This window comes from Mycobacterium lehmannii (assembly GCF_002245535.1).
GTDB classification, from domain to species: domain Bacteria; phylum Actinomycetota; class Actinomycetes; order Mycobacteriales; family Mycobacteriaceae; genus Mycobacterium; species Mycobacterium lehmannii.
Window position 1 is genome coordinate 1 of record NZ_NKCN01000026.1, and the last position, 55,829, is coordinate 55,829.

The window sequence follows — 55,829 nt, forward strand, 5'->3', positions numbered from 1 at the left end:
ACCCTGACCCCGCCAACACCGGCCAGGGTTATCCACCGCCGCCGCCCTATGGCGCGCCCTCCCCTTACGGCGCTCCGCCCTCGTACGCGGGATACGGCGCACCCGGGTATGCCGACGGTTACGGCATGCCGCAGGACAAGACCAACGGTCTGGCGATCGGCTCGCTGGTGGCCTCGGCGATCGGCGTCCTCTGTGGTGTCGGCTCGCTGATCGGCATCGTGCTGGGCATCGTGGCGCTGAACCAGGTCAAGAACTCAGGCGAGGGCGGCCGCGGATTGGCGATCGCCGGCATTGCCGTCGGCGCGGCGACGCTGCTGCTCAACATCGTCTTCGGCATCGCCATGCTGAGCACCTGACCCAGTGAGCGGCGGCGACCAGGACGGGGTCGGGAACACCGGCAGGCCCGACCCGTTCGCACCGGTGGATTACCCCACCGATGCGGGGCTGCCGCCGCCGCTCGATACGCCGCCCTCACCGGGTTATCCGCCGCCCTATCCGGCTTCTCCTCCTAACCCTTATCAGGGCTACTACCCGCTCGGCAGTTACGGATACGACCCCTACCGGCCGATCCGTCCTGCGGGCACGAACGGGATGGCGATCGGCGCGTTGGTGTGCTCGCTCGTCGGGGTGTTCTGCTGCGGCGTGACGTGCATCGTCGGGGTGATCCTCGGTGTCATGGCGATGCGCGAAACCAAACGCACCGGACAGGACGGATTCGGAATTGCGTTGGCGGGCACGATCATCGGCGGGCTGGCGGTCGCAGGCTTCGTCGTCTACATACTGCTTTACCTGAGCCTGCTCGCCACCGGAGGGTTGTGGGCCTGAGCGTCACTGCGGCGGACGGAATGGCTCGCCTTGGCGCTGCATGCCTGCGGCGCGGCCCTTTCCGGCGATCACCAGGGCCATCTTCCGACTCGCCTCGTCGATCATCTCGTCGCCCAACATGGCCGCGCCCCTTGCCCCGCCTGCGCGCGAGGTGTGCCACTCGTAGGCCTCGAGAATCAGTTCGGCGTGGTCGTAATCCTTCTGCCGGGGACTGAAAATCTCGTTGCCCGCGACGATCTGGTCGGGGTGCAGCACCCATTTGCCGTCGTATCCGAGCGCCGCGGAACGGCCGGCGACGCGGCGGAAGCCGTCGACGTCGCGAATCTTCAGATAGGGACCGTCGATCGCGAGCACGCCGTGCGTCCGCGCCGCCACGAGAATGCGCATCAGCACGTGATGGTGCGCATCGCCGACGTCGTAGCCCTCCGGCTGCTCGCCGACCTCGAGCGTGCGCATGTTCAAGCTGGCCGCCATGTCGGCGGGTCCCAGCACCAGCGCCTGCACCCGGGGTGCGGCCGCGATCGCGTCAATGTTGGTGAGGCCCTGCGCATTCTCGATCTGCGCCTCGATACCGATGCGGCCGACCGGGAGGTCGTGGGTGGCCTCGAGTTGGCTCAGCAACAAGTGCAGCGCCTGGATGTGGGAGGCGTCGCTGACCTTGGGCAGGACCACGATGTCGAGTGCGGCACCGGCGGTCGCCACCACCTCGATGATGTCGGCGTAGGTCCACGGCGTCGTCCAGTCGTTGATCCGCACACCGCGCAGCTGACCGGCCCACCCCGGCTCCGCCAGAGCGGTCGCCACCCGGGTACGAGCCTCGGCTTTGGCCTCGGGCGCGACGGCGTCCTCGAGATCGAGGAACACCTCGTCAGCGGTCAGGGTTTTCGCCTTCTCGACCATTTTCGCGCTGCTCCCGGGAACGGAAAGGACCGTTCGGCGGGGTCGATACCGGTTTTCCACAACCACACTCTCTACCCTTTGATGCATGGCGGCGGTCAACAGGGTCTATGCGGCTCGTCTCGCGGGGATGGTGGTCTTGGGCCCCGACGGCGAATCCATCGGCCGTGTCCGTGATGTGGTGGTCAGCATCAGCCTGGTGCGCCAGCAACCCCGCGTACTCGGCTTGGTTGTCGAGATGCTCACGCGGCGAAGGATTTTCGTACCGATTCTGCGGGTGACGTCCATCGATCCCGGCGCGGTGACGCTTGCCACCGGCAGTGTGTCGTTGCGCCGGTTCGCCCAGCGTCCCGGTGAGGTGCTCGTGCTCGGGCAGGTGATCGAAACCCGCGTCCGAGTCGACGATCCGGACCTGCCGCAGCTGGCCAACGTCGATGTGATCGTCGTCGATCTCGGCATCGAGCAGACGCGCACCCGCGACTGGATGGTCACCAAGGTCGCAGTCCGCCCACACCGGCGCTTGGGCAGGCGCGCCAATGTGCACGTGGTGGACTGGCAGGACGTTCAGGGCCTGACACCGTCGGGTCTGGCGATGCCCGGCCAGGGCGTCGCGCAACTACTCGACCAGTTCGAGGGGCAGCGCGCCGTCGAGGTGGCCGAGGCGATCCGGGAGCTGCCTGCCAAGCGGCGCTACGAACTGGTCAACGCCTTCGACGACGAGCGGCTGGCCGACGTGCTGCAGGAGTTGCCCGAAGACGACCAACTCGACGTGCTCAGGAGGCTGCCGGCCGACCGCGCCACCGACGTCCTCGAGGCGATGGACCCCGACGACGCCGCCGACCTGCTCGGGTCGATGACGCCGACCGACGCCGAGCAGTTCCTTCGTCGCATGGACCCCGAGGATTCCGAGGATGTCCGTCGCCTGCTGGCGCACTCTCCCGACACCGCGGGCGGGTTGATGACATCCGAGCCCGTCGTGCTGGCCCCGGACACCACCGTCGCCGAAGCACTCGCGCGGGTCCGCGACCCGGACCTCACCCCGGCGTTGGCCTCGTTGGTGTTCGTCACCCGCCCCCCGACCGCCACGCCCACCGGTCACTACCTGGGTTGTGTGCACCTGCAGCGCCTGCTGCGCGAGCCGCCTGCCGATCTGGTCAGCGGCATCGTGGACACCGATCTGCCCAACCTGTCCCCCGACGACTCGCTGGGCGCGGTGACGCGCTACTTCGCCGCCTACAACCTGTTGTGTGGGCCGGTCGTCGACGAGGAGAGCCACCTGCTGGGCGCCGTGTCGGTCGACGACGTGCTCGACCATCTGCTGCCCCACGACTGGCGCGAGACCACCGAACCCGAGCTCACCGGCGCCGAAGGCACCTCATGAGCGACCGCAGCCGGCTCGATACGCCGCTGGCCACGCGGCGGCGGTTCTCGTTCAACGTCGATCCCGAGGCGGTCGGGAACGTCAGCGAGAACATCGCCCGGTTCCTGGGCACCGGGCGCTACTTGGCCTGGCAGACCATCCTCGTGATCGTCTGGATCACGTTGAACCTGTTCGCGGTCGGGCTGCGCTGGGACCCGTATCCGTTCATCCTGCTCAACCTGGCGTTCTCCACCCAGGCGGCCTACGCGGCACCGCTGATCCTGCTGGCGCAGAACCGTCAGGAAAACCGCGACCGCGTGTCACTGGACGAAGACCGTCGCCGCGCCCTGCAGACCAAGGCCGACACCGAATACCTGGCCCGCGAACTGGCCGCGCTGCGGTTGGCGATCGGCGAGGTGGTCACCCGCGACTACCTGCGCAGAGAACTCGACGAGATGCGCGAGATGCTGGCCTCCCTGCAGCACCCGGCTGGCGGATCGGACGACGACGAAGCTGGCCGGAGCGACCCGGGTGAGCGCCGGCCGAAAAAGTCGAGTGCAGGTGGCTAACGAATTGCTGTAACGCGGCGGTTATCTAGTAGGTATGGTGACTTGGTTCACAAGCGATCGCAAACATAGGACGGTTGAGTGCACATAAGGGGAGGAGCCGCCGCCCTCAAGGCCGTGCGGCGCCAAACGGGGCGTCTGCGGCGAATCCCGGGCCCTCACGTGCAGAAGCTGGCATCCGCCAACCGCATGCGCGCCGGCCTCGGCGTGGCCATCATCACCCCGATCATCCTGGCCGGCAGCGTCGGCGCCTCGGCGCCGTCCCCGCAGACCCCGACCTCGGATGCCGCGGTGACGCCACTGGCCGCTGTCGAACCGTCTCCGGGCGCCCGGTCGGGCGCATCGGTGGTCGCCGTCGCCAAGGAACCGATGGCCTTCCACATCGCCGCCTCGACGGTGTCGGCTCCCCCGCCCGCCGCAGTGGTGAATTCGCCTGGCGCACTGGGTATTCCCGGTATGGCCTTGTCGGCGTACCGGAACGCCGAGCGCATCATGGCGTCCGCTTACCCCGGCTGCGGCCTGAGCTGGAACCTGTTGGCCGGTATCGGGCGCATCGAGTCGATGCACGCCAACGGAGGCGCGACCGACGCCCGTGGCACGGCCATCCGCCCCATCTTCGGGCCCACGCTCGACGGCACTCTGCCCGGCAACGAGATCATCGTGCAGAGCCGCGTGGCCGACCGCGTCACCTACGCCCGCGCAATGGGACCGATGCAGTTCCTGCCGGGCACCTGGTCGCGGTACGCCTCCGACGGCGACGGCGACGGCAAGGCCGAAGTGCAGAACCTGTTCGACTCGTCACTGGCCGCCGCCCGCTATCTGTGCAGCGGCAACCTGAACCTGCGAGACCCGAACCACGTCATGTCGGCGATCCTGCGTTACAACAACTCGGTGGCCTACGCGCGCAATGTGCTGGGCTGGGCCGCGGCGTACGCGACGGGCGTCGTGCCGATGGATCTGCCTCCGATCACCGGATCGGTCCCGACGTTGGAAGACACCCCCGCCAACGTGCACCTCACCGATCTGAAGGAGTACCAGGGCCTCGGGCCGGGTCTGCCCCTCAACGCTCTGGGACTGCCAGAAGGCGATCCGTTGGCGTTGATGCCGTTGCTCGAGCGCGACTCGGTAGCCAGCCGGATGGGCAATATGCCGGGCTTCGTTCCTGGTCAGCGGCTCGGTCCCCTGCCAGGGCCGGCACCGCAAGCACCGGCGACGCCACAGGCCCCCGCGCAACCGCCGCCGTGGACACCGCCGTGGATGCAGCCACAACGGCCCGAGTGCGCGGTGTTCTGCATCGAGGACAACCCGGCGCCACCGCTGCAGCCGGCACTCGGTGGGCCACCGATAGCCAACCCGATGCTTCCGCCCGCACCGGCGCCGTTGGGGCCGCCCGCACCACTGGGTGCTCCGCAGCCTGGGCCCGCGCCGATCGGCGCACCGGCTCCCGTCGGCGCACCCGGTCCGGCTCCCGTCGGGGCACCCGCGCCAGGCCCGGCTCAAGCATCCGCACCCGGTCCGGCGGCACCCGCCCCTGGCCCGGCGGCCCAGCCGGGTCCGGCGCCGGGACCCGTCGGTTAAGCGCCGCCGTCGAGTCGGCCTAGACTCGACGGTGATGTCTCATTCACCCGCTGACCTGGAAACCGCGATCCGTCGCGCGCTGGCCAAGGTGATCGACCCCGAGCTGCGGCGGCCGATCACCGAGCTCGGCATGGTCAAGAACGTCACCGTCGAACGTGACGGGGCGGTCCATGTGGAGATCTACCTGACCACCGCCGCGTGCCCGAAGAAGACCGAGATCTCCGAACAGGTCAGCCGGGCCGTCGCCGACGTCCCGGGAACCGGTGCCGTGCGGGTCACCCTCGACGTGATGAACGACGAACAACGCACCGAACTGCGCAAACAACTGCGTGGTGATTCGCGCGAGCCCGTCATCCCGTTCGCCCAGCCCGGTTCGCTGACCCGCGTCTACGCGGTGGCCTCCGGTAAGGGTGGCGTCGGCAAGTCCAGCGTCACGGTGAACCTCGCCGCGGCCATGGCCGCGCGTGGCGTGTCGGTCGGAGTGCTCGACGCCGACATCTACGGGCACTCCGTTCCCCGCATGATGGGCATCACGGACCGGCCCACCCAGGTCGAGTCGATGATCGTTCCGCCGGTCGCCCACGACGTCCGGGTCATCTCCATCGCGATGTTCACCCAGGGCAACACCCCGGTGGTCTGGCGCGGCCCGATGCTGCACCGTGCGCTGCAGCAGTTCCTCGCCGACGTCTACTGGGGTGACCTCGACGTGCTGCTGCTCGACCTGCCGCCGGGCACCGGCGACGTCGCGATCTCGGTGGCCCAGCTGATTCCGGGCGCGGAGATCCTGGTGGTCACGACGCCCCAACTGGCCGCCGCCGAGGTGGCCGAGCGGGCAGGAGCGATCGCGCTGCAGACCCGTCAGCGCATCGTCGGCGTGGTGGAGAACATGGCCGGGCTGACGTTGCCCGACGGCACCACCATGCAGATCTTCGGCGAAGGCGGCGGCAAACAGGTCGCTGAGCGGTTGTCGCGCGCGATCGGCGCCGACGTGCCGTTGCTGGGCCAGGTGCCGCTGGACCCCGAACTGGTGACGGCAGGTGACTCCGGCGTCCCGCTGGTGCTCTCCGCACCGGACTCGGCGGCCGGTAAGGAGTTGCGCAGCGTCGCCGATGCCCTGTCGAGCCGCAAACGCGGACTGGCGGGCATGTCGCTGGGTTTGGACCCGGCCGGTCGATAACGGTCGCGTGTCCGAGCCCGAACTCCGTCACACCCTGTCCGACAAGGCGTTACAGTGCTGTTCGTGGGTAGGGCGATGTTAGCCAACGGGCGCGGCAAGTTGCTGGCGCTCGTTGCGTCCATCACGCTGTCCGTCGCCCTGTTCTACGCTCAGACCGCCGAACCCGCGGCACAGCATTCCGCCCCGCCCGCGGCCGGGCATCAGGATGCGCCTGCGGCCGCCCCCAGGGTCAACACACCCACCGAAGCGGAGTTGCTCGCGGCCAGCGCGCCCGTCGCCACGGCAGCGACCCCGTTCGCGTTGCCCGCCGGTATCACGCCCGAAAACGGGTTGCAGGTCAACACGATTCGGGTGGCCCGCGCGATCAGCGTGTTGTTCCCCGAAGTCAAGACGATCGGCGGATACCGCCAAGACCCGCTGCGGTGGCACCCGAACGGCCTGGCGATCGACGTGATGATCCCGAACCACGGCAGCGAAGCGGGCATCGCGCTCGGTAACCAGATCGCCGGGATCGCGTTGGCGAACGCGGAGCGCTGGGGTGTGATCCATGTGATCTGGCGGCAGGGCTTCTACCCGGGCGTCGGGGCACCCAGTTGGACGGCCGACTACGGCAACGAAACCGCTAACCACTTCGACCATGTCCACATCGCCACCAACGGCGGCGGATACCCGACCGGCGACGAGGACTATTTCATCTGAGCTCTCGCCGCTTTATGTGGCGTCGGTGTCGAACGGTGTCGTCGCGGGCGCTTGCGGTGCTGCGGGCGGAGCCGTCTGCGCAGGCGGCTCCGTCGAGGAGATCGGCTTATCGGCCTGCTTGCGGTCGAAGTTGCCGGTGAAGATCGAGTCGTCGCCGTCGAGCAGATGTTTGGTGAGCGCGGCGCGCGGCGTCATACCGCGCAACTTGTTGAGCTCGCTGAGCGGCTCGCGCAGGTCGTCGAACTCCGGTCCGAGGTCTTCCCGCAGTTGACTGGTGGCGCCGCTGATGTAGTCGCGGGCCTGCCGCAGCGCGCCCGTCGTCCACCGGATTGCGCCGGGTAGCCGCTCGGGTCCCAGGATCACCAGACCGGCGATCACCAGGATCAGCATCTCGCCCCAGCCGATATTGGCGAACATCGGCTATGTGGTGTCGGGACCCGGGTTGACGGTCAGCGTGACCCGCCGGCCGTCGCGCATCACCTCGATCGGTGCGTCCTGGCCGATCTTGAGCTGACGCACGGCGACGACGAACTCGTCGGCGTCGGCCACGGTGCGGTCCCCGACCTTGACCACGACGTCGTTCTCCAGGATTCCCGCCTTTTCCGCGGGGCTGCCGGCCTTCACGTTGGCCACCTGGGCGCCGGAGGCGATGTCGTTGCTGACCGAGCGGGCGGTCAGGCCCAGCGTCGGGTGGGCGATCTTGCCCTCGCGGATGAGCGAGTCGACGACCGTCTTGACCTCGTTGATCGGGATCGCGAACCCTAGCCCGCTGGCGCTGTCCGACAGCGACTTACCGGCGGTGTTGATGCCGATCACGTTGCCGTTCATGTCGATCAGGGGGCCGCCGGAGTTGCCGTGGTTGATCGGCGCATCGGTCTGCAGACCGTCGATGACGGTGTCGGTGTCGGAACCGTCGCCCGACAGCGGCACTGGGCGGTGCAGCGCGCTGATGATTCCGGCCGTGACGGTGCTGCGCAGACCCAGCGGGGCGCCCGCGGCGATCACCTCGTCGCCCACGCGTAGCTTGTCCGAGTCGCCCATCTGCGCCACGGTCAGGTTGTCGACGTTGTCGACCTTCAGCACGGCCAGGTCGGTCTTGGGGTCGCGGCCAACGAGGTTGGCGGGCACCTCTTTGCCGTCGTTGAAGACGATCTTCATCTTGTACTTGCTCGGGTTGTTGGCGGCCTCGGAGATGACGTGGTTGTTGGTGACGATGTACCCGCGTCCGTCGATGACGACGCCGGAGCCCTGCGAACCTTCCTGATCGCTGGTCGCCTCCACCGTGACCACCGAATCAGCTACGGCGGCAGCGACTTTGGCGATATGACCTTCGGGCGGCGGACCGCTGTCGGTGGTGTCGAGCGTGACCTTCGACGTGGTGAACGCCTCGACCACCTCGGCGGTCTTGCGGCCGACCCAGCCGCCTGCGAAGCCGATCACCAACGCGATGATGGCCAACATCGCCAGCGCGACGTAGGACACCCGGCCGCCGAACAGCACGTCTCGCACGCCCAACTTGCCCGTGGGGACATTCGCCGGGGGTCGCGGCGGCTCGTGGACGGCGGGGGCGCCAAGAGCGGCTGGCGCCGACGGATCCCGCCACGGGTCGGCTGCCAAGTCGGTGTCCTGATCCCGCTCGGCTTCGAGCGCGCCCGCGTCGGCGGGATGGCGCTGCAGCGAGTCGCCGCCGGGATGGGGCTTGCCGAACGCCTCGGCCAGCACCGGGTCGGGCGGCTGGTTGGTCGGCGTGAACTCGCCTTGGTCGCGATATTTGTCGAGGCCCACGAACGAACCCTCGACACCGTCGGGCCTGCCGAATGCGCGCTGCGCCGCCGGATCGACGGGCGGCCGCGAGACAGGGCGCGGTTCCAGGCGTTCACGCCCGGTCTGGTCGAGATTGGTCACCCGGTCATCACCCTCTGTGAAAGCGCCTGCGAATGCCGGCGCGGATCGCTGCTGGTCTTCGCACTTACCCTACCGGCGCTTGCGCCGAGAACGCTGTGTGCTGTCAGCAAACTGGGACTGCTGCGTCTCGACGGGCGGCTCCGGTGGAGCATGGTGCGGGATCTCGGACAACAGGCCCAGCAGCGAGCTCGGCATGGCGACCGGCCGGCACTCCCGCAACGCCGCGCGCGCTTGGCGCTGGGCCTCGACCTCGGCGGCGCACTGCGGGCACAGCGATAAGTGGTGGGCGGCGCGCAGATGCGGGGTCAGCCTCAGTTCACCGTCGACGAAGGCGGCGACGGCCTCGGTCGAGAGGTGCTCAGTGGAGCCGAACTCTCGCGGCCCGACGGGCGCGTCGCTCTGGGAGGCGAACTGAGAGGGCAACCACGAGAAGGCCCGGCGGAACACGTGTCCCGGGTCGACCATCGCCCCGCTCCTCTCGCTGCGTGTCACGGCGTCCATTCGAATGTAGCGCGGCGCGCTGTGCGGATGCCCGCGAACGTCAGGCCGTTTTGGCCGCGTCGCCGTTGCCAACCCCGGTCTCGCCGTGGTTGGCCAGGTAGTCGCGGAGCGCCTGCCGCCCGCGGTGGATGCGGCTGCGCACGGTGCCCAACTTGACGTCGAGCGTCGCGCCGATCTCCTCGTAGGACAGTCCCTCGATGTCGCACAGCACCACGGCGGCGCGAAACTCCGGCGGCAACGAATCCAGCGCGGCTTGCAGGTCAGGACCGAGCCGCGAGTCGTGGTAGATCTGCTCGGGGTTGGGATCGTCGGCCGGAACGCGGTCGTAGTCCTCGGGAAGCGCCTCCATACGGATGCGGCCGCGTCTACGCACCATGTCGAGGAACAAGTTGGTGGTGATGCGGTGCAGCCAGCCCTCGAACGTGCCGGGCTGATAGTTCTGCAGCGAGCGGAACACCCGGATGAACGTCTCCTGGGTGAGGTCCTCGGCGTCGTGCTGATTACCCGACAGACGGTAGGCCAGCCGGTACACCCGGTCGGCGTGCTGGCGTACCAGCTCGTCCCATGAGGGCATGGTCGATTTGTCGCCCGTGGCGTCGAACACCGCGGTGCCGGTCATTTCGTCGGAAGGCTCGACCCATTCCCCATCCGCGAACTGTTCGAGGTGGGACATCGAAGTCGGCGCCATCTTGATGGTGGTCGTCAGATCCTCCTGGTCACAGCCGCCATCACGGTGCGGCGGTTCGTTACTGCCCGCAACGCGGAGATCCGCATAGGTATTCCCTGGTTGGTCCCCTGGATGCCAGCGTCCGCCGTTTTCCATGGGACATACCGTCTCCGACCGTTCCGTGCCTGGCATATGAGCAAACTGAACATTTCCTGAGAAAGCTTTCCTACCCATTTTTGACCTGCGCGAACCCGCTGAAAATTCGCATGATCGGGTCGTCGCGAACGGGCGTGTCGCGATGCTGGCCCGCACCGGTTGGCTACGCTGCGGGCATGGCCGGCACCGACGACGTCATCGGACCGCACAGCCGTGCCGACTCCATCGTCTCGCACGCCGAGCAGTCGATCTCCGAGGACGCCATCGTCGCCGCGGCGCGCGAACGCGCCCTCGACATCGGCGCAGGCGCCGTCACCCCCGCGGTCGGCGCGCTGCTGTGCGTGTTCGCCAAGCTGACCTCCGCCAAGGCCGTCGTGGAGGTCGGGACCGGCGCCGGGGTCAGCGGACTGTGGCTGCTGTCGGGTATGCGCGAAGACGGCGTACTGACCACGATCGACGTCGAACCCGAGCATCAGCGCATCGCCAAGCAGGCGTTCACCGAGGCCGGGATCGGACCCGGGCGCAGCCGTCTGATCAGCGGGCGCGCCCAAGAAGTGCTGACCCGCCTCGCCGACGAGTCGTACGACCTGGTGTTCGTCGACGCCGATCCGCTGGATCAGCCGCAGTTCGTCGCCGAAGCCGTCCGGTTGCTGCGCCCGGGCGGGGCGATCGTGCTGCACCGCGCGGCGCTCGGGGGCCGGGCCGGCGACGCCACCGCCAACGACGCCGAGGTGGCGGCCGTGCGCGAGGCCACCCGGCTGATCGCCGAGGACGACCGGCTCACCCCGGTGTTGATCCCGCTGGGCGACGGCCTGCTCGCCGCCGCGCGCGACTGAAATCTCTCCGCTGTTCCCTCGGGTCGCCGAGTTCTGCGGTCGCCGAGTTCTGCGGTCGCCGAGTTCTGCACAGTGGTCGCGCTCGCCGCGCGATCGCGACCCTCATGCAGATCTCGGCGTGCTCTTTCATGCATCTTGACCACCGACTGAACGTGCGTTTAGTCTACTGAACGTGCGTTCAGCTTCGAACGATCTCACGGCCGTCGCCCGGATTCGCGATGCCGCGATCGACCAGTGGGGCCAGCACGGGTTCAACGTCGGCCTCCGAACCATCGCCGAGGCGGCGGGGGTGTCGGCCGCGCTGGTCATTCACCACTTCGGCTCCAAGGACGGACTGCGCAAGGCGTGCGACGACTTCATCGCCGACGAGATCCGCCAAGCCAAGACCGAGTCGATGCAAACCAGCGATCCGGCGACCTGGCTCGCCCAGATGGCCGAGATCGAGTCCTATGCGCCGTTGATGGCGTACCTGGTTCGCAGCATGCAGTCCGGCAGCGAGCTGGCGAAGTCGTTCTGGCGTCGCATGATCGACCAGGTCGAGCAGTACACCGACGAAGGCGTTCGATCGGGTGTACTCAAGCCGAGCCGTGACCCCCGCGCAAGGGCCCGGTACCTCGGGATGATCGGCGGAGGCGGCTTCTTGCTGTATCTGCAGCTGCACGACAATCCCACCGATCTGCGGGCCGTGTTGCGTGATTACAGCGAGGACATGGTGTTGCCCGCCCTCGAGCTCTACACCGAAGGGCTGATGGCCGACTCGACCATGTACGACGCGTTCCTCGCCCAGCGCGAGAAAGGCATCCCGTTCACCACCGGGGAAGAAGGAGATCGCGATGACGGCTCAGACAGCGCACCATCGGCGGCAGGCTGACTTCAACGGACCTGCCGTCGAAGTTCGCGGACTGACAAAGGCTTTCGGACGGACCAAGGCGCTCGACGGACTGGATTTGACGGTGGCGCCGGGACAGATCACCGGCTTTCTCGGCCCGAACGGCGCGGGCAAGTCGACCACAATCCGCGTGTTGCTCGGCCTGTTGCGGGCGGACAGCGGCACGGTGCGGCTGCTCGGCGGCGATCCCTGGCATGATGCGGTGGCACTGCACCGCCGGATCGCCTATGTGCCGGGCGATGTGACGTTGTGGCCCAACTTAACCGGGCTGCAGGCGATCGACTTCCTGGCCCGGCTGCGCGGCAACGGCGTGGACACGGCCCGGCGGGATCAGCTGATCGAGCGCTTCGAACTCGACCCGCACAAGAAGGCCCGTACCTACTCCAAGGGCAACCGGCAGAAGGTCGCCATCATCGCCGCGTTTTCCACCGCCGCCGAGCTCTACATCCTCGATGAGCCGACGTCTGGCCTGGATCCGTTGATGGAGAAGGCTTTTCAGGAGTGCGTGGGTGAAGTCGTCCAGCGCGGCGCTGCGGTGCTGTTGTCGAGCCACATCCTGGCCGAGGTCGAAAAGCTGTGTGACAGCGTCACGATCATCCGCGCCGGTCGCACCGTGCGCGCCGGCACCCTCGCGGAGCTGCGGCACCTGATGCGCACGACCGTGACCGCACGCACCCGCAACGACGGCCAGCGCCTTCGGGGCGAGCCGTTCGTCCACGACTTCGCGGTCACCGACGGGCACTACGTCTTCTCGGTCGACCGCAACGATCTTGACCGCGCGATGGGCATTCTGACCGAGCTCGGGATCCTCGACCTGACCGTCACACCGGCGTCTCTGGAAGACATGTTCCTGCGCGAGTATCGGGGGGTCGCGCGATGACGACGATGACGGTGTCCGCGCCGCGCACGCAACGGCATGGCCGTTCGAACGCCTGGACGGGCACCGCAGACCTGCTGCGCCTGGCTCTGCGCCGGGACCGGCTCCGGCTCAGCGTCTGGGTCGCCGTCCTGACGATGCTGATGGCCTATGCGCCCGCCGCGATGGAGCTGGCCTATCCCGAAGAGGCGCAGCGGCTCACGCGCGTGGATCTGCTGAGGACGCCCGCGGGAATGATGATGGGCGGACCCATGTTCGGGCGCAACGAGACCGACCTCGGCGCGATGATCGCGAACGAGATGATGCTGACGCTGATCGTCGCCACGTCGATTCTCGCGATCCTCACGGTGATTCGCCATACCCGGGCCGAAGAGGAAAGCGGCGCAGCCGAGTTGGTGCTGTCATCGGTCGTGGGCCGCTATGCGCGAACCGCAGCGGCACTGATCCTGGTCGGCGTGGTCAACGTGATGCTCACCGTGACGATGACGCTGGCGATGGCCGCGAGCGGCTTCTCGCTCATCGACACTGCGGCGATGTGTCTCGGCGTGACCGGGGTGGCCATGCTTTTCGGCTCCGTGGCCGCGGTGACCGCGCAGTTGTGGCGCCAGTCGCGTACGGCGTCCGGCGCGGCCATGGCCGTGCTGGCGGTCGCTGCGGTGGTCCGTGGAATCGGCGATGTGATCGACAATTCCGGCAGTGCGCTGAGTTGGTTCTCCCCGATCGCGTGGGCCCAACAGATGCGCGCGTTCGTCGATCTGCGGTGGTGGCCGTTGGCGCTGCTGATCGCGCTCACCGTCGCCCTCATCGCACTGGCTGCGGCGCTGGAGGGCAGGCGCCAGTACGACGCCGGTGTCATTCCGTCCACCGGTGAGCATCCCGACGCCCGCCCCATCAGGGGTGTGCTGGGTCTGCACCTGACGCTGCAGCGAGGTCAGACCGTCGGCTGGACCATCGGATTGTTCCTCGGCGGCCTGGCATTCGGGTCGATGACCAAATCCCTGCTCGACGCGGCCGAGACCAACGACGTGATCCGGCTGATGATGGCCCAGCAGGGCACCGACGGCGTGTACACCACGATGACCCAGTTCCTCGCGGCCGCGGCGAGCGCGTACGTCGTCGCCGCCGCGCTGCGGGTTCACACCGACGAGGGCAACGGCCTGGGGGAAGCCGTGCTGGCCGGAGCGGTGTCGCGATGGCGCTGGCTGACGACGGCCGTCGTATCGGCGGTGCTCGGTTCGGTGGTGCTGATGTTCGCCGCCGGACTCGGCAACGGGTTGGGCGCGGGACTCACGGTCGGCGAACCAAACACGGTGCTGCGCCTGACGCTCGCCGGCCTGGCCTTCGTTCCCGCACTGGGGGTGATGGCGTCCGTGGCGGCGGTGGCCGTCGCGATGCAGCGGCCCGTGCTGGGTTGGCTGGCGGTAGCGTTCGTCGTCACCGCGCTGTACCTCGGCCCGTTGTTGCGGTTGCCGCAGTGGCTGATCGACCTCTCTCCGATCGGACGCACGACCGCGCCGATCGACTATTCGGTGGCCACGCTCGTCCTTCTGGCGGTACTCGCCGCCGCCCTGACGTGGGTGGCCGGTGCGCTGTACCGGCACCGCGACGTGGTCTGAAAGGAGCAGACATGAAGACCGCTCTGCAGGTATTAGCGTCGGCCGCGTTCGGATTCGCGTTCTTCGCCGCGGCGCTGTTCTGGCCGGCCGGGACGTTCGACTATTGGCACGCTTGGGTTTTCATCGCGGTGTTCATCGTCGGCACGATGGGACCAACCATCTATCTCGTCATCAAGCGTCCCGACGCGTTGCGCAGGCGTATGAGGGCGGGCCCGTTCGCAGAAACCCGACCGGTACAGAGGGTCCTCATCGCGGGGATCGTCTTGATGGTGGTCGTCGTGCTGGTGGTCAGCGCACTGGACCATCGCTTTGGATGGTCGACAGTGCCGACGGCGGTGGTGGTGCTCGGCAATGTGCTGGTGTGGACGGGTCTGACGCTTTCTCAGCTCGTCATCATCCAAAACGATTATGCCGCAGCCACGATCACCGTGGAGTCGGGTCAGTCGCTGGTCTCGACCGGACTGTACGGCGTCGTGCGACACCCGATGTACGCCGGCACGCTGACCATGTTGCTCGGTACCCCGCTCGCGCTGGACTCGTACTGGGGACTGGCCGCCATCCTGCCCGTCCTGCTGCTGCTCGTCGCGCGCATCGACGACGAGGAGAAGATGCTGCGGCAGCAATTGGCCGGTTACAGCGCATACCTCGACCAGGTTCGGTATCGGCTGATACCTGGAGTGTGGTGACGGGAACCTTTGTCGAGCCATCGCATCCGGCGGAAGTTCTTAGTCGCAGAGAAGCGCGGATGGGATGCGCCGGTCGAGCCGTCTTGGCTGTGCAGCCCGCGTTGAGCTTCGGGAAGCGCTCGACGACAGCGATGTGACGGAATGTCAGTGCCTCAATTTATAAAGTTGGGTTCCGGTCCGCGCAATGAGTACTGACTGGTGATCACCGGAGATCTGAAAAGCAAGGTCCACCGCGTATGGGATGCCTTCTGGTGGGGGTATTTCACACCGATCGAACGAACGGCCATCATGTTCGACAGCGTCGGCCAGAAGATGCTTCCGTTCCTGCGCGGATTGGGCGGTGACGGGTCGACGTGCTCCGAGCACATGAGAGATGCCCGCTCCACCATCCCGAACCTGGCCATGCTGTCGCGCGTTGTGGACCTGATCGACGACATCCCGATGAAGATGAGCTGGTGATGAGATTTGTCCCCCGCATCAGCTAGACTCGCACATATGTTCGAATCACTGGCAGTCATCGACACCGATGGCGATGAGGCGACGCTGGTTGACTGCATCGCCGAACTCGAGCACTTCAAGTCTGTCGCCGCTGCTAGACAGGCCCGGTTGACCGCGGCACTGGACCAAAAGCGCCGCGCCCGCGAGGCCGCCGAGGGCGTGCCCGCAGCCAAGCGTGGTCGCGGCTTGGCCAACGAAATCGCGCTGGCCCGCAACGATTCCCCTAACCGCGGCGGCCGTCATCTCGGTTTCGCGCGAGCTTTGGTGCACGAGATGCCCCACACGCTGGCCGCCCTGGAGGCCGGCGCGCTCTCCGAGTGGCGTGCCACCCTGATCGTCCGCGAATCCGCCTGTTTAACCGTGGAAGACCGCGGAAAACTCGATGTCCGGATGTGCGCGGATCAATCCGAACTCGAAGGCAAAGGCGACAAGCGCATCGCCGCCGACGCCAAAGCCATTGCCAATGAACTCGATCCACAAGCGATCGTCGACCGCGCCGTACGCGCCGTGCGCGAGCGTACTGTGACGATCCGTCCAGCCCCCGACACCATGGCCTATGTGACCGCGCTGCTGCCCATGCCCCAGGGTGTGTCCGTCTACGCGGCCCTCAAACGCGCCGCCGACACCACCTTCGACGATCGCAGCCGGGGCCAGATCATGGCCGACACCCTCTTCGAACGCATCACCGGCCAGCCTGCAGACGTTTCGGTGCCGGTCGCCGTCGACCTAATCATCACCGACGAGACGCTACTCGGCGGTGACACGACTCCCGCACGCGTTCCGGGTTACGGACCGATTCCTGCCTCGGTCGCGTGCCGATTGGCGAGCCGAGCCGTCACCGACGAGCGTTCGAAAGCCACGCTGCGTCGGCTGTACCGTCATCCGTCATCCGGCGCGTTGGTCGCCATGGAGTCGCGAGCTCGTTTGTTCCCGAAAGTCCTCGCGCAGTTCATCGCCTTCCGAGATGACACATGTCGCACGCCATACTGCGATGCCCCCATCCGGCATACCGACCATGCCACTCCGCACGGCGTGGGCGGGGAGACCAGCGAGCTCAACGGCGTCGGCAACTGCGAAGCCTGCAATTACGCCAAAGAAGCTCCGGGATGGCGGGTCACCACCCGACGTGACGGGGAGAGCACCCACAGCGCCGAGGTCACTACGCCGACCGGTGCCCGCCACCGATCTAAAGCGCCACCGCTGCCCGGCCGGCCGCCTTCGCCGGCAAGCAAGGTCGAAATCGCCTTCGCCGACGAAATCGCCTGGCGCGACGCTGCCTGATTCGGGGTTGTTCATCGCTTGTCAGTCCTGGCTGCTGCCAACGGTGTCATGGAGCCGGTACGGCTCTACGATTCGCCGTATACAGAGGCGCACCCCACGGTCCCGACACGGTATTCGCCGGCGCGGATGTTGAGGTATTCGTCGCCCCTTGTGCAGCTTTACGGATTGACGTCGGCCACCCACAGTGCGCCACTCTATCGGCGATGCGATCGCGGCTTGCGGCTCATAATGCGGAGATGGAACTGCTGACCGGCCTCGGCCTGGCGACCGCGGCGGGGCTCAACGCCTATATCCCCCTGTTGGCGCTTGGTCTGCTGTCGCGGTTCACCAACCTGGTCGCCCTGCCCGCCGGCTGGGCCTGGCTAGAGAACGGCTGGGTGATGGCGATCGTCGCGACGCTTCTGGTCGTCGAGATCGTGGCCGACAAAGTCCCGGCGCTCGACAGCGTCAACGATGCCGTCCAGACGTTCGTCCGGCCGACCGCGGGCGGCATCGTCTTCGGTTCCGGCACCGCGGCGCAGACGTCGGCGGTCACCGACCCCGGCGCGTTCGCTCAGTCCGGGCAGTGGATTCCGGTGGTGATCGGTGTCGTGGTCGCGCTAGTGGTGTCGCTGACCAAGTCGACCGTTCGTCCGGCGGCCAACGTCGCCACCGCCGGGGTGGCCGCACCGGTGCTGAGCACGGTCGAGGACGGGGTCAGTGTCGGACTGGTCCTCGCCGCGATCCTGGTGCCCGTGCTCGTGTTGGTGGCCGTCGTGGTCCTGGCGTGGCTGGCGGTCTGGATTCTGAGGCGACGGCGCCGCAACGCCGCAGCGAGCTGACTCCAGGTCCCGCTCACGTCAGCGTCGTGACGTAATGGCCGCCGGAGAAGACATCGATGTACCTGTTGCCGCTGATGTCCTTGTAGCCGCAGGTCGACACCGAGCCCTTGTTGGTGTAGGTCCCGCCGGCGGCTTTGCATTCGCTTTTGATCGTCTTCTCCGAGAGCTTCTCAGCGTGCGCGGCCGGCGCGGTCGTGGTCATTAGGGCGCCGACGGCGATCGCGCCGGCGGCGACGGCGGCCGTGATGGTGTTGCGTCTCATCGTTGTCTCCTGTGCTCGTGGCCTCGCGGGCCGTTTGACAGGAGCCAGCGTGAAGCACCAGGGCACAACGCATAAGGAGGGCGATGCCGAAACTCGTCGAGTGCACCCCTGGGTCTGGCGGACGGTCCGCGTTAGGGGGTTAGGGGTTAGATCCAGACGCCCTTGCCGACCGCGACCACTCCTCCGGCGCTGATCGCGAACCGTTCGCGGTCCTTGTCGAGGTCCACCCCGACCATCTCGCCCGGACCGACGACCACGTTCTTGTCCAAGATCGCGTGGCGCACCACCGCCCCGCGCCCGATGCGGGCCCCGGGCATGATCACGCTGCCCTCGACGATCGCCCCGTCGTCGACGACGACGTTGGACGACAGCACCGAATTCCGCACGGACGCAGCCGAGATGATGCTGCCGGCGCCGACGACCGACTCTTGGGCCGAACCGCCGTTGACGAACTTCGCCGGCGCGAGCATCTCCGACTCCCCGCGGATCGGCCAACGCTTGTTGTAGAGGTTGAACACTGGGTGCACCGACACCAGGTCCATGTGCGCGTCGTAGAACGCATCGAGGGTTCCCACGTCGCGCCAGTAACCGTGATCGCGTTCGGTCGCACCGGGCACTTCGTTGTTGCTGAAGTCGTACACCGCCGCCATGCCGTCGTCGACCAGACGGGGGATGATGTCGCCGCCCATGTCGTGGTCGGAGTGGTCGTCGTCGGCGTCGGCGCGGATCGCGTCGATCAACACCTTGGTGGTGAAGATGTAGTTGCCCATCGACACGAACGCCTCGTCGGGATTGTCCGGCGTGCCCGGCGGGTCGGGGGGCTTCTCGATGAAGCTGCGGATGCGGCCGGACTCGTCGGCGTCGATGACCCCGAACGCGGTGGCCTCCTGGCGCGGTACCCGGATACCCGCGACCGTCGCACCCGCGCCGCTTTCGATGTGGAACTGGACCATCTGTTCGGGGTCCATGCGGTAGACGTGGTCGGCGCCGAACACGACGATGTAGTCCGGATCTTCGTCGTAGATGAGGTTCAGCGACTGGTAGATCGCGTCCGCGGAACCGGTGTACCACCGTGGACCGAGCCGCTGCTGGGCCGGGACGGGCGTGATGTACTCACCCGCAAGGCCCGACAATCGCCAGTTCTGGGAGATGTGACGGTCAAGTGAGTGCGACTTGTATTGCGTCAGCACGCAAATCCGGAGATACCGCGCATTGACCAGATTCGACAGCACGAAGTCGATCAAGCGGTAGGCGCCGCCGAAGGGAACGGCGGGCTTGGCTCGATCCGCGGTCAACGGGTAGAGCCGCTTGCCCTCCCCGCCGGCCAGGACGATGCCCAGCACGTGTGGCAGTTCCCTCATGCTTCAAACCTATCGGCCGCTTCTGTCCTGGGCTACCCATTCCACGACGAGTCAACGTCTTCGACGCAGATCCGGCGGTTCCGACACGATCACTCCAGCGGCGGCTTGCGCCCGTAACTAGGGTCGAATTCATGCGGGTGGCGATGATGACTCGGGAATATCCACCCGAGGTCTACGGCGGGGCGGGGGTTCACGTCACCGAGTTGGTCGCTCAGCTGCGCCGCCTCTGCGAGGTCGACGTGCACTGCATGGGCGCCCCGCGTGCGGACGCGATCGTCGCGCAACCCGACCCCGCGCTGATCGGCGCCAACGCCGCGCTGTCGATGCTGTCGGCCGACCTCAACATGGTCAATGCCGCCGCACACGCGGACGTGGTGCACTCGCACACCTGGTACACCGGCCTGGCCGGCCACCTCGCCGCACTGCTCTACGGGGTGCCGCACGTGCTGACCGCACACTCGCTGGAGCCGATGCGCCCGTGGAAGGCCGAACAGCTCGGCGGCGGCTACCGGGTCTCGTCGTGGGTGGAGAAGACGGCGGTGGAGGGCGCCGACGCGGTGATCGCGGTCAGCTCCGGTATGCGCGAGGACGTCCTGCGCACCTATCCCGCGTTGGACCCGAATCGGGTCCACGTGGTGCGCAACGGGATCGACACCGAGGTCTGGTATCCGGCTCACCCGGAGCCGGGCGAATCGGTGTTGGCCGAACTCGGCGTCGACCCGTCGCGGCCCATGGTGGCGTTCGTCGGTCGGATCACGCGGCAGAAGGGCGTTGCCCATCTGATCGCCGCGGCCCACGATTTCGCCCCCGATGTGCAGCTGGTGCTGTGCGCAGGAGCGCCCGACACCCCCGAGATCGCCGCCGAAGTGACCGAGGCGGTTCAGCACCTGTCGCACGCCCGCACCGGGATCTTCTGGGTGCGCGAGATGCTCCCCATCGTCAAGATTCGCGAAATACTATCCGCTGCAACTGTTTTCGTATGCCCCTCAGTGTACGAGCCGCTGGGCATCGTGAACCTGGAGGCGATGGCATGCGCGACGGCGGTCGTGGCCTCCGACGTCGGCGGCATTCCGGAGGTGGTGGCCGACGGACACACCGGACGGTTGGTGCACTACGACCCGCAGGACGCGCCGGCTTACGAGAGCCGGTTGGCCGCGACGGTCAACGAGCTGATCGCCGACCCCGAGAGGGCGCGCCAATACGGCGAGGCCGGGCGGCAGCGCTGCATTCAGGAGTTCTCCTGGGCCCACATCGCCGAGCAGACCTTGGAGATCTACCAGAAAGTGGGCAATCCGGCGTAGCCGGTCACAGCGGAACCGTCAGCTCGTGACGTTCTTCAGTTCATCCCCGAGCGCGGCGGCCTCATCAGGGGTCAGCTCGACGACGAGTCTCCCGCCGCCTTCCAGTGGTACCCGCATCACGATGCCGCGCCCCTCCTTGGTTGCTTCCAGTGGACCGTCGCCGGTCCGGGGCTTCATCGCCGCCATCGAGTGCTCCCTCCAGATGAGCCGGCCCGCCCGCGGGCTCGGTCGGGGCCGAGACTGCCCACTCGTTTGACATTCCCGGCACTGAAACTGCTACTGAACGCCTCTATTGTTCCCTATCGGCGCCGTTCGGTGTGCAAAGACCCGGCTAAGGCCGCTTACCGGGTGCCGCTGAAGTCGCCGGTACCCAGCAGTCGGCGGTGTGATCGTCGACCATTCCGGTCGCCTGCATCAACGCGTAGGCGGTCGTGGGTCCCACGAAGCGGAAGCCGCGGCGCTTCAATTCCTTGGCCATCGCGGTCGACTCGGGGGTGACGGCGGGAATCTCGGCGAAGCTGGCGGGCCGCGGCCGGGGCCGCGGTGCGAACGACCACAACAGCTCGGCCAGGTCGGTTCCCGCGTCACGCAGGTCGGCCGCCGCTTGCGCGTTGGCGATGGTGGCCTCGATCTTCGCGCGGTTGCGCACGATCCCGGCATCGCCCATCAACCGCGTGATGTCGCGCTCGGTGTAGCGCGCGACCCGGTCGATGTCGAAATTGTGGAACGCTCGGCGGAAGTTCTCCCGCTTGCGCAGGATCACCAGCCACGAAAGCCCGCTCTGGAACGCTTCGAGGCTCACCCGCTCGAAGAGGGCAACCGAGTCGCGAAGCGGCCGCCCCCACTCGGTGTCGTGATAGTCGCGGTAGAGAATGAAATCAGCTGGGGCCAAACGTGATTCGTCGATCCACGCGCACCGGACACGGCCGTCGGGCTCGAAGGAGGGTTCTTCGGAGGTCTCCGGGGTGGCTGCGGTCACGACTCCTCCTCGGATTGCAATGCGTGCGCGCCACCCTCGATGGGCTCGTCGTCTTCGATGCCGTGGGTGGCCCGCAGGGTGGCCAGCTGACCGCGCAGCAGGTCGAGTTCCTGGCCCAGCCGGTCGAGCACCCAGTCGACTTCGCTGGTCTTGTAGCCGCGCAGCGTCTGGGCGAACTTGACGGCGTCGACGTCGGCGCTCGTCACGCCGGAGGCGGGCAGCACCGTAGCGGTGGTCTCCCGCGGCAACGGGGGCAGCGGTTCACCGCGCCCGAACACGACGCTGCCGACGGCGAACAGCACCACGGCGATCAGGACCAGTACGACCAGATACAGCAGAACCAGGCTCACGGTTTCGATACTGCCTCAGCGCGCCGACATCCGGCGGACGACGATCAAGCGGCGAGGGACGAGCCGCGCTGAGGAGTCCGCCAATTCAACCCGGCGGACGACGATCAAGCGGCGAGGGACGAGCCGCGCTGAGGAGTCCGCCAATTCAACCCGGCGGACGACGATCAAGCGGCGATATGACTCAGCGTGGGCGCAGGGTCACCATCGGGGGGCGGTCGGCCAGCGACACCGACGATGTCCGCGGCGTGTAGTCCTGACCGTCGGCGAAGAACTGCGTCAGCCCCACACCGGAGTCCGGCACCCCGCAGCGCGAGAGCAGCGTCGCGATCACCTGGCGGCTCATGCTGGCCAGCTCGGTCAGCGGCCGGTTGCGGTGGGTGCGAACACCGAGGTTGACCTGGGCGATCCCGTCGAGGCCGAGCCGGTCGTAGGCGTCGATCAGCAGACCGATCTCGACCCCGTAGCCCGGCGCGAACGGTACGGACGTCAACAGCTCACGGGTGCCCGCGTATTCACCGCCCAGCGGTTGCAGGATGCAGCTGAGCTCGGGCCGCAGGGAGGCCAGCAGCGGCCGGGCCACCAGCTCGGTCACCCGCCCGCCGCCGTTGGCGTCCTCGCTGCCGCTGACCTTCAGCGGCCTGCGGTAGAAGCCCTTGACCAGGTGCACACCGTCGGTGGTGAGCAGCGGACCCACCAGCTTGGGCACGAACATCGGGTCGGGGTCGATCAGGTCCGAGTCGACGAACACCACGACGTCACCGGTCGTGGCGGCCAGCGAGCGCCACAGCACCTCCCCCTTGCCGGGTTGCGGAGCCACCTCCGGCAGCGCCGCCTCACGGCTGATCACCCGGGCACCGGCGGCCAGGGCGCGGATCTCGGTGTCGTCGGTCGAGCCGGAATCCAGCACGATCAGCTCGTCGACCAGCCCACCGAGCAGCGGGGTGATGGTCTCGACGACGCTGCCGACCGTCTCTTCCTCGTTGAGGGCGGGCAGCACCACCGAGATGGTGCGGCCCCGTTTGGCGGCTTCGAGTTCGGAGACCGTCCACGTCGGCCGGCTCCAGCTGTGGTCGCTGAGCCAGCGTGCGATGACGACGTCAGTAGCGGGAAGTTCGGGTGTGAGTGTCATGCCAGTCCCCTCACCGTGCGCGTCGGCGGCCGTCCGCCCTGGATCGACGCGACCATCTCCAGTACACGCCGAGTCGGTCCGACCTCGTGCACCCGGAACATCGCGGCTCCGTCTGCGGCCGCCAGGGCGGTGGCTGCAAGGGTGCCCTCCAGGCGTTCGGTCAAACCCACACCCAGAGTCTCCCCGACGAAATCCTTGTTGCTCAGCGCCATCAGGACGGGCCATCCAGTGTTTACAAGCTCTTTCACATGGCGCAACAAACTAAGACCGTGATGAGTGTTCTTGCCGAAATCATGCGTCGGGTCGATCAGCACGGCGTCGCGCGCCACCCCCGCCGCGACCGCGCGTTCGGCCGCCGCGGTCACCTCCGCGATCACGTCGTCGACGACGCCGCGTTCGGTGATTCCGTAGTTGACCCGGAACGGCCTGGTGCGCGGTTGTGCGCCGCCGGTGTGCGAGCACACCAGGCCTGCACCGAACTCCGCGGCCACCTCCGGCAGCGCCGGATCGTGGCCGGCCCAGGTGTCGTTGATCAGGTCGGCTCCCGCCGCGCACGCCTGTTTGGCGACCGCCGAGCGCCAGGTGTCGACGCTGATCAGCTGATCGGGATAAATGCTGCGCAGCCATTCGATGAACGGAACGACGCGCGCAATCTCCTCGTCGGTGTCGACGGTGCTACCCGGGCCCGCCTTGACCCCGCCCACGTCGACGACGTCAGCGCCGTCCTCGATGACCCGGTGCGCGGCCGTCTTGGCCGCCTCGTCGGTGAACGCGGCGCCGCGGTCGTAGAACGAGTCCGGAGTCCGGTTCACGATCGCCATGATCAGCGCTCGATCGGCGGCGACGGGCCGGCCCAGGAAGCGGCCCGAGTGCGTGTTCACCCTTCCAGGCTACGGCGGCGCGATTTGTGCGTGATTTCGTTCGGCGGGCGAACGTTTCCACTCACGAATCGCTAGTTCTTGGGCTTCTTTCCGTCGGCGACCTCTTTGGGGTAGTCGTCGTAGAACTCGACGTAACCCTCGTCGCGACCGGAGAGCACGTAGATCGGATCGTCGATCTCCTCTACGTTGAAGCCCTCCTTTCGAAGGTCGACCTTCTGGCTCTTGAACGTCGACGTGTACGCCAACTCCTCGACCACCCGCACGAACAGCGGCACCGCGTAATTGGGCAACTTGTCGTATGCGGCTTTGGCCAGCGCCTTGCCGTCGAACTTCTCGCCCTCTTTGAGCTGGATCGCGGCCATGCCCGCGCGTCCGCCTGCGCCCTCGACCTCGACGCCAAAGACCGTGCACTCCTCGACCTGCGGAGCGGCGGAGATGGCCGTCTCCACCTCGGTGGTGGCGACGTTCTCGCCCTTCCACCGGAAGGTGTCGCCGAGCCGGTCGGTGAACGACGCGTGCCCGAACCCCTGCGAGCGCATGAGGTCGCCGGTGTTGAACCACACGTCACCGTCACGGAAAGCGTTGCGCACCAACTTCTTTTCGGTCTCTTCGCGATCGGTGTAGCCGTCGAAGGGCTGGAAGTTGCTGACCTTGGACAGCAACAGGCCCGGCTCACCGGTGGACACCTTCTTGACGCGGCCTTTGTCGTCGCGCAGCGGATCGCCGGTCTCCGGGTCGTACTCGACGAAGGCCACCGGCGACGGGCAGATACCGGTGGACTGCGGAATGTTGAACACGTTTACGAACGCGGTGTTGCCCTCGCTGGCGCCGTAGAACTCACACACCCGGTCGATGCCGAATCGTTCGGTGAAGTCGTTCCAGATCGCCGGGCGCAGCCCGTTGCCACAGATGACCCGCACCTTGTGCTTGCGGTCGGTGTCCTTGGGCGGCTGGCTGAGCAGATACGAGCAGATCTCGCCGATGTAGACGAACGCGGTCGCGTCGTAGCGGATCACCTCGTCCCAGAACTTCGACGCCGAAAACTGCTTGCCGATCGCCAGCGTCGCGCCCGAGTTCAGCACCGACGACAGCGCGACCGTCAACGCGTTGTTGTGATACAGCGGCAGACAGCAGTAGAGGGTGTCCTTGCTGGTCAGCCGCATTCCGAGACCGCCGAACCCGGCCAGCGCCCGCAGCCAGCGGTAATGCGTCATCACGCTGGCCTTCGGCATGCCGGTGGTGCCCGACGTGAAGATGTAGAACGCGTTGTCCTTGGCGAGCACCGCCGCGGTGGTCGGGGGGTTGCTGGCGGGCGCAGACGAGGCCAGGCGCTTGAGGTCGTCGATGGTGAGCAGCCCGTCGGTGTCGGCGCCGGACTCGGTGATCGGCTCGACGAAGTCGGTATCGGCGACAATGGCCTTGGCCTCCAGCAGCCCGAGGCTGTGCTTGAGCACATCGCCTCGCTGGTTGTAGTTGAGCATGCCGGCGATCGCGCCGCACTTGACCGACGCCAGCATCAGCAGCACGGGCTCCGCGGAGTTGCGCAGCATGATGGCGACGACATCGCCGTGGCCCACGCCGCGGGCAGCCAGGATCGCGGCGTAGCGGTTGACGGTCTCGTTGGCCTCGCGATAGGTGATCTGCTCGTCGCCGAACCGGAGGAACACCTTGTCGCCGTAGCGTGCGGCGCGGTCCTGGAAAACCTTGCCGATCGAGGTCTTGGCCGAGGGCCGAGCACCGAAACCGGTGACGACGCCGCGCAGGATCGTCGGCAGGTCCGCGATCAGGCCCGGCGCGCGGGCGGCGATGTCCAATAAACCGACGCTGCGGCGAATCCCCGACTTCTCGGTCATGCGCGTTCGTCCCTCCCTGTTCGTTTGTCGCACACCCTAGTGACCGTGTTCATGGCTGTGGCGCACACGCCGTCATGGCCGACTCGACGTCGACGGTGACGACCAATCGGTCCAGTGCCCCCTGCGCGACGTACCCGCTGTCGCGCAGATCGTGCAGCCAAGCCAACAGCCCGTCGTAGTGCCCGATGGGGTCGAGCAGCACGACCGGTTTGTCATGCATACCCAAATAACCCGCTGTCCAGGCTTCGAAGAACTCCTCGAGCGTGCCGATGCCTCCGGGCAGCGCGACGAACGCGTCCGCCCGCCCCTCCATGACCTCCTTGCGTTGACGCATCGTGTCGGTGACCACGAGTTCGTCGGCGTCGACATCGGCGACCTCGCGATGCACCAGCGCCTTCGGGATGACACCGACGGTGTGGCCCCCGCGGGACCTGGCCGCCGTCGCCAACGCACCCATCGCAGAAACGTTTCCGCCGCCGGAGACCAGGCTCCAACCCCGCTCGGCGATCGCCACCCCGACCTCCTCGGCCAGCCCGATGAGGTCGGGGTGCATCGGACCCGACGCGCAGTAGACACACACCGCCCACTGACGGCGGGACTCGCGAGCGTGGGGTTCTGCGGACACGAGCACAACCTAGCCGCACGACGATCAAGCGGCCCCCGGCCGCGTTGAGGAGTGCGGCGATCGATTTAGCCATAGACTCCGGCCGTGCCGATTGAGTGGGTCACCTCGCCGCCCGGACCGGCACTCGATTCGATTGAAGCCGGTCTGCAGAAGCGTTCCGGCGCCGTCCTGATCGGTCCCGCCGGCGTGGGTAAGACGACGCTGGCGCGAGCGGCCGCAGAACGGCTCGCAGGGGCCTACCACCGCGTCGACTGGGTCACCGCCACCGCGCCGATGGCCGCGGTCCCTTTCGCGGCGGTCAGCCGCCTCATCGACGTCGCCGACACCGGCAAGACCACAGACGTTCTGCGCAGCGCCCGCGACACTCTGGGCGACGGGCGCCTGCTGGTGGTGGACGACGCTCATCTGCTGGATCCGTTGTCGGCGGCGCTGATCTACCAGCTCGCGGTCAGCGGCACCGCCGCGCTGATCGTGACGGTAGCGCCGTCCGGAGTGAGGGCCGACGGTGTCTCGGCGTTGTGGGACGACGGCCTCGTCGAGCGCATTGACCTCGAGCCGCCGGGTCACGACGACCGTCGGGTGGCCGCGTCGGTCGACGAATTCGTCGCCGCCCTTACGGGCGCCGCCTATCGCGTCCTGGAGTACCTGGCCGTCGACGACCCGCTGGCGCTCGACGAGCTCGAAGCCTTGGTGGGACCGGAGTCGGTCGAGGCCGCAGCGGCATCGGGTGCCGTCGTCGTCGACGACGGTTGGGTGCACCCGGCGCATCCGCTGTTCGCCGACTCGGTGCGCGAAGCGTTGGGCGGCCCGGAGCTGCGCAGACTGCGGGGTGAAGTCGTCGACCGGCTGGCCGGGCGGCCCGGTCACGGCGCCGTCGACAGGTTGCGCCGCGCGGTGCTGGCGCTCGACAGCGACAGTCCGCAGGGGCCATCGGAGCAGTCCTCGGCGGCCGCGGAGGCGTTGCGCCTCGGCGATCTGGTGCTCAGCGAACGGCTCGGCCGCGCCGCGCTCCAGGGCGCACCCGATGACCTCCCCACCCGGCTGACGCTCGCGTACGCGCTGGCGTGGCAGGGCCGAGGCCGCGACGCGGACGCGGTGCTCGACGGCGTGAACGGTGCCGCGCTGTCGGAGACCGAGCTGATGGCGTGGGCGCTGCCGCGGGCCGCCAACCAGTTCTGGATGCTGTCCGAGCCCGAGCGCGCCACGGCGTTCCTGCGTGCGACACGCAACCGGGTGTCGTCGCCGGCCGCACGCATCACCCTCGACGCGTTGTCGGCCACGTTTGCGATGAACGCCGGGAGCGTGTCGCGGGCGATGGAGGTGGCCACCGGCGTGTTGGCGTCGCCGGACGCCGACGACACCGCGATCGGCTGGGCGGCGGCGGCCGCGGCGTTGAGCTCGGCGCGGACGGGCCGGTTCGCCGATGTCGACGCGTTGGCCGAGCGGGCGATGGCCGCCGGACATCCGGGGCTTCTGCGGTTTACCAGCGGATTCGGGCAGACGACGGCGTTGCTGATGGCAGGTGAACTGGACCGGGCTCAGCAGCTTGCCCAGCGGCTCACCGATTTCGCGCAGTTGCAACAACCGGGGCGCGCGATCGGTGAGGTGCTGGTGTCCGACGTGCTGATCGCCAAGGGTGAGCTCGAGGAGGCGGTACGGCTTCTGCGTCGTGCGGCCGCGGCGCTGGCCCCCACCGGCTACTCGTGGGGTCCGTTGGCGTGGATGCTGCTGGCCCAGGCGCTCGGCCAGCTCGGTGCAGGTGTCGAGGCGGGGAAGGCATTGGCGCGCGCCGAGTCTCGGCACGGATTGAAGTCGATGCTGTTCGCTCCGGAGTTGGCACTCGCACGGGCGTGGACGATGTGGGCGCGCCGCGACGAGCACGGCGCCGTCGCCGCGGCCCGTGAGGCGGTGCGCAGTGCCGAGCGTGGAGGACAGACGGCCGTCGCGCTGCGCTCGCTGGTGGACGCGGTACGGCTCGGCGACATGCGGGCCGCGGACGCGATCGAACGGGTAAGCACCGAATGTGACTGCGCGACTGGACGGTTGGCGCTGGCTCACAGCCGAGCACTCACCGCGCGGGATGCCGCCGCGCTGGCCGAGGCATCCCAGAGCTACGCGGCGTGCGGGTGGCACGGCGCCGCCGCGGACGCCGCAGCACAAGGCGAAGCCCACCGCTGAAATTCGTGTCAGGACCGGTTCTGTCGCGGCCCTACGCTTGACTGTCATGAGCCAGTTGTTCGCGCAGACAAACGGTTTGCGGTCCTCCGCCTCGATTCACGACCGCGTCGCGACGGACCTGTCGCACGTGCTCGCCGGCGTACCGGAGGCAACCGGAGTGCAGACCAGCCACGGCCAGATCGCGGCCGGAGTGGGCGCCGCGTTGTCGAGCGCGCTCGACGCTCGACTGGGCACCGTGCACGCCACCGCCGACGCGGGTGCGACGATCTCTGACCTGCTGCAAAAGGCCGCCCAGATGTACGAGCAGGGCGACCACGAAGGAGCCGAGAAGTTGCGCGCGGCCGCCGACGCGCTTGACGGTCAACGGCATACGGAAGTGAGCGAAAGCACATCGACAACAGGGAGCGTTCCAGGCTCCCCCGCGAACGGTGCCGCGGGCCCGCCCGGCGGCGATCAGGCGGTCGGCCAGATGCTCGGTCAGGTCGGACAACAGGTCGGACAGCTGGTCGGGTCGATGGCGGCGCCGCTGCTGGGTCTTGCCCAAGGGCTGCAACAGGTTCCGCAGATGATCGCGCAAGGTGTACAGCAGGCCGCACGAGGCGAGGAGACACCCGAGCGCGACGACAGTCGCGTCAACGATGACGGCACCGGCGAACGCTCCGACGAGGACCCAGCCGAGGAACCATCCGAGTCGACGCGCCATGCCGAACCGGAATACCAAGCCGCACCGAGTGATTCGGCAGTAGTGGGTCGTCCACCGGAGGCGCCGGTCGCCGCGGAGGGCCCGCGACCCGCACAGACGCGTCCCCAGGTGGGTTAACCGCTACAGGTTGCGGGCGACGTCGTCCTCCCCAGACTTCGGAGGGGTGACGGGGGCAGCGCCCGCGCCCGATTCACTGCCCTGTGGTCCGGCGGCGCCATCCCACGGGCGGTCATCGGCGCGGTGCAACGGCCGCTGGTCCTCGCGGTCGTCGGATCCGCCGGTCTGCAGCCCGGCGTCGTCGCGAGGCTGCTGCGCCGGTGCGCCGGCACCCGGGCTCTGCGCCCCCGCCGCGGCTGTCGGTGCGGCACCGCTCGGTGGCGCACCCCCACCGGTGGCCGACGAGCCGCCCGGCGACTGGGCGCCCTGCATGGCCTGCTGCATGAGGGAGCCGAACATTCCGGTCTGCCCACCGAGGGCCTGAGCAGGCGCCCCCGCCATCTGCCCCATCTGACCGGCCTGCTGCCCCACCTGGCCGAGCATCCCGACGATCTGGCCAACCGACTGAGAGCCCGCGTCGTCAGAGTTCTCGTAGGCGGCCTGCGCGGCGCCCACCTTGCCCGAGAACGTGTTCTCCTTGGCCGACAGCGCGGCGACGTTGGTAGTCAGCTGGGCGGCCAGCGTCGGCAGTACCGCCGAAATGGTGGCGCTCATCGCGTCTTGTCCCGCCGGGATCATCGGTATCTCGGGCAGTTCGACCGCCGCCGCGTTCCAGCTGATGCCGTCGGGCTTTCTCAGTGGGCTACCCATGTGCGCTCCTCGTCACCAGTCGTCATCGTCGTCGTCGTCGAGATCGTGCTCCAGCGGCGCGGGCACGGCCAATCCTGGTGCGGTGCCCCCGCTGACGCCGCGCTGACCCATCATCGGGGCCATCCCGCCCATACCGCCGCCCGCGGCCATCGGGGCCGCCCCGCCGACCGCGGCGGCCCCCGCGGTCGCGCCGTCGGGCGCGGGTGCGGTGCTGACCGCCTTGCTGCCGACGAGGTTGGCCATCTGCGGGGTTTGCAGTGGCGCACCGCCGGAGCCCGGCAGCGACGCCGCCCGGACCATGCCGGAGCCGCCACCGGCGCCCGAGCCGCCGGCGAGCGGATGGTTGGAGAACGACGAGAAGGGCAGCCCCGCGGCGCCGAGGGAGTCGGCCTTCCCGCCCTGGCCAAACATCGACGTCAGCTGTTGCAGCGGCTGCGAGAGCTGCTGGCCCAGCTGCTGTGGCACCTGCATCAGCGTCTGGCCGATCTGCATCGGCAGCTGCGCGGCCATGGCTCCCATCTGGCCGACCATCTGCATCGCCTGCTGTGAACCGTCACCGGCCTGCTTCGCGGCTTCCTCCCCGCTGTCCTGCGCCTCCTTGGCTCCGGGCACGGGTGGGACGCCGAAAAGCGGGATGCTCGGCGGTACGCCGAGGGTGTTGGCGAGTTCGGTGGTGCTGGCGGTGATGTTGGCGATGTTCTGCGACAGCCCCATCTTGATCCGGCTCTGCACCAGCTCCTGGGCGTTGCTGAACGGCATCGCCGAGAGGGCTTCACACTCATGCTGGACCTCTTGGGCGATCGTGTTCGCCAGCATCTTCGTCTTCACGACCGTGGCCTCCATCGCCCGCAATTTCGCCGCGATCGCGGCCGCCTGCGCCGCGTTGGCCTCGTGCCCGCCGATGATGCTGGTGGCCTCCCCCGCGGCGGCGAGCGCGCCCGCGCCCTCCCATGAATCGGACAGCTGCATCAGCTGACCCTGCTGTTCGGGCACGACGTTGCCACTGATCTTGGACGCCAACGCCTCGTACGACGCCGCCGCTGCGGCCAACGTCTCCTCGTCGACGTTCGGCCAGCCCGGGCCGGTCACGGTCTGACCGCCGTACGGGCTGGAATCGGGCGCGATGCCCATGGCGCGACCCCCTTGACGACACGCTAAGGGTCTCAAACTTACCGTGCCCCGGATAGCTGGCCGTGCGCCGATTTCATGCGGCGCGACGCCCGATCAGGGCATCCACTGCTCCTCGAGACGGCCGCCGGATAGCCGGAGCCACCGCTGCACGCCGATGTCGGCGAGGAAGAGCTCGTCATGGCTGACGACGACGAATGCGCCCCGGTACGCGTTCAGCGCGGCCTGAAGCTGCCCGACACTGACGAGGTCGAGGTTGTTGGTGGGCTCGTCGAGCAGGAGCAACTCGGGCGCCGGTTCGGCCAACAACACGCACAGAAGTGTCGCGCGCAACCGCTCACCGCCGGACAGCGCGCCCACCGGCAGACGGATCCGGTCGCCTCGGAAGACGAACTGCGCCAGAAGGTGCATGCGACGGGTGTGAGAAAGGCTCGGTGCATACGCGGCGAGGCTCTCGGCGACGGTGAGGCGCGGATCGAGCAGGTCGAGCCGCTGCGACAGATACGCCACGCGGGCACCGCTGCGCTGTACCGAACCGGAGTCCGGTGCCAGGTCCCCGCCGACGATGCGCAGCAACGTCGACTTGCCCACCCCGTTGCGCCCGGTCAGCGCGATACGCTCGGGCCCGCGCACCGACAGGTCGACGTCGTCGAGAAGCAGCAGCTCACCGGCCGAGAAGCGCAACCCCTTCGCGGTGAGCACATCCCGGCCGGCGGGTACGTCGGTGCCGGGCAGGTCCAGTACGAGCGCGTCGTCGTCCCTGACCGCCCGCTCGGCGTCGTCCAAGCGAGCCCTGGCATCGTCGACCCGCGCGGCGTGCACGCCGTCAATGCGGCCCGCGGACTCCTGGGCTCGCCGCTTCCGCGCTCCCGCAACGATTTTCGGTAACCCGGCGTCGTTGAGGTTGCGTGTCGCCGTGCCCGCCCGCCGCGCCGCACGCTCACGCGCCTGCTGAATCTCGCGCTTCTCGCGCTTGAGCAGCCGGTGAGCGCTGCGGACTTTGTTCTCAGCGACGCGCTGCTCGTGGCTCACCGCCTCCGTGTACAGCGTGAAATTGCCACCGTAGGAGCAGATTTCACCCTGGTGCAGTTCAGCGATCCGATCCATGCGGTCGAGCAGCAGCCGATCGTGGCTGACAACCAGCAGGCAGCCCGTGAAGTCGTCGAGCGCGTCGTAGAGTCGGTGGCGGGCGTCGACGTCGAGGTTGTTCGTCGGTTCGTCGAGCAGCAACACGTCGGGCCGATTCAGCAGCTGACCGGCGATGCCGATGCTGATGATCTCGCCGCCCGACAGCGTGTCGAGTCGACGGTCGAGCGCGATGTGGCTCAGTTCAAGCCGATCCAGCTGTGCCTGCGTGCGCTCCTCGACGTCCCAGTCGTCGCCGATCGTGGTGAAGACGTCGGCACCGGGGTTCCCGTCGGCCAGCGCGTCGAGCGCTGCGATGACGGGCGCGACGCCGAGCAGTTCTGCGACGGTGTGATGTGCGATGTAGGGCAGCGTCTGCGGCAGGTACCCGAGCGTGCCGTCGACGGTGACCGAACCCGACGTCGGCGACAGCTCACCGGCGATCAGCTTGAGCAGCGCGCTCTTTCCGGCGCCGTTCGGGGCGACCAGACCGGTCCGGCCGTCCCCGACGGAAAAGGACAGCTCGTCGAACAGCGGTGTGTCGTCGGGCCATACAAATGACAACTCAGAACAGACGATGGAAGACATGTGAGTGATCGCTTCGTGTCTCGCACGGAAATGGGGGACGGTCGGATCCGGGCGGCACCCGGAGACGTCGTCAACTCACATGCATTCAGCGTAGGTGCGCCGTCAAGCCGTTAAGTACCGGCGCAACACGTCGGTCGCGGCGGTGATCTTCGCGACCTCGACGCGCTCGTCGACGCGGTGGGCGAGGTTCGGATCACCGGGGCCGTAATTGACCGCGGGAACCCCGAGCGCGGCGAATCGCGACACGTCGGTCCATCCGTACTTGGCCCGGACCTGTCCGCCTGCGGCCTGTACCAGCGCGGCCGCGGCCGGCTTTGTCAACCCGGGCAGCGCACCGGCCGCCGAGTCGGTGAGTTCGATCTCGACGTCGAGGCCGTCGAACACGTCGCGCACGTGGTGCAGCGCCTCGTCGGTGCTGCGGTCGGGAGCGAACCGGAAGTTCACCGACACCGAGGCCGCATCGGGGATGACGTTGCCGGCGATACCGCCGTCGATGCGCACCGCGGACAGGCCTTCGCGGTAGGTGCAGCCGTCGATCTCCACGTTGCGGGCCCGGTACGACGACAGCCGGTCGAGCACGGGGCCGAGTTTGTGAATCGCGTTGTCGCCCAACCACGACCGGGCAGAGTGGGCGCGGGTACCGCTCGCGCTGATGACGACGCGCAGCGTGCCCTGGCAGCCGGCCTCGATATACCCGTCGGAGGGTTCACCGAGGATCGCGACGTCGGCCCGCAGCCAGTCGGGCAGCTCGGATTGGATGCGGTTCAGTCCGTTGGCCGACGCCTCGATCTCCTCGCAGTCGTACATGACCAGCGTGATGTCGTGCGTTGGCTCGGCAACGGTGGCGGCCAGGTGCAGGAATACTGCGTCGCCCGATTTCATGTCCGACGTGCCGCAGCCGTGCAGTTCCCCGTCGACGAGCCGGCTGGGCAGGTTGTCGGCGACGGGCACGGTGTCGAGGTGGCCGGCGAGCAGCACCCGCGACGGTAGCCCCAGGTTCGTGCGGGCCAGCACGGCGTCGGCGTTGCGGATCACCTCCATCGAGGTCTGTTCGCGGAGCGCGGTCTCGACTTCGTCGGCGATGCGCCGCTCGTGGCGCGACTCGCTGGGAATGTCCACCAGCGCGGCGGTCAGCGCGATCGGATCACCGTGCAAGTCCAGGCTCACACGGCTGACGTTAGTCTTACCCGCGTGACTTCTGCTGCAGGTATCGGGCTGGCGACGATCGCCGCCGACGGATCGGTCCTCGACACATGGTTCCCGGCACCCGAACTCGGAGCCGACGGCCCGTCGGGCACGGTGCGGCTGTCGGTGGCCGAGGTGCCCGAAGAGTTGGGCGCGCTGACCGGTCGCGATGAGGATCGCGACGTCGACATCGTGGCAGTGCGGACGGTCATCTCGTCGCTGGAGGACAAGGCCGCCGACGCCTATGACGGCTATCTACGGTTGCACCTGCTCTCGCACCGGCTCGTCGCGCCGCACGGCCTGAACGCCGACGGATTGTTCGGTGTGCTGACCAACGTCGTGTGGACAAATCACGGCCCGTGCGCGGTCGCCGGTTTCGAGACGGTGCGGGCGCGCCTGCGTGCGCGCGGGCCGGTGGCGGTCTACGGCGTCGACAAGTTCCCCCGAATGGTCGACTACGTGCTGCCGACCGGCGTGCGTATCGCCGACGCGGATCGAGTCCGACTCGGTGCGCACCTGGCCGAGGGCACGACCGTCATGCATGAGGGTTTCGTCAACTTCAACGCGGGCACGCTGGGCAGTTCGATGGTCGAGGGCCGCATCTCGGCCGGTGTCGTCATCGACGACGGGACGGATCTCGGCGGCGGCGCGTCGATCATGGGGACGCTGTCGGGCGGCGGCAAGGAAGTGATCTCGGTGGGCAAGCGGTGTCTGTTGGGCGCCAATGCCGGTATCGGGATCTCGCTGGGCGACGACTGCGTGGTCGAGGCCGGTCTGTACGTCACGGCGGGCACGAAGGTGCAGACCGCCGACGGTCAGACCGTCAAGGCGCGCGAACTGTCCGGCGCCGACAACCTGCTGTTCCGGCGTAATTCGCTCTCAGGCGCCGTCGAGGTGGTCAACCGCGACGGCACCGGTATCACGCTGAACGAAGCGCTCCACCAGAACTGAGGTTGAGCACCGCCCTCTTTTCATGTTGTGCGAGCGTCCGTGTTCGTACCGCAACACGCCGGCGTGGACGGTCATTTCGCGGTCGCTCGCGGCGTGACGAGCGCCCCCTAAACGTCGCGGTGAGCGCTCAGTCCGCCGCGGCGTTCGGCTTGAGCGGCGGACAGCGGCCGTCGACGACGGCCAACTCGAAGTGCCAGATCTCGTTGGCGTAGATCTGACACAGACCTAAGCGGCGGCCGTTGGCGATCAGCCACTTGTCCGCCTCGACAGGCCCGATGTCGACGGCTTCGCCGGTCACGTGCTTCGACTTCTCCGGTGAGGCGACGAATTCTCGTGCCGCTTGGACACTTCCGTACCGGACGACGCCGTCGTCGAAGAGCCGCTCCTGAAACCCCTTCGATCGCCAGCCGGATGTGATGCGCATCTTTATGCCGTCGTCTTCGGCGCTACGCGCCGCTTTCTGCACCGCCTCGCGAAGCGCGGGGTCGAGCCACTTCACGATCGGGTGCTCGGCGTCGAACGGGCTGACCGTCCGGCCGTCGGGCAGCCACCCGCCGACGGTGTCCTGCGCGGCAGGTCCGATGCGCAACGGCTCCTGGCCGACAACGGGTGCCGGGGACGACGGCGGCGGAGGTGTGCCACATGCGGCGATTGCGCACACTGAAGCCGCCGCGAGCGTGCGCAAGATGCTGAGATTTCGCGGCGTGTCGTATACAGACCCGCACGCTCGCGCCAATAGGGACGGGGCGGTCAATCTTCGGCGGCCAGGATGCAGAATTCGTTGCCCTCCGGATCGGCCAGCACAACCCAGCTTTCATCGCCCTGCCCGATGTCAACCCGGCGCGCGCCGAGGTCGACCACCCGCTCGACTTCGGCCTGCTGATCGTCGGGCCGGAAGTCGAAGTGGATGCGATTCTTGACGACCTTGTCGTCGGGCACCGCGAGAAAGAGCCAGTCGGGGCCGGCGCCGGGCGGTGCGTGCAGCACGACGTCACCGTCGTCGTCGACGTCGTGGGGCCAGCCCAGCACCTGCGACCACCACCGGCCCAACGCCGAGGCGTCGTGGGCGTCGATGCAGATCTCGTCGAACTTCAGCGTCACCGTGCCAGCTCCTTCTTGAGCACTTTGCCCATCGCGTTGCGCGGCAGCGAGTCCACCAGCCGCACCTCACGAGGTCGCTTGTGTATCGAGAGCTGTTGGGCCACATACTCGATCAGGTCGTCGGGCGTGGCGTCACCGACGACGAACGCGACGATGCGCTGGCCGAGGTCCTCGTCGGGCACACCGACGACCGCCACTTCCTGCACACCGGGATGTCCGAGCAGTGCAGCCTCGATCTCGCCGGCGCCCACGCGGAAACCTCCGGTCTTGATCAGGTCGACGGATTCGCGTCCGACGATCCTGTGCATACCGTCGGCGTCGATCACCGCGACGTCGCCCGTGCGATACCAGCCGTCGGCGTCGAGCACCTCGGCGGTCGCATCGGGGCGGTTGAGGTAGCCGTCGAACAACGTCGCGCCCCGAACATGAAGCTGCCCAAGGGTTTCCCCGTCGTGTGGCGCCGCGCCACCGTACTCGTCGACCAGGCGGGTCTCGATACCGGTCAGCGGCAGGCCCACCCAGCCGGGTCTGCGCTCACCGTCGGCGCGGGTGCTGATCGTGATCAACGACTCCGTCGATCCGTAGCGTTCGACGGGCCGGTGCCCTGTCCTTTCGACCAACTTGTCGAACACCGGCACCGGCAGCGGGGCGCTGCCCGATACCAGCAGCCGCGCCGACGCCAGAGCCGCTGCCGCGTCCGCGTCGTCGGCCACCCGCGACCATACCGTCGGCACCCCGAAGTACAACGTCCCACCTGCCGCCGCATAGTTCTGCGGACTCGGTTTTCCGGTGTGCACGAACCGGTTTCCGATTCGCAGCGATCCGAGCAGCCCGAGGATCAATCCGTGCACGTGATACAGCGGCAAGCCGTGCACCAGGATGTCGTCGGGCGTCCACTGCCACGCTTCGGCGAGCGCGTCGATGTCGGCGGCGATCGCGCGGCGGCTGACGACGACACCCTTGGGCGGGCCGGTCGTGCCGGAGGTGTACACGATCAGCGCGGGCGTCTCGGCGGGCGGTTCGGCGTAACGGTGCCACGAGCGGGCGTGCAGCCGCACCGGCACGTGCTGCAGACCCTCGGTCTCCGCAGGCTTCTCCCCCAACCACGCCTGCGCGCCCGAGTCGCCCAGAATGTGTCTGCGCTCGGCGGCGCCGACGTCGGCGGGCACCGGGACGACGGGCACACCGGCGATCAGGCAGCCGGTCACCGCCAAAACGGTCTCCACGGTCGGGGTGGCCAGCACCGCGACCCGCTGCGCACCCGCGACGCGTTCGGCCACCGACGTCGCGGCCCCCACCAGATCACTGCGCGACAACTGCGCCCCGCCGATACGGACCGCGTCCCCGATGTCAGCGCCACCCGCGACCGCGGCGGGGTTGAGCGAAGCCAGCAGCATAAGCAGCGAGGTTACCCATATCGGCTCGGCGATACTGGGCGCGTGACTCACATTGAGCGGCTGGCATCGCGCGAGGTCTACCGGAACAACTGGATGGTGCTGCGCGAGGACGACATCCGCCGACCAGACGGCAGCGACGGCATCTACGCGGTCGTGGACAAGCCGACCTATGCGTTGGTGATCGCGCGCGATGGCGACCGGTTCCGGCTGGTCGAGCAGTTCCGCTATCCGCTGGGTCTGCGGCGCTGGGAGTTTCCGCAGGGCACCGCGCCGGACCAGAAGGACCTGGCGCCCGCCGACCTCGCGGCGCGCGAACTGCGTGAGGAGACGGGTCTGCGTGCGTCGGAGCTGGTGCGCCTGGGACTGCTCGACGTGGCGCCCGGAATGAGCAGCCAGCGCGGCTGGGTGTTCCTGGCCACCGGCATCACCGAGGGCGAGCACGACCGCGAGCACGAGGAACAGGACATGCACAGCGAATGGTTCACCCGTGCCGAGATCGAGCAGATGATGCGCGCCGGGGTGATCACCGACGCGCAGTCGATCGCGGCGTGGGCCCTGCTGGTGCTGTCGGGGCGCTGACGGATGCGATGAGTTTGGTCGCGGTGCCGAGTCTTCACAGTGACGCAGAAACGCGACCACAGGAGACTGACATGGCGACTTCAGACACCATGCCGATCGGCATGTATTCGTTCGACTGCCGCGACGCCGCCGCGCTGGCGCGCTTCTGGTCCAGGGTGCTCAACCGGCCGGTCGACGAGCACGCGACCGCGGAGTTCGCGACCGTCGGCCTCGACGACGGCGGGGTGACCTGGATGTTCCAGGGCCGCCCGGCCGCGGACCTGCCCGCGGGACAAAATCGGCTGATGATCGACTTCAACGGCGGACCCGCGTGGTCGGAGCACGCCGACCGGGTCGAATCGTTGGGCGCGGTGCGCGTCAGTGATCGCCAGGAGGACGGTCTGTATTGGGTCGTCTTCCGCGATCCCGAGGACAACACGTTCCGCATCTTCTCGCCTCGACCGTAACCGGCCCGTCGCCGACCGCTTCGAACCGCGAGCCGCCCTGCTTCGTATACCAAGTAAGAGCGATCGGAGGAGGTGACACGATGACCGCGATCTACGGGATGATGGCGATGATGCCGCTGGTGTTCGGCGGCGCCGGATACTTCCTCGTGTCCTCCGCCGGCTGCGGCGAGACCCCGCAACCACCGGCACATCGAGACCAATCCGTGACGGTGTCGTAGCCTTCGGCAAACCGTGTCGCGAAGGGTTGGCGGAAGTCGGCTCAGTAGTGTTCACGATATGTCCGCCCGTGCCCTGACCAGTGTGCTGTTGGGGCTGACATGTGCTGTGGCCACGAGTGTTTCGCTGCTGCCGACGGCCGCCGCAGCGAATCCGGTGTGGAACGGGCGCTACGAGATCGTCACCTACGCGTCGGACAAGATGGGCACCAGCATCGCCGCCGCTCAACCCGAACCCGATTTCAGCGCGCAGTACGTGCTGGCGACCGACTGCTCGGCGGGGCTGTGTGTCGCCACCGTCGTCTCGGGTCCCGCGCCGAGCAATCCCACCATCCCGCAACCGGTCCGCTACACCTGGGACGGGGCGCGCTGGCAGTACGCCTACAACTGGCAGTGGGAGTGCTTCCGCGGCGACGGGGTTCCCAGCGAGTACGCTCCGGCGCGGTCGCGCGTGTTCTACGCCCCCGACATCGACGGACAGCTGTTCGGTACCTGGCAGACCGAAATCCTGGGCGGAGCATGCCGCGGGACGGTCGTGATGCCTGTCGCCGCCCGCCCCGTCAGCTCGCCCGGTATCCCCGTCGGCGTGGCACTCTAAGCGCCGCGGCGTTCGGCCAGCGCCCGCAGGAAGAACATCAGGTTGGCGGGCCGCTCCGCGAGCCTGCGCACGAAGTACCCGTACCACTGGGCGCCGAACGGCACGTACACCCGCACATGGTTGCCCGCATCGGCCAGCCTGCGCTGCTCGGCATCGCGGATGCCGTATAGCATCTGGTACTCGAAATCGTCTCGGCCCCGGTTGTTCTCGGCGGCCAGCGCGGGTACCGTCGCGATGACGGTCGGGTCGTGCGAGGCAACCATCGGGTAAGCGTTTCCCGCCATCAGCACCCGAAGGCAGCGCAGGTAGGAGTCGGTGACGTCGTCGCGGTCACGGTAGGCCACCGACGACGGTTCGTCGTAGGCACCCTTGCACAACCGGATTCGCGCAGCGGCCGATGAGCGCTTGCGCGAAGAGAATGCAGGGGCGGCGAAATCCCGGCAGTCGGCATGGGTGCGCTTGAGATACGCCTGCAGAGCCGTTCCCAGCCAGCCGAACTCGGTGCGCAGATCGCGCACGATCGACAGGGTCGAATCGGTGGTGGTGTGGTCCTCGGCGTCCACCGTCACCCACACCCCGATGCGCTGCGCCCGTTCGCAGATGGTGTGGGCGTTCTCCAGCGCGATCTTCTCACCGTCGCGTGCCAATGCCTGCCCCAACGCCGACAGCTTCAACGAGACCTCGAGTGGCCGCACTTCGGCCGGTCCCTCTTCACGCCGCGCGAGTCCGTCCAGCAGCGTGAGGTACGCGTGCACGTTCTCGGTCGCGGTGTCCGCGTCGGTCACGTCCTCGCCGAGGTGGTCGATCGACACGAGGCGACCCGAATCACGCAATTGGACAACGGCGTCGAGCGCATCGTCCATCGTCTCCCCCGGCACGAACCGGTGCACGACATCGCGTGTCACCGGAAGCCGCTCGGCGGTTCTTCGCAGGGAGTCCCGTCGGCCGGCGGCCATGATCGCCGGCCGCGCAACGCGTTGGAAGAATCCCATCACTGCTCCATGTGCGGATAGTTGTGGTCGGTCGGCGGGACGAGGGTCTCCTTGATCGAGCGCGCCGATGTCCACCGCAGCAGGTTCAGCGCCGAACCCGCCTTGTCGTTGGTACCCGATGCCCGCGACCCGCCGAAGGGTTGTTGTCCGACGACTGCACCGGTCGGCTTGTCGTTGATGTAGAAGTTGCCTGCGGCGTGGCGCAGTCGCCGTTCGGCCTGCAGCACCGCCGAGCGGTCGTCGGCGATCACCGCACCGGTCAGTGCGTACTTCGCCCCGGTGTCGACGACGTCGAGGATGCGGTCGTATCCGTCGTCGGGGTAGACGTGAACCGCCAGGATCGGCCCGAAATACTCGGTTTTAAACGATTCGTCGGTCGGGTCGTCGGACAACAGCACGGTCGGTCGGACGAAATAGCCTTCTGTGTCGTCGTATTCGCCGCCCACGGCGATGGTCACATGGGCGGTCTTCGCGCGCTCGATCGCCTTGACGTTCTTGGCGAACGCCCGTGCGTCGATCAGCGCACCGCCGAAGTTGGTCAGGTCGGTCACGTCGCCGTAGCGCAGTTCCTCTGTCGCCGAGAGGAAGTCGTCGCCCATCTGCTGCCACACCGAGCGCGCGATGAACGCCCGCGACGCCGCCGAGCACTTCTGGCCCTGATAGTCGAACGCGCCGCGGATCAGCGCCGTGCGCAGGACGTCGGGCTGCGCGCTGGTATGGGCGACGACGAAGTCCTTGCCGCCCGTCTCGCCCACCAGGCGCGGGTAGCCGTGGTAGCGGTCGATGTTGTTGCCCACCTCGCGCCACAGATGCTGGAACGTCGTGGTCGACCCGGTGAAGTGGATGCCTGCCAGCCGCGGATCCGACAGCGCCACCTCGGAAACCTCCACGCCGTCCCCGGTGAGCAGGTTGATGACGCCGGGCGGCAGACCGGCCTGCTCCAGCAACTGCATCGTGAGATAGGCGGCAAATGTCTGGGTGGGCGAGGGCTTCCAGATCACGGTGTTGCCCATCAGCGCAGGCGCCGTGGGCAGGTTGCCCGCGATCGCGGTGAAGTTGAACGGCGTGATCGCGTAGATGAACCCGTCGAGCGGTCGGTAGTCGGTGCGGTTCCAGATCCCGCGCACGCTGATCGGTTGTTGCTCGAGAATCTTTCGGGCGAACGAGACGTTGAACCGCCAGAAGTCGATGAGCTCACAGGCCGCGTCGATCTCGGCTTGATACGCCGACTTGGACTGCCCGAGCATGGTGGCGGCGCAGAGTTTTTCGCGCCACGGGCCTGCGAGGAGGTCGGCCGCCCGCAGAAACACCGCGGCCCGGTTGTCGAACGGAGTGGCCTCCCATTGCGCTTTGGCGGCCATCGCGGCCTCGATGGCCGCGGCCGCGTCGGAGTGAGTGGCGTTGGTGAGGGTGCCCAGCCGTCCGGAAGGGTCGGTGTGACGGTGCGGCTGCACCACGTCGATGCGGTCGCCGTCGCCCATCCGGTGTTGGCCGCCGATGACGTGCGGCAGGTCGACGGGGTGGGCGGCGACGGAAGTCAGCGCCTCGATGAGCCGGGCGCGTTCACCCGAGCCCGGCGCGTAATCGTGGACCGGCTCGTTCGCCGGAGGGGGAACGTCGGTGATGGCATCCATGACGAAATGATGCTCGGCCACGACACCCGATCCGATGGTCGATCCGACAACGCCACCGACGATCTATAGTCGGATCAGACAAAGGGGCGTGTGATGGAGCCACCAACCGCCGGTCTCGGCCTCGGCCGACTGCTGCTGGCGTTGGACCGGACCATGGTGACGCTGGTCGAAGCGCCGCGCGGCCTGGACATGCCCGTCGCATCGGTCGCCCTGGTCGACGCCGACGATGTCCGGCTGGGTCTGGCCGTCGGATCCGGCTCGGCGGACCTGTTTTTTCTGCTCGGTGTCGACGACGTGGACGCGGTGCGCTGGCTTGAGCGGCAGTTCGCAGGCACCGGCCGGGTGCCCGCGGCGATCTTCGTCAAGGAACCGTCTCCTGCCGCGGTCGAGCAGGCCGTCGCGCTGGGCACTGCGGTGGTGGCCGTCGAACCGCGGGCCCGCTGGGAGTCGCTGTACAAACTGGTGAACCACGCGTTCGAACATCACGGCGACCATGGCGATCCGCACCACGATCCGGGCACCGACCTGTTCGGCTTGGCTCAGTCGATGGCCGATCGCACTCGCGGCATGATCAGCATCGAGGACGAGAATTCCCACGTGCTGGCGTATTCGGCGTCCAGCGACGAGGCCGACGAGCTACGTCGGCTGACCATCCTCGGCCGCGCCGGCCCGCCCGAGCACCTGGCCTGGCTCGCGCGGTGGGGCATCTTCGACGCCCTGCGTTCGAGCACCGACGTTGTGCGCGTCGCCGAACGACCGGAGTTGGGGCTGCGACCGCGCCTGGCGGTCGGCATCCACGTTCCCGATGCGAAAGCCGGCCGGTTCGCCGGAACCATTTGGCTGCAACAGGGTTCGGCACCGCTGGCCGACGATGTCGAGGAGGTGCTGCGCGGCGGCGCTGTCCTTGCGGCACGAATTCTGTCGCGGCTGTCGGCCTCGCCGTCCACACACACCAGACAGGTGCAGGAACTGCTCGGCCTGTCCGGTGACGCGGTCGATGTCGCAGCCGTCGCACGGGAACTCGGCATCTCCGTCGAGGGCCGAGGTGCGCTCGTCGGGTTCGTCGATCCCGAAGGCACCACACCGGCGAGTGTGATCGCCTTGAGCGCCAGCGCCTTTCGGCCCGATGCGCAGATCGCGTCGAGCGGTGGGCGAGTCTATGTGCTGCTTCCGAAGATCGGTGCGCCGTCATCGGTGATGTCGTGGGCGCGCGGTGCGGTCGCGACGCTCGACCGCGAACTGGGGCTGGCGCTGCGGGCGGTCGTCGCCGCCCCGCTTGCCGGGCTGGCGGCCGCCGCGAACGCGCGCGCCGAAGTGGACCGGGTCTTCGACAGCGCACAGCGTCACCCCGGCGCGATCGGCCACGTCGCGTCGCTCGACGACGCGCGTACCACCGTGCTGCTCGACGAGATCGTGTCGCGGGTCGGTCAGCGGCTCGTCGACCCGCGGATACGTCAACTGCGAGAACAGGATCCGGTGCTCGCAGAAACGCTCGGGGCCTATCTTGACGCGTTCGGCGACATCACCGCGGTCGCTCAGCGGTTACACGTGCATCCGAACACGGTGCGCTACCGCATCCGTCGCATCGAGAAGTTGTTGTCGACGTCGCTGAACGATCCAGACGACCGGCTGGTGCTCGCGCTCGGCTTGCGGGCGACGGAGCCTAGCCGGCCGTGAGGCGCTGAGCGGCCGCCGATATCCGCTCGTCGGTCGCGGTCAACGCGATCCGCACGTGTTTGGTCCCGCGGGCGCCGTAGAACTCGCCGGGTGCGACGAGGATGCCGCGCTGCGCGAGCCAGGCGGCGGTGTCACGGCAAGGCTCCCCGCGCGTCGCCCACAGGTACAACCCGGCCTCGGAGTCTTCGACGGTCAGTCCGGCCGCACGCACGGCGGGCAGCAGGGTCTCGCGCCGTTTCTCGTAGCGGGCCCGCTGCTCGCGTTCGTGCTCGTCGTCGTCGAGGGCGGCGACCATCGCGCCCTGCACCGGCGTCGGCACCATCATTCCGGCGTGTTTGCGAACCGCCAGCAACTCCGCGACGACGCTCGGGTCTCCCGCGACGAAACCGGCCCGGTACCCGGCCAGCGACGACGTCTTGGACAGCGAATGCACGGCCAGCAGCCCGGTATGGTCCCCGTCGCAGACCGACGGATGCAGCACCGACAGCGGTTGGGCGTCCCAGCCCAGCCCGAGGTAGCACTCGTCGGAGGCGACAAGGACACCGCGCTCGCGCGCCCAGCCGACCACCTTGCGCAGGTGGTCGACGCCGAGCACCTTGCCCGTCGGGTTGCTCGGCGAGTTCAGGTACACCAGGGCGGGGGTCTGCGGACCGAGTTGGGTCAGCGAATCGGCCCGCACGATCCGCGCGCCCGCCAGCCGCGCGCCGACGTCGTACGTCGGGTACGCGAGCTCAGGCGCGACCACAGCGTCGTCGGGACCCAGCCCCAACAGCGTCGGCAACCACGCGATGAGTTCCTTGGTCCCGATCACCGGCAGCACGGCGTCGGGCGAAAGGCCCGTGATGCCGTAGCGCCGCGCAAGCGCGTTCACGGCCGCCTCTCGCAGGGCGGGGGTGCCCGCGGTGGTCGGGTAGCCGGGTGAGGCGCTGGCCGCCGCCAGCGCCTCCCGGATGACCGGCGCCACCGGGTCCACCGGGGTGCCCACCGACAGGTCGACGATGCCGTCCGGGTGCGCGCGAGCCATCGCGGTCACGTCGGCCAGGGTGTCCCAGGGAAACGCCGGCAGCGACGCGCTACGTTGCTGACGCGCCGTACGGCTGCGCTGCGCGGGCTGCATGCTGCGCACTGCGTGAGCCGTTATCAGTCCTCACCTTGCGGCGGCATACTCTTGACCGGCTCCGGGTCGTTGTCGGTCTGACCCACCTTCGACGCGCCGCCGGGCGACCCCAGTTCGTTGAAGAAGTCGGCGTTGATCTGCGTGTAGCTGCTCCACTGATCGGGCACGTCGTCTTCGTAGTAGATGGCCTCGACGGGGCACACCGGTTCGCAGGCACCGCAGTCCACGCACTCATCCGGGTGGATATAGAGCATGCGAGCGCCCTCGTAGATGCAGTCGACTGGGCATTCCTCGATACACGCCTTGTCTTTGACGTCGACACAGGGTTCGGCAATGACGTACGTCACCGTGTTCTCCTCAAGGTCTCCTCGATCTCCTGTCCGGTGGGCTGCCGTACGGGGTGGGCATCCAAGCTCAGCCGCAAGTATCCGTGGTTGATACCTGGACGGTCGTCTCAGTGTGCCCTAACTTTCACGCGCACCCCCGTTAAGGGTTGCGCGTGGTTACTGATACTAAACGTCGCACATACAGCTGCCTAGCAGACACCCCTTAGTCCGCCCGCGCGTGGCGAACCACCTTGCTATACCTGCGTGATGGAACGTTGCGCCCCGCCGGTCGACAAGACGGCCGTGCTCCATGTCCGACAGTTGACGGCCGCCGAGGTCGACGCCGTACGCGCCAGCAAGCGGGTGTTCAAGGAGAGCGCGTGGGACGAGTGGCGAACCACGCAGCCGCTCGCCTTCGAAGGGCCGAACGCGCAGTTCGAGGTCGGCGCCGACTTCGCGACCGACCTGGTGTCGGTGCCGGGCGCGGTCGCCTGGTTCGTGCCCCGCGCCGGGCGCTATGCGCGTGCGGCCGTCCTCCACGACTACCTGTGGCGCTTTCCCGAGCGCACCGGCTGCGACCGCCGGACCGCCGACTACCGCTTTCGCCTACAGATGCAGCGCGACGGCGTGAGCCTGCTGCGGCGCTGGATCATCTGGGCGACGGTGCGGCTGTCGGCGATCGTGCAGGGCAAGGGAGGCGCCGGCTGGTGGAGAGATCTGCCGGGCGCCCTGCTTCTGGTGCTGCTGGTCGCCGCGCCGATCGTCGTCGTACCCGCGTTGGTGATCGTGGTGGCGACGGTGGTGTTCTGGCTTCTCGAGTCGGTCGTGGCGGTGGTGGTGCCCGACGAGACACCACCACCGCTGCCGTTGAAGACCTGACGGGTCAGGCCTGCTTGAGGGCCTCGATCTCGAGGGTGACGGTGACCTTGTCGCCGACGACCGCGCCGCCGGTCTCGAGCGGCATGTCGAGGTCGATGCCGAAGTCTTTGCGGTTCAGCACAACTGAGGCCTCGAAGCCGGCGACCTCGCCCTGTCCCATGCCGGGGTTGACGCCGTTGAACTCGACTTCGAGGGTGATCGGCTTGGTGACGCCCTTGAGCGTGAAGTCGCCATCGACGAGATAGGTCTCGCCGTTCGGCCGCACGCCGGTCGAGGTGAAGGTGGCGATCGGATGCTGTGCGGTGTCGAAGAAGTCGGCCGACTTGAGGTGGCCGTCGCGTTGCTCGTTACGGGTGTTGACGGAGTCGACCTTGATTTCGGCGGTGACCGAGGGGCTGCCGTCCTCGGCGACGGTGATCGCACCGTTGAAGTCATCGAACGTGCCGCGCACCTTGCTCACCATCATGTGGCGTACGGAGAATCCGACGGTCGAGTGCACGGGGTCGATGGTCCAGGTGCCGACGGAAGGGGGGTCTTAACAGCTGTGGTCATACTTGCTTCTCCTTCGTTCTCGATTGCTCAGTCCGGGTGCCGGCCCGCTGTGGGAGGCACTCCTTATAGAATCGGACTGCAGTCCGTCTTTGTTCCCGCCGGTGTCGCGAGCGTGCATTAACTGCTCGCGAACGTGCACAAATTGCTGGAAATTCGCGGCGTGTCCTGCGCAAACACGCACGCTCGCGGGTCAGGGGAAAGGGAAGGGAGAAGGCTACGCGGCGAGCGGGGCGTAGGTCGTGGAACGCTGACGAGCCGGGCGGCCGATGCCCTCGGCGATCGAGACGAGTTCCTCGACCGTCTTGTAGGAACCGAACTCCGAACCCGCCATCCTCGAGATCGTCTCCTCCATCAGCGTTCCGCCGAGGTCGTTGGCGCCGCCGCCCAGCATCACCTGGGTGCGCTCGACGCCGAGCTTGACCCAGCTGGTCTGGATGTTGGAGATCCGGCCGTGCAGCATGATGCGCGCGAGCGCGTGCACGGCGCGGTTGTCGCGGTGTGTCGGGCCCGGTCGCGCGCCGCCGGCCAGATACAGCGGCGAGCTCTGGTGCACGAACGGCAGCGGCACGAACTCCGTGAACCCGCCGGTGCGGTCCTGGATTTCGCGCAACACCCGTAGGTGGCCGACCCAGTGTCGCGGCTGGTCGACGTGGCCGTACATCATCGTCGAGCTGGACCGCAGACCGACCTCGTGGGCGGTCGTGACGACCTCGATCCACATCGACGTCGGCAGCTTGCCTTTCGTCAGCACCCATCGCACTTCGTCGTCGAGAATCTCAGCCGCGGTGCCCGGGATACTGCCCAGTCCGGCCTCACGCAACGACGTCAGCCATTCGCGAATCGACAGGCCGCTGCGGGTGACACCGTTGGCGATCTCCATCGGCGAGAACGCGTGGACATGCATCGACGGCACCCGCTTCTTCACCGCGCGCACCAGATCGGCGTAGCCGGTGACGGGCAGTTCGGGGTCGATACCGCCCTGCATGCACACCTCGGTCGCGCCCGCGACGTGCGCCTCCCACGCCCGATCGGCGACCTCGTCCACCGACAGCGAATACGCATCGGCGTCGCCTTTGCGCTGGGCGAAGGCGCAGAACCGGCAGCCGGTGTAGCAGATGTTGGTGAAGTTGATGTTGCGGTTGACGACGAACGTGACGTCCTCGCCGACGGCGTCGCGGCGCAGTGAATCGGCAAGTGCGCCAACGGCATCCAAGGCCGGTCCGTCGGCACACGCCAGCGCCAGGTACGCGTCATCGGACAGCCCGGCCGGATCGCGTTCGGCGGCGCGCAACGCCGCCAGCACGTCGGTGTCGATGCGTTCGGGTGCCCTGGCCGCGAGTTCGGAGATCTTCTCGCGGATCGACTCCCAGTCGCCGAACGCGCTGTCGAGGTCGCTGCGGGTCTCGGTAAGCCGGCCGGCGTCATCGATCGCGGAGTGAAGGTCGGTGCGGCCCAACGACTCCGACGCCTCGTCGGGCTCCTGCCACGGCCGTCCGACCGGGTTGACGTCCAGCGCGAGACCGGTGTCGGGGTCGGCAAGCGCGTCGACGTGACCCCTCACCCGCGGGTCGATCCACGCCGCACCCGCCTGCACGTACTGCGGCTGCGCGGTGAGCCGCTGCACCAGGTCGTAGCCGGCGTCTGCAGTCACCGCGGCCAACTCGTCGAGCGCAGGCCACGGACGTTCGGGGTTGACGTGGTCGGGGGTCAGCGGCGAGACACCGCCCCAGTCGTCGACCCCGGCGCCGACGAGGGCCAGGCACTCGTTGCGCGACACCAGGTTCGGCGGCGCCTGAATTCGCATCTTGGGTCCCAGCACCAGCCGGGTGACCGCGATGGTCGCCAGGAAGTCCTCGAAATCCGCATCCGGCGACGAGGCCATCGCGGTGTGGTCCTTGGCCCGGAAGTTCTGCACGATCACTTCCTGAACGTGTCCGAACTCCTTGTGCGACCGGCGAATCGCGTGGATGGTCTCGGCCCGCTCGACAAGCGTCTCTCCGATCCCGACGAGCAGGCCCGTGGTGAACGGGATGGACAAGCGACCCGCGTCGGCCAGGGTTCGCAGCCGGACCTCGGGGTCCTTGTCCGGGCTTCCGTAATGGGCGGCACCACGCGTCTCGTACAACCGCCGCGAGGTGGTTTCGAGCATCATGCCCATCGACGGCGCGACCGGCTTGAGCCGGGACAGCTCCGACCAGCTCATCACGCCGGGATTCAGGTGGGGCAGCAGCCCCGTCTCTTCGAGGACGCGGATCGCCATCGCGCGCACATAGTCCAGCGTCGAGTCGTACCCCCGCTCGTCGAGCCATTGACGGGCCTCGTCCCACCGCGCCTCTGGGCGGTCGCCGAGCGTGAACAATGCTTCCTTACAACCCAATTGCGCACCGCGCCGCGCGACGTCGAGGATCTCGTCGGGCTCCATGTACATGCCCATGCCCTGGGCACGAAGCCGACCGGGCACCGTCACGAAGGTGCAGTAGTGGCAGGTGTCGCGGCACAGATGCGTGACGGGAATGAACACCTTCCGCGAGTAACTCACCGGGAGCTGTCCCGAGGGCCCGCGCCGCCCGGCCGCCTCGAGTCCCGCGTCGCGCACCCGTGACGCGCTGGCGCACAGGTCGGCGAGGTCGTCGCCGCGGGCCGTCATCGCGATCGCGGCTTCGTCGACGTTGAGGGCCACCCCATCGCGTGCGCGGCGCAGCACCCGCCGCAGAGCCGCAGGACTGGGGTGATCGGGTTTGGGTGGTATCACCGGGCTGGGCAGATCGGCGCCGTGCTGGGGGTTCAGAGCCACTCCCGTATAACCCCGCGCTCGTTGAGGATCATCCGCGCGTCTCACTTCCTGAAACATCGGCGCCTGACATATCGGCAACAGTAGTCCGCACGGTCGTGTCGGCGGCACGCCGCCGTCGGGTCGATTGGCGTCAGCAAAACATCCGCCGCCGTTCTTCTTACGTATGAGCAAATATCGGCGTAGTTTGCTGGGTGTCGGGGTCTGGGAGGACGATGTGAAGCGCTCTGCACACTCGATGTTCGTCATGGCCGTGATCATCCTGGCGGTGAGCGCGGTCGTGATCGCCCCGGTACGCCCCGCTCCGCCGCCCTCACCGGCTCCCGTCGTGCGGCTGGTCGCGTCCGCGCAAACGACGTCACCGGTGGTGCGAACCGGCCCCTCAGTCCCCGATCTCGAGCTGCCCGAGTTGCTGATCTGGTGGCTCGAGCGCATCGTCGTGCCGCCGAGCGCGGGCGCTTCGTTCCCTGCACCCGACTTCCCGAACGTCGTGGGCGGCAATTCGATCGACAGCACGATCAAGAACGTCTACAACGCGATAGAACCGTGGGTGGAATGGGGCTTCGACGTGGCCGCATACGCCGTCGGCTGGGTTCCCTACGTCGGCTGGCTCGCCCCGCAGATCGAGATCTTCTACAACTTCGGCGAACGCATCGTGCGCAGCATCACGTTCAATATCGCCGACTGGCTCGGCGGGAACATCAGCTTCTGGGACGGGCTGGTCAACGTCGCCGTCGACACCATCAACTCGTTCATCTTCCTGGCCAACGACCAGCTCGCTTTCTGGCTCCCGCCACTCCCGCCGATCCCGCCGATCGGTCCGTTCGCTGCAGAAGCGGCCGAGGTTGGGCTGCAGATATCTTCGCTCGACGAATCGACCCCGCCCGTCGAAGCCAAGGTGGACCAAGACGACGTGCTGGACGAAGGTGTCAAGGATGGCGACGAGACGCTCACCCAGCGTCAAGGCATCGTCCAAGAGGGCGTCAGCGAAATCGACGGCGAGGTCGTCGGCGAACTCTCCGATCTCGACGGGGGCCAGATCGAACAGGTGCCTGCGACCGACAAGCTCGAGGTCGAACCGAGCGTCAGCCGGCTGACCGAGGGCGAAACGCTTGACGGTGACGACGATCCGATGACCACCCCCACCACGGCGACGTCTGGAACCGTTCAGGCGCAGGGCGAGATCCGTGCATCGGCGATCGCCACACCGACGGGCACGTCCAATGGGCAGAACCTGAACGGACCGTCGAGCGGCGAGGTGAAGAACGACCTCACGGATCCGTCGACGCAGTCGCCGGCACCTGCGTTGTCGTCGCCTCAGCCGCCCTCGTCGCAGGATGCGGGCGGGGACCCGGGTGCGCAGGCCGACCCGAAACCGGACGCGGACGACGACACAGGGGCCGGGGCCGCTACTTCGTAGTCAAGCCTTCACCGCTGCCCGTAGCACCGCCGCGGGCGGCAGAGTGCCGCACACGATGAGCAGCAGGGCCGCGTATTCCATGACGCCGGCCCCGCCGAAGATCACGTCGTCCCCCGGCCCGGCCAGCGTCATCACCGCCACCGTCAACAGCCAGGTCCACAACGGAAGGGCGGCGACCCGCGGCGACGACGTCCAGTGCAGCGCGGCCCACACCAGCGCGGCGTTGACCAGGCCGGCGATCAGTGCGCTGATCGGGAAGGGAATGGACCCGAGGCGGAGGGGAAGGAACATGGCCGAAGCGATGGCACACAACACCCCATCGATGGCCAGCAGCGTCAGGACCGCCACGCTTCGAGGCCCGGCGGTGGTGGTGAGCGAGGTCAGGTCGGGATGCTGTCCAGCATGCCGGTGAGGGAACCGATCACCCACTGCAGGCTGTCGAACCGGTCCTGCCAATGCTGCAGGTTGGGATCGAGATCTGGATCCATGTGCCGTCCCTTCGTCGCGCCGCCGACTGCGGGCGAGCTTACTCCCTATCGCCGCCGCGATTGAAGGTCCAGTCCGGCGAGGAGGTCGGTTTCCCAGCCTTGGCTGTCGCGTTCACCGGCCGTACCCGCGGCCAGAACGTAGTGCTCGACCCCGCCGACCGGTAGCGCGATGTTGTTCGACAGCGCGAAGAAGCGATCGTTCGGGGCGACGGTGATCTGCGTGGCGTGCGCGCGCATCGCCGCCACCTTGGCGCTCAACTGTCCGGGATCGTCGATCGCCGCGTCGATCTCGTCGTCGGGGTAGCCGAACGGCACCTCGTCCACGGTCACCCGGATCCACTCGGCGGGTGCGTCGTCGATCCCGGCGAGCCCCTCGGCGATCGCGGCCTTGGACGTCACCGCCCAGTAGACCTTCGGCACGGCCCACGGCTCGCCAGGAAACTCCGACTCTTCGGCGGCGGCCACGGCGGCCATCGTCACCTCATGGGTGTGGATGTGGTCGGGATGGCCGTAACCCCCTTGCGGGTCGTAGGTGACGACGACGTGCGGGCGCAGCTCGTGGATGATGTCGACCAGCGCACCCACGGACTCGGCGGGATCGGCGTCGACGAACCTCTGGTGGTGCCGCCGCGGTGTGCCCGCCATCCCCGAGTCACGCCAGCGCCCGGCCCCGCCGAGGTACTCCGGTTCTTCGAGGCCCAGCGCGTTCAGCGCCGCCGTCAGCTCGCCGATGCGGTACCCGCCGAGCTGATCGGCCTCGTCCACGGCCAGGTGCGCCCACCGCTCGCCGATCACCTCACCCTCTTCGCCGAGCGTGCACGTCACGACGCGCACCTGCGCACCGCGGGCGACGTAGTGGGCGATCGTGGCGCCGGTGGTCAGCGTCTCGTCGTCGGGATGGGCGTGCACGAACAACAGCCGCCCACCGCTGTGGTCATCGCGTTCCATTCTCACCAGCTTGCCTGCCGGCCTGCACACACTCGCGAGGTGTCCCGGCGAGGCCCTACTGCTTGGTCTTCACCCATTCGCCGGCGTCACCGACGATGCCGACCGGCACGGCGCCGGACAGGCTGACGTTCTGCACGCTGGGGCCCGACGCCACGATCGTGGTGTCCTGCAGGATCGGCAGCACGGTCGCCATGTTCCACAGGCGCGGTTCGACGGCGGTGATGACATCGGCGATGTCTTCGCTGCCGTCGAGCCCGGCGTCGATCTTCGGCTGGATGCTGCGATCGCAGATCCCGGTGATGTTGCTGGGCGCCTGGACCAGTTCGTCCGATTCGGGTTCGGGTTGCGGGCTCGGCGTCGTGGCGGTGGGTGTAGGCCGCGTCGTACCCGGTGTCGGGGTGGCGCGAGGCGTCGTCCTGGGACCGGGTTGGGCCGTCGCCACCGGCGTCGCCTCCAGCGCTCGGCAGCCGTAGCGCGACGCCAGCGACGTGGCCAGATCCCCGCCAGCCTGATTCCAGCCCACCACCGCGTCGACCCGGTTGTTGGGCAACGCATCGTCGTACAGAGCCACGGGGTCGAGCGCCGACACCGATGCTGCGATGCCGACGTTGCGCAGCTGGTCGGCCGCGGTGTTGGCCACGGCCACCGACGTCGGGTCGTTGGCTGCCACCCCGATCACCAACGCCAACGGTTCACCGTCCTTGGCAATGCGCCCGCGGTCGCCGTCCGGCGGAGGGCTCCCGGGCGTGGGCGGCGCACTGGTCACGACCGGTTCCAGCTCGTATCCCGCGTCGGCCAGTAACCCGAGGGCGTCCTCCTTGGCCATCGCGGGCGGTGCCGTGGGGACGTAACCCGGATCCGACGGTGAGCGCACCTGAGCCTGAGCCAACGTCACCGTGTTGTCGTCGCCCGCGCCGACGGCGGCGAGAAGGTCGACGTCGAGCAGCCCCAGGATCGCCTTGCGCACCTGCGAATCGCGCAACGCGGGCTGCTGAGCCCGCAGACTCAACCGCATCACACGCGGCGTGACGATCCGCGCCGTGCGCACGTCGGGGATCGCGGACAGTTGGGCGAACACGGCCGACCCGCCGTGCACTTGGGCGACCTGCGTGTCGCCGTTGCGGATCGAATCCGCCAGTGCCGCCGAGTCGCCACCCCTGCGGAACAACACCTGATCGGGTTTCGCCGGAGGGCCCCAGTACCGGTCGTTGCGGGCCAGCAGAATTTCGTCGCGCTGGGGGTCGATGTTCTCGACGCGGAACTGACCGCCCGTCACGGGCAGCGCCCGCGCCAGACCCGCGGCGAATCCGCCAGGCACATCCTTGACGATGTGCGCCGGGAGGATGTCGTTGAACAACTCGCGCCACGCCGGATACGGCTGCGAGAACGTCACGACCGCGGTCTTGCCGCCTTCGACCGACTGCACGCCGGTGATCAGGTCGTAGCCCGCCGGGTCGACGACCCCGGGTTGGCTGACCATCTGCTGCCACAGGTACCAGTAGTCGTCGGCGGCGATGGGCGCGTTGTCGGTCCACGACGCCTCGGGGCGGATCTTGTAGGTGACGGTGAACGGGTCTCGGCTCGTCACCTCTGCTGTTTCCAGCAGTGTGGTGTCGAGCTCCCACCGCGACCCGGTCGGGGTCTTCGGATCGGCGATGGGCCGGAAGGAACTGGGGAGCACGAGCGAGCTGATCGCCGCGTTGACGGGCGACTGGTCGGACAATAGATGCGGATTGAAGCCGGGGCCGATCCAGTCGATCGCCATGATGATCTGCGTCGCCTTCAACGGAGGAGGCGGCGGCTGCTGCTGCGTATCGGTGCTCTGCGGCGCGGGCGGCGGGCTGACGGTGCAGGCGGCCAGCAGTGTCACCATCGCGGACAACGTGGCGATGACGCGTCGGGGGCCGGGCACGCCCAACAGGGTATCGGGCAACTTCGAGGCGCCCGCCCGATCGGCGACCGTCGGTTTCAGCCGCGGGCCTTCGCGCGCGCCTTGGCCCTGGCGCGCAGGCTCGCGTTCAACTCCACCTTGCGCACGCGGACGACCTCGGGGGTGACCTCGACGCATTCGTCTTCGGCGCAGAACTCCATGGCTTGTTCCAGGGTCAGTTCCAGCGGCCGGGCCAGGGTTTCGATGACGTCGGCCGTCGAGCTGCGCATGTTGGTGAGCTTCTTTTCCCGGGTTACGTTGACGTCGAGATCCTCGGCGCGCGGGTTGATGCCAACGACCTGACCTTCGTAGGTGTCCTGGCCGGGCTCGACGAAGAACTGGCCGCGGTCGGCGAGCTGGATCATCGCGAACGGCGTGATCTGACCGCTGCGGTCGGAGACGAGCGAGCCGCTGTGCCGGGCGCGGATCTCCCCCGCCCACGGCCGGTAGCCGTCGAAGACGGCGTTGGCGATGCCGGTGCCGCGGGTGATAGTCAAAAAGTCGGTGCGGAAACCGATGAGCCCGCGGCTCGGCACGACGAAATCCATCCGCACCCAGCCCGCGGCGTGGTTGGTCATGTCCTCCATGCGGCCCTTGCGTGCGGCCATCAGCTGCGTGATGGCGCCGACGAACTCCTCGGGACAGTCGATGGTCATCGCTTCGTACGGCTCGTGCAGCTTGCCGTCGATGGTGCGGGTCACGACCTGCGGCTTGCCGACGGTCAGCTCGAAACCCTCGCGGCGCATCTGTTCGACGAGCACGGCCAGCGCCAGTTCGCCGCGGCCCTGCACCTCCCACGCGTCGGGCCTGCCGATGTCGACCACCTTGATCGACACGTTGCCGACCAGTTCCTGGTCCAGGCGGCTTCGCACCATCCGCGCGGTGAGCTTGTGGCCGGACACCTTGCCCGCCAGCGGTGAGGTGTTGGTGCCGATGGTGACCGAGATGGCCGGCTCGTCGACGCTGATGCGCGGCAGCGCGTGCGCGTGGTCCGGATCGGCGAGCGTGTCGCCGATCATGATCTCGGGCATGCCTGCGACGGCGACGATGTCGCCGGCGATGGCCTCGTCGGTCGGATTGCGTTCGACGCCGACGGTGGCCAGCAGCTCGGTGATCTTGGCGTTCGTGACGACCGGTACTCCGTCGACCTCGCGCATCCAGGCGACCTGCTGGCCCTTGCGCAGCTTGCCGTTGTAGATGCGGATCAGCGCCAGGCGGCCCAGGAACGCCGAGGCGTCGAGGTTGGTGACCAGCGCCTGCAGCGGGGCCTCGGGGTCCCCGGTGGGCGGCGGGATGTGCTCCATCAGCACGTCGAACAGCGGGTCGAGGTTGGTGCCGTCCGGGTTCTCGCCGTTGGCGGGCTCGGTGGTGCTGGCGATGCCGGCCCGGCCCGACGCGTACAGCGTCGGCAGGCCGAGCGCCTCCTCCGCGGCCTTCTGCGCTTCTTCGTCGAGGTCCGATGCGACATCGAGCAGCAGGTCGTGGCTGTCGGAGACGA

57 protein-coding genes (1 of these 57 running past the window's edge) are annotated in these 55,829 nt (G+C 68.0%); 26 read left to right on the forward strand and 31 right to left on the reverse strand.

Features of this window, described 5'->3' with window-relative positions:
• The coding region (locus CEX87_RS27000; protein WP_142301117.1) for a DUF4190 domain-containing protein at nt 1-356 on the forward strand (356 nt) is incomplete at its 5' end.
• A 4-nt stretch (nt 357-360) separates the two neighbouring features.
• On the forward strand, nt 361-825 hold the full coding sequence (locus CEX87_RS22345) for a DUF4190 domain-containing protein (protein WP_082694006.1): 465 nt from the start codon (nt 361-363) through the stop codon (nt 823-825).
• A gap of 3 nt (nt 826-828) precedes the next feature.
• Here the strand turns inward: CEX87_RS22345 and CEX87_RS22350 are convergent, their stop codons facing one another.
• Complete coding sequence (locus tag CEX87_RS22350) at nt 829-1,785, reverse strand: HpcH/HpaI aldolase/citrate lyase family protein (protein WP_094289138.1); 957 nt, start codon at nt 1,783-1,785, stop codon at nt 829-831.
• A gap of 25 nt (nt 1,786-1,810) precedes the next feature.
• Between CEX87_RS22350 and CEX87_RS22355 the strand changes: the two genes are divergently transcribed.
• From CEX87_RS22355 to CEX87_RS22375, 5 genes are all read left to right on the forward strand, one after another.
• The gene (locus tag CEX87_RS22355) at nt 1,811-3,103 is read left to right on the forward strand and encodes a magnesium transporter MgtE N-terminal domain-containing protein (protein WP_064396649.1); all 1,293 of its coding nucleotides are present in this window, start codon (nt 1,811-1,813) and stop codon (nt 3,101-3,103) included.
• Nucleotides 3,100-3,651, forward strand: coding sequence for a DUF1003 domain-containing protein (locus CEX87_RS22360; RefSeq protein ID WP_064396651.1), 552 nt, complete (start codon nt 3,100-3,102; stop codon nt 3,649-3,651). The genes CEX87_RS22355 and CEX87_RS22360 overlap by 4 nt, the downstream gene beginning before the upstream one ends.
• 186 nt (nt 3,652-3,837) lie before the next feature.
• A complete protein-coding gene (locus CEX87_RS22365) occupies nt 3,838-5,226 on the forward strand; it encodes a lytic transglycosylase domain-containing protein (RefSeq protein ID WP_066847626.1) in 1,389 nt (462 codons plus the stop codon).
• 34 nt (nt 5,227-5,260) lie between these two features.
• On the forward strand, nt 5,261-6,403 hold the full coding sequence (locus CEX87_RS22370; RefSeq protein ID WP_066847623.1) for an Mrp/NBP35 family ATP-binding protein: 1,143 nt from the start codon (nt 5,261-5,263) through the stop codon (nt 6,401-6,403).
• Between the two features lie 75 nt (nt 6,404-6,478).
• Nucleotides 6,479-7,102: a glycoside hydrolase gene (locus CEX87_RS22375; RefSeq protein WP_094289142.1), complete on the forward strand. Its 624-nt coding sequence runs from the start codon at nt 6,479-6,481 to the stop codon at nt 7,100-7,102.
• 12 nt (nt 7,103-7,114) lie between these two features.
• Here CEX87_RS22375 and tatB read toward each other — a convergent pair whose 3' ends face one another.
• The 4 genes from tatB to sigE form a co-directional block, all read right to left on the reverse strand.
• Nucleotides 7,115-7,519 (reverse strand): Sec-independent protein translocase protein TatB, encoded by a 405-nt coding sequence (tatB, locus tag CEX87_RS22380; RefSeq protein WP_064396655.1) that lies wholly within the window; start codon nt 7,517-7,519, stop codon nt 7,115-7,117.
• Nucleotides 7,520-7,522: 3 nt separating this feature from the next.
• Nucleotides 7,523-9,007: a serine protease HtrA gene (gene htrA, locus CEX87_RS22385; RefSeq protein ID WP_064396657.1), complete on the reverse strand. Its 1,485-nt coding sequence runs from the start codon at nt 9,005-9,007 to the stop codon at nt 7,523-7,525.
• A 69-nt stretch (nt 9,008-9,076) separates the two neighbouring features.
• Nucleotides 9,077-9,472, reverse strand: coding sequence for an anti-sigma E factor RseA (rseA, locus tag CEX87_RS22390; RefSeq protein WP_064396719.1), 396 nt, complete (start codon nt 9,470-9,472; stop codon nt 9,077-9,079).
• A gap of 76 nt (nt 9,473-9,548) precedes the next feature.
• Nucleotides 9,549-10,331 (reverse strand): RNA polymerase sigma factor SigE, encoded by a 783-nt coding sequence (gene sigE, locus CEX87_RS22395; RefSeq protein ID WP_064396658.1) that lies wholly within the window; start codon nt 10,329-10,331, stop codon nt 9,549-9,551.
• 176 nt (nt 10,332-10,507) lie between these two features.
• On the opposite strand from sigE, the gene CEX87_RS22400 reads away from it, so the two are divergent.
• The 8 genes from CEX87_RS22400 to CEX87_RS22435 all read left to right on the forward strand — a co-directional run bounded on the left by CEX87_RS22400 (nt 10,508) and on the right by CEX87_RS22435 (nt 17,835).
• A complete protein-coding gene (locus CEX87_RS22400) occupies nt 10,508-11,167 on the forward strand; it encodes an O-methyltransferase (RefSeq protein ID WP_064396721.1) in 660 nt (219 codons plus the stop codon).
• 172 nt (nt 11,168-11,339) lie between these two features.
• Complete coding sequence (locus CEX87_RS22405) at nt 11,340-12,038, forward strand: TetR/AcrR family transcriptional regulator (RefSeq protein ID WP_064396660.1); 699 nt, start codon at nt 11,340-11,342, stop codon at nt 12,036-12,038.
• Nucleotides 12,001-12,936 carry an ABC transporter ATP-binding protein gene (locus CEX87_RS22410; RefSeq protein WP_064396662.1) on the forward strand — a complete coding sequence of 312 codons (936 nt, stop codon included), beginning with the start codon at nt 12,001-12,003 and terminating at the stop codon, nt 12,934-12,936. Before CEX87_RS22405 ends, CEX87_RS22410 begins: the two co-directional genes overlap by 38 nt.
• Entirely contained in the window at nt 12,933-14,549 is a 1,617-nt protein-coding gene (locus CEX87_RS22415) for an ABC transporter permease (RefSeq protein WP_064396663.1), read from the forward strand. The genes CEX87_RS22410 and CEX87_RS22415 overlap by 4 nt, the downstream gene beginning before the upstream one ends.
• Before the next feature lie 11 nt (nt 14,550-14,560).
• Complete coding sequence (locus tag CEX87_RS22420; RefSeq protein WP_064396664.1) at nt 14,561-15,235, forward strand: methyltransferase family protein; 675 nt, start codon at nt 14,561-14,563, stop codon at nt 15,233-15,235.
• Between the two features lie 198 nt (nt 15,236-15,433).
• Complete coding sequence (locus CEX87_RS22425) at nt 15,434-15,694, forward strand: hypothetical protein (protein WP_064420206.1); 261 nt, start codon at nt 15,434-15,436, stop codon at nt 15,692-15,694.
• A gap of 36 nt (nt 15,695-15,730) precedes the next feature.
• Nucleotides 15,731-17,014, forward strand: coding sequence for an HNH endonuclease (locus CEX87_RS22430; protein ID WP_066847554.1), 1,284 nt, complete (start codon nt 15,731-15,733; stop codon nt 17,012-17,014).
• Nucleotides 17,015-17,250: 236 nt separating this feature from the next.
• Nucleotides 17,251-17,835 carry a DUF4126 domain-containing protein gene (locus tag CEX87_RS22435; RefSeq protein ID WP_064396669.1) on the forward strand — a complete coding sequence of 195 codons (585 nt, stop codon included), beginning with the start codon at nt 17,251-17,253 and terminating at the stop codon, nt 17,833-17,835.
• A gap of 13 nt (nt 17,836-17,848) precedes the next feature.
• Here the strand turns inward: CEX87_RS22435 and CEX87_RS22440 are convergent, their stop codons facing one another.
• On the reverse strand, nt 17,849-18,097 hold the full coding sequence (locus CEX87_RS22440; RefSeq protein WP_064420203.1) for a hypothetical protein: 249 nt from the start codon (nt 18,095-18,097) through the stop codon (nt 17,849-17,851).
• Nucleotides 18,098-18,243: 146 nt separating this feature from the next.
• A complete protein-coding gene (gene glgC / locus CEX87_RS22445) occupies nt 18,244-19,458 on the reverse strand; it encodes a glucose-1-phosphate adenylyltransferase (RefSeq protein WP_064396672.1) in 1,215 nt (404 codons plus the stop codon).
• Nucleotides 19,459-19,589: 131 nt separating this feature from the next.
• Between glgC and glgA the strand changes: the two genes are divergently transcribed.
• Nucleotides 19,590-20,759 carry a glycogen synthase gene (gene glgA / locus CEX87_RS22450; RefSeq protein ID WP_064420202.1) on the forward strand — a complete coding sequence of 390 codons (1,170 nt, stop codon included), beginning with the start codon at nt 19,590-19,592 and terminating at the stop codon, nt 20,757-20,759.
• Between the two features lie 18 nt (nt 20,760-20,777).
• Here the strand turns inward: glgA and CEX87_RS22455 are convergent, their stop codons facing one another.
• The 7 genes from CEX87_RS22455 to CEX87_RS22485 all read right to left on the reverse strand — a co-directional run bounded on the left by CEX87_RS22455 (nt 20,778) and on the right by CEX87_RS22485 (nt 26,576).
• Nucleotides 20,778-20,945, reverse strand: a complete 168-nt coding sequence (locus CEX87_RS22455) for a DUF3117 domain-containing protein (protein ID WP_005059648.1) — start codon at nt 20,943-20,945, stop codon at nt 20,778-20,780.
• Nucleotides 20,946-21,090: 145 nt separating this feature from the next.
• Nucleotides 21,091-21,738 carry a DNA-3-methyladenine glycosylase I gene (locus CEX87_RS22460; protein ID WP_066847552.1) on the reverse strand — a complete coding sequence of 216 codons (648 nt, stop codon included), beginning with the start codon at nt 21,736-21,738 and terminating at the stop codon, nt 21,091-21,093.
• Nucleotides 21,735-22,088, reverse strand: coding sequence for a DivIVA domain-containing protein (locus tag CEX87_RS22465; RefSeq protein ID WP_064420200.1), 354 nt, complete (start codon nt 22,086-22,088; stop codon nt 21,735-21,737). The genes CEX87_RS22460 and CEX87_RS22465 overlap by 4 nt, the downstream gene beginning before the upstream one ends.
• Before the next feature lie 181 nt (nt 22,089-22,269).
• Nucleotides 22,270-23,217, reverse strand: a complete 948-nt coding sequence (locus tag CEX87_RS22470) for a glucosyl-3-phosphoglycerate synthase (RefSeq protein WP_064396681.1) — start codon at nt 23,215-23,217, stop codon at nt 22,270-22,272.
• A complete protein-coding gene (gene folP, locus CEX87_RS22475) occupies nt 23,214-24,038 on the reverse strand; it encodes a dihydropteroate synthase (protein WP_064420239.1) in 825 nt (274 codons plus the stop codon). The genes CEX87_RS22470 and folP overlap by 4 nt, the downstream gene beginning before the upstream one ends.
• Nucleotides 24,039-24,169: 131 nt before the next feature.
• The gene (fadD6, locus tag CEX87_RS22480) at nt 24,170-25,951 is read right to left on the reverse strand and encodes a long-chain-acyl-CoA synthetase FadD6 (protein ID WP_064427757.1); all 1,782 of its coding nucleotides are present in this window, start codon (nt 25,949-25,951) and stop codon (nt 24,170-24,172) included.
• A gap of 49 nt (nt 25,952-26,000) precedes the next feature.
• A complete protein-coding gene (locus CEX87_RS22485; RefSeq protein WP_082961791.1) occupies nt 26,001-26,576 on the reverse strand; it encodes an LOG family protein in 576 nt (191 codons plus the stop codon).
• Between the two features lie 84 nt (nt 26,577-26,660).
• Here CEX87_RS22485 and CEX87_RS22490 point away from each other — a divergent pair, with 84 nt between their 5' ends.
• Nucleotides 26,661-28,754, forward strand: a complete 2,094-nt coding sequence (locus tag CEX87_RS22490) for an AAA family ATPase (RefSeq protein ID WP_094289146.1) — start codon at nt 26,661-26,663, stop codon at nt 28,752-28,754.
• Nucleotides 28,755-28,800: 46 nt separating this feature from the next.
• On the forward strand, nt 28,801-29,574 hold the full coding sequence (locus CEX87_RS22495) for a type VII secretion target (RefSeq protein ID WP_158220785.1): 774 nt from the start codon (nt 28,801-28,803) through the stop codon (nt 29,572-29,574).
• Nucleotides 29,575-29,577: 3 nt separating this feature from the next.
• On the opposite strand, the gene CEX87_RS22500 is transcribed toward CEX87_RS22495, so the two are convergent.
• The 4 genes from CEX87_RS22500 to dapE form a co-directional block, all read right to left on the reverse strand.
• Nucleotides 29,578-30,264: a hypothetical protein gene (locus tag CEX87_RS22500; protein WP_094289150.1), complete on the reverse strand. Its 687-nt coding sequence runs from the start codon at nt 30,262-30,264 to the stop codon at nt 29,578-29,580.
• Nucleotides 30,265-30,276: 12 nt separating this feature from the next.
• Complete coding sequence (locus tag CEX87_RS22505) at nt 30,277-31,395, reverse strand: hypothetical protein (RefSeq protein WP_064396692.1); 1,119 nt, start codon at nt 31,393-31,395, stop codon at nt 30,277-30,279.
• A gap of 93 nt (nt 31,396-31,488) precedes the next feature.
• Complete coding sequence (locus tag CEX87_RS22510; protein ID WP_094289152.1) at nt 31,489-33,105, reverse strand: ABC-F family ATP-binding cassette domain-containing protein; 1,617 nt, start codon at nt 33,103-33,105, stop codon at nt 31,489-31,491.
• 102 nt (nt 33,106-33,207) lie between these two features.
• On the reverse strand, nt 33,208-34,272 hold the full coding sequence (dapE, locus tag CEX87_RS22515) for a succinyl-diaminopimelate desuccinylase (RefSeq protein ID WP_064396696.1): 1,065 nt from the start codon (nt 34,270-34,272) through the stop codon (nt 33,208-33,210).
• Here dapE and dapD point away from each other — a divergent pair.
• Nucleotides 34,255-35,241, forward strand: a complete 987-nt coding sequence (dapD, locus tag CEX87_RS22520; protein ID WP_233151478.1) for a 2,3,4,5-tetrahydropyridine-2,6-dicarboxylate N-succinyltransferase — start codon at nt 34,255-34,257, stop codon at nt 35,239-35,241. The two genes, dapE and dapD, sit on opposite strands and share 18 nt — an antisense overlap.
• Nucleotides 35,242-35,368: 127 nt before the next feature.
• Here the strand turns inward: dapD and CEX87_RS22525 are convergent, their stop codons facing one another.
• The 3 genes from CEX87_RS22525 to CEX87_RS22535 all read right to left on the reverse strand — a co-directional run bounded on the left by CEX87_RS22525 (nt 35,369) and on the right by CEX87_RS22535 (nt 37,739).
• On the reverse strand, nt 35,369-35,929 hold the full coding sequence (locus CEX87_RS22525; RefSeq protein WP_094289184.1) for a M15 family metallopeptidase: 561 nt from the start codon (nt 35,927-35,929) through the stop codon (nt 35,369-35,371).
• Nucleotides 35,930-35,991: 62 nt separating this feature from the next.
• Nucleotides 35,992-36,342, reverse strand: coding sequence for a VOC family protein (locus CEX87_RS22530; protein WP_064396702.1), 351 nt, complete (start codon nt 36,340-36,342; stop codon nt 35,992-35,994).
• Complete coding sequence (locus CEX87_RS22535; protein ID WP_064427765.1) at nt 36,339-37,739, reverse strand: acyl-CoA synthetase; 1,401 nt, start codon at nt 37,737-37,739, stop codon at nt 36,339-36,341. The genes CEX87_RS22530 and CEX87_RS22535 overlap by 4 nt, the downstream gene beginning before the upstream one ends.
• Nucleotides 37,740-37,781: 42 nt before the next feature.
• Between CEX87_RS22535 and CEX87_RS22540 the strand changes: the two genes are divergently transcribed.
• From CEX87_RS22540 to CEX87_RS22550, 4 genes are all read left to right on the forward strand, one after another.
• Nucleotides 37,782-38,318 (forward strand): NUDIX domain-containing protein, encoded by a 537-nt coding sequence (locus CEX87_RS22540; protein WP_064420191.1) that lies wholly within the window; start codon nt 37,782-37,784, stop codon nt 38,316-38,318.
• 71 nt (nt 38,319-38,389) lie between these two features.
• The gene (locus tag CEX87_RS22545; protein ID WP_064426754.1) at nt 38,390-38,764 is read left to right on the forward strand and encodes a VOC family protein; all 375 of its coding nucleotides are present in this window, start codon (nt 38,390-38,392) and stop codon (nt 38,762-38,764) included.
• Between the two features lie 80 nt (nt 38,765-38,844).
• Complete coding sequence (locus CEX87_RS27265) at nt 38,845-38,982, forward strand: hypothetical protein (protein WP_158220786.1); 138 nt, start codon at nt 38,845-38,847, stop codon at nt 38,980-38,982.
• A gap of 58 nt (nt 38,983-39,040) precedes the next feature.
• Nucleotides 39,041-39,577, forward strand: coding sequence for an Rv2253 family sensor-like surface protein (locus tag CEX87_RS22550; RefSeq protein WP_064427766.1), 537 nt, complete (start codon nt 39,041-39,043; stop codon nt 39,575-39,577).
• Here CEX87_RS22550 and CEX87_RS22555 read toward each other — a convergent pair.
• Nucleotides 39,574-40,569: a proline dehydrogenase family protein gene (locus tag CEX87_RS22555; protein WP_094289154.1), complete on the reverse strand. Its 996-nt coding sequence runs from the start codon at nt 40,567-40,569 to the stop codon at nt 39,574-39,576. The two genes, CEX87_RS22550 and CEX87_RS22555, sit on opposite strands and share 4 nt — an antisense overlap.
• Nucleotides 40,569-42,203 carry an L-glutamate gamma-semialdehyde dehydrogenase gene (gene pruA, locus CEX87_RS22560; protein ID WP_094289186.1) on the reverse strand — a complete coding sequence of 545 codons (1,635 nt, stop codon included), beginning with the start codon at nt 42,201-42,203 and terminating at the stop codon, nt 40,569-40,571. The genes CEX87_RS22555 and pruA overlap by 1 nt, the downstream gene beginning before the upstream one ends.
• A gap of 93 nt (nt 42,204-42,296) precedes the next feature.
• On the opposite strand from pruA, the gene CEX87_RS22565 reads away from it, so the two are divergent.
• Nucleotides 42,297-43,880, forward strand: coding sequence for a PucR family transcriptional regulator (locus tag CEX87_RS22565; protein WP_094289156.1), 1,584 nt, complete (start codon nt 42,297-42,299; stop codon nt 43,878-43,880).
• On the opposite strand, the gene dapC is transcribed toward CEX87_RS22565, so the two are convergent.
• The gene (dapC, locus tag CEX87_RS22570; protein WP_094289158.1) at nt 43,867-44,997 is read right to left on the reverse strand and encodes a succinyldiaminopimelate transaminase; all 1,131 of its coding nucleotides are present in this window, start codon (nt 44,995-44,997) and stop codon (nt 43,867-43,869) included. The genes CEX87_RS22565 and dapC overlap by 14 nt on opposite strands.
• Nucleotides 44,998-45,020: 23 nt before the next feature.
• Nucleotides 45,021-45,344 (reverse strand): ferredoxin, encoded by a 324-nt coding sequence (fdxA, locus tag CEX87_RS22575; protein ID WP_064348634.1) that lies wholly within the window; start codon nt 45,342-45,344, stop codon nt 45,021-45,023.
• Between the two features lie 246 nt (nt 45,345-45,590).
• Here fdxA and CEX87_RS22580 point away from each other — a divergent pair, with 246 nt between their 5' ends.
• A complete protein-coding gene (locus CEX87_RS22580) occupies nt 45,591-46,202 on the forward strand; it encodes a DUF1353 domain-containing protein (RefSeq protein ID WP_094289160.1) in 612 nt (203 codons plus the stop codon).
• Between the two features lie 4 nt (nt 46,203-46,206).
• Here CEX87_RS22580 and CEX87_RS22585 read toward each other — a convergent pair whose 3' ends face one another.
• Both CEX87_RS22585 and CEX87_RS22590 read right to left on the reverse strand, forming a co-directional pair.
• The gene (locus CEX87_RS22585; protein WP_233151479.1) at nt 46,207-46,668 is read right to left on the reverse strand and encodes a YceI family protein; all 462 of its coding nucleotides are present in this window, start codon (nt 46,666-46,668) and stop codon (nt 46,207-46,209) included.
• Between the two features lie 300 nt (nt 46,669-46,968).
• Nucleotides 46,969-49,548 carry a bifunctional FO biosynthesis protein CofGH gene (locus CEX87_RS22590; protein WP_198957282.1) on the reverse strand — a complete coding sequence of 860 codons (2,580 nt, stop codon included), beginning with the start codon at nt 49,546-49,548 and terminating at the stop codon, nt 46,969-46,971.
• A 214-nt stretch (nt 49,549-49,762) separates the two neighbouring features.
• Here CEX87_RS22590 and CEX87_RS22595 point away from each other — a divergent pair, with 214 nt between their 5' ends.
• Nucleotides 49,763-50,965, forward strand: coding sequence for a hypothetical protein (locus tag CEX87_RS22595; protein WP_142301118.1), 1,203 nt, complete (start codon nt 49,763-49,765; stop codon nt 50,963-50,965).
• Here the strand turns inward: CEX87_RS22595 and CEX87_RS22600 are convergent, their stop codons facing one another.
• From CEX87_RS22600 to typA, 4 genes are all read right to left on the reverse strand, one after another.
• Nucleotides 50,966-51,256 (reverse strand): hypothetical protein, encoded by a 291-nt coding sequence (locus tag CEX87_RS22600; protein WP_064398030.1) that lies wholly within the window; start codon nt 51,254-51,256, stop codon nt 50,966-50,968.
• Between the two features lie 242 nt (nt 51,257-51,498).
• A complete protein-coding gene (gene mshB / locus CEX87_RS22605; protein ID WP_094289168.1) occupies nt 51,499-52,401 on the reverse strand; it encodes an N-acetyl-1-D-myo-inositol-2-amino-2-deoxy-alpha-D-glucopyranoside deacetylase in 903 nt (300 codons plus the stop codon).
• A gap of 55 nt (nt 52,402-52,456) precedes the next feature.
• Nucleotides 52,457-54,319, reverse strand: a complete 1,863-nt coding sequence (locus tag CEX87_RS22610) for an ABC transporter family substrate-binding protein (RefSeq protein ID WP_198957285.1) — start codon at nt 54,317-54,319, stop codon at nt 52,457-52,459.
• A 50-nt stretch (nt 54,320-54,369) separates the two neighbouring features.
• On the reverse strand, nt 54,370-55,829 hold the 3' portion of the coding sequence (gene typA, locus CEX87_RS22615; protein ID WP_094289190.1) for a translational GTPase TypA. Its footprint extends 430 nt past the window's final position; 1,460 of the gene's 1,890 nt are visible here — the last part of the coding sequence; its start codon lies beyond the right edge, outside the window — the gene reads right to left on this strand; its stop codon occupies nt 54,370-54,372.

Bases quoted from the DNA above. Each gene is read 5' to 3' on its own strand.
- CEX87_RS22355 (WP_064396649.1), top strand. From the start codon at position 1,811: ATGGCGGCGGTCAACAGGGTCTATGCGGCTCGTCTCGCGGGGATGGTG.
- CEX87_RS22360 (WP_064396651.1), top strand. From the start codon at position 3,100: ATGAGCGACCGCAGCCGGCTCGATACGCCGCTGGCCACGCGGCGGCGG.
- CEX87_RS22365 (WP_066847626.1), top strand. From the start codon at position 3,838: ATGCGCGCCGGCCTCGGCGTGGCCATCATCACCCCGATCATCCTGGCC.
- CEX87_RS22370 (WP_066847623.1), top strand. From the start codon at position 5,261: ATGTCTCATTCACCCGCTGACCTGGAAACCGCGATCCGTCGCGCGCTG.
- CEX87_RS22375 (WP_094289142.1), top strand. From the start codon at position 6,479: ATGTTAGCCAACGGGCGCGGCAAGTTGCTGGCGCTCGTTGCGTCCATC.
- tatB (WP_064396655.1), bottom strand. From the start codon at position 7,519: ATGTTCGCCAATATCGGCTGGGGCGAGATGCTGATCCTGGTGATCGCC.
- rseA (WP_064396719.1), bottom strand. From the start codon at position 9,472: ATGGTCGACCCGGGACACGTGTTCCGCCGGGCCTTCTCGTGGTTGCCC.
- sigE (WP_064396658.1), bottom strand. From the start codon at position 10,331: ATGGAAAACGGCGGACGCTGGCATCCAGGGGACCAACCAGGGAATACC.
- CEX87_RS22400 (WP_064396721.1), top strand. From the start codon at position 10,508: ATGGCCGGCACCGACGACGTCATCGGACCGCACAGCCGTGCCGACTCC.
- CEX87_RS22410 (WP_064396662.1), top strand. From the start codon at position 12,001: ATGACGGCTCAGACAGCGCACCATCGGCGGCAGGCTGACTTCAACGGA.
- CEX87_RS22415 (WP_064396663.1), top strand. From the start codon at position 12,933: ATGACGACGATGACGGTGTCCGCGCCGCGCACGCAACGGCATGGCCGT.
- CEX87_RS22420 (WP_064396664.1), top strand. From the start codon at position 14,561: ATGAAGACCGCTCTGCAGGTATTAGCGTCGGCCGCGTTCGGATTCGCG.
- CEX87_RS22430 (WP_066847554.1), top strand. From the start codon at position 15,731: ATGTTCGAATCACTGGCAGTCATCGACACCGATGGCGATGAGGCGACG.
- CEX87_RS22435 (WP_064396669.1), top strand. From the start codon at position 17,251: ATGGAACTGCTGACCGGCCTCGGCCTGGCGACCGCGGCGGGGCTCAAC.
- CEX87_RS22440 (WP_064420203.1), bottom strand. From the start codon at position 18,097: ATGAGACGCAACACCATCACGGCCGCCGTCGCCGCCGGCGCGATCGCC.
- glgC (WP_064396672.1), bottom strand. From the start codon at position 19,458: ATGAGGGAACTGCCACACGTGCTGGGCATCGTCCTGGCCGGCGGGGAG.
- glgA (WP_064420202.1), top strand. From the start codon at position 19,590: ATGCGGGTGGCGATGATGACTCGGGAATATCCACCCGAGGTCTACGGC.
- CEX87_RS22455 (WP_005059648.1), bottom strand. From the start codon at position 20,945: ATGGCGGCGATGAAGCCCCGGACCGGCGACGGTCCACTGGAAGCAACC.
- CEX87_RS22470 (WP_064396681.1), bottom strand. From the start codon at position 23,217: ATGACACTCACACCCGAACTTCCCGCTACTGACGTCGTCATCGCACGC.
- folP (WP_064420239.1), bottom strand. From the start codon at position 24,038: ATGGCGATCGTGAACCGGACTCCGGACTCGTTCTACGACCGCGGCGCC.
- fadD6 (WP_064427757.1), bottom strand. From the start codon at position 25,951: ATGACCGAGAAGTCGGGGATTCGCCGCAGCGTCGGTTTATTGGACATC.
- CEX87_RS22495 (WP_158220785.1), top strand. From the start codon at position 28,801: ATGAGCCAGTTGTTCGCGCAGACAAACGGTTTGCGGTCCTCCGCCTCG.
- CEX87_RS22500 (WP_094289150.1), bottom strand. From the start codon at position 30,264: ATGGGTAGCCCACTGAGAAAGCCCGACGGCATCAGCTGGAACGCGGCG.
- CEX87_RS22505 (WP_064396692.1), bottom strand. From the start codon at position 31,395: ATGGGCATCGCGCCCGATTCCAGCCCGTACGGCGGTCAGACCGTGACC.
- CEX87_RS22510 (WP_094289152.1), bottom strand. From the start codon at position 33,105: ATGTCTTCCATCGTCTGTTCTGAGTTGTCATTTGTATGGCCCGACGAC.
- CEX87_RS22535 (WP_064427765.1), bottom strand. From the start codon at position 37,739: ATGCTGCTGGCTTCGCTCAACCCCGCCGCGGTCGCGGGTGGCGCTGAC.
- CEX87_RS22545 (WP_064426754.1), top strand. From the start codon at position 38,390: ATGGCGACTTCAGACACCATGCCGATCGGCATGTATTCGTTCGACTGC.
- CEX87_RS27265 (WP_158220786.1), top strand. From the start codon at position 38,845: ATGACCGCGATCTACGGGATGATGGCGATGATGCCGCTGGTGTTCGGC.
- CEX87_RS22550 (WP_064427766.1), top strand. From the start codon at position 39,041: ATGTCCGCCCGTGCCCTGACCAGTGTGCTGTTGGGGCTGACATGTGCT.
- CEX87_RS22555 (WP_094289154.1), bottom strand. From the start codon at position 40,569: ATGGGATTCTTCCAACGCGTTGCGCGGCCGGCGATCATGGCCGCCGGC.
- pruA (WP_094289186.1), bottom strand. From the start codon at position 42,203: ATGGATGCCATCACCGACGTTCCCCCTCCGGCGAACGAGCCGGTCCAC.
- CEX87_RS22565 (WP_094289156.1), top strand. From the start codon at position 42,297: ATGGAGCCACCAACCGCCGGTCTCGGCCTCGGCCGACTGCTGCTGGCG.
- dapC (WP_094289158.1), bottom strand. From the start codon at position 44,997: ATGCAGCCCGCGCAGCGCAGCCGTACGGCGCGTCAGCAACGTAGCGCG.
- CEX87_RS22580 (WP_094289160.1), top strand. From the start codon at position 45,591: ATGGAACGTTGCGCCCCGCCGGTCGACAAGACGGCCGTGCTCCATGTC.
- CEX87_RS22585 (WP_233151479.1), bottom strand. From the start codon at position 46,668: ATGATGGTGAGCAAGGTGCGCGGCACGTTCGATGACTTCAACGGTGCG.
- CEX87_RS22600 (WP_064398030.1), bottom strand. From the start codon at position 51,256: ATGTTCCTTCCCCTCCGCCTCGGGTCCATTCCCTTCCCGATCAGCGCA.
- mshB (WP_094289168.1), bottom strand. From the start codon at position 52,401: ATGGAACGCGATGACCACAGCGGTGGGCGGCTGTTGTTCGTGCACGCC.